The organism is Cyclobacterium roseum (assembly GCF_010119225.1).
Lineage (GTDB): Bacteria > Bacteroidota > Bacteroidia > Cytophagales > Cyclobacteriaceae > Cyclobacterium > Cyclobacterium roseum.
Window position 1 is genome coordinate 115,344 of record NZ_WNKF01000006.1, and the last position, 57,671, is coordinate 173,014.

Annotated in this window: 44 protein-coding genes (2 of these 44 cut by a window edge); 11 read left to right on the top strand and 33 right to left on the bottom strand. The window is 47.0% G+C overall.

The window, feature by feature from the left end:
- On the bottom strand, window positions 1–2,615 hold the 5' portion of the coding sequence (locus tag GJQ68_RS10550) for a SusC/RagA family TonB-linked outer membrane protein (RefSeq protein WP_162417254.1). The gene continues 556 nt to the left of window position 1, outside the view; the window shows 2,615 of its 3,171 coding nt (coding positions 1–2,615); it begins with the start codon at window positions 2,613–2,615; its stop codon lies beyond the left edge, outside the window.
- 621 nt (window positions 2,616–3,236) lie between these two features.
- Window positions 3,237–4,532 carry an amidohydrolase gene (locus tag GJQ68_RS10555; protein WP_162417255.1) on the bottom strand — a complete coding sequence of 432 codons (1,296 nt, stop codon included), beginning with the start codon at window positions 4,530–4,532 and terminating at the stop codon, window positions 3,237–3,239.
- A gap of 170 nt (window positions 4,533–4,702) precedes the next feature.
- Between GJQ68_RS10555 and GJQ68_RS10560 the strand changes: the two genes are divergently transcribed.
- Window positions 4,703–5,128 carry a c-type cytochrome gene (locus GJQ68_RS10560; RefSeq protein ID WP_235941354.1) on the top strand — a complete coding sequence of 142 codons (426 nt, stop codon included), beginning with the start codon at window positions 4,703–4,705 and terminating at the stop codon, window positions 5,126–5,128.
- A gap of 40 nt (window positions 5,129–5,168) precedes the next feature.
- Here GJQ68_RS10560 and GJQ68_RS10565 read toward each other — a convergent pair whose 3' ends face one another.
- The 22 genes from GJQ68_RS10565 to GJQ68_RS10670 form a co-directional block, all read right to left on the bottom strand.
- Window positions 5,169–6,539, bottom strand: coding sequence for a hypothetical protein (locus tag GJQ68_RS10565; protein ID WP_162417256.1), 1,371 nt, complete (start codon window positions 6,537–6,539; stop codon window positions 5,169–5,171).
- Window positions 6,540–6,581: 42 nt separating this feature from the next.
- Window positions 6,582–7,667: a dipeptidase gene (locus GJQ68_RS10570; RefSeq protein ID WP_162417257.1), complete on the bottom strand. Its 1,086-nt coding sequence runs from the start codon at window positions 7,665–7,667 to the stop codon at window positions 6,582–6,584.
- Window positions 7,664–8,053, bottom strand: coding sequence for a RidA family protein (locus GJQ68_RS10575; RefSeq protein ID WP_162417258.1), 390 nt, complete (start codon window positions 8,051–8,053; stop codon window positions 7,664–7,666). Before GJQ68_RS10575 ends, GJQ68_RS10570 begins: the two co-directional genes overlap by 4 nt.
- A gap of 30 nt (window positions 8,054–8,083) precedes the next feature.
- Window positions 8,084–8,863 carry an SDR family oxidoreductase gene (locus tag GJQ68_RS10580; RefSeq protein WP_162417259.1) on the bottom strand — a complete coding sequence of 260 codons (780 nt, stop codon included), beginning with the start codon at window positions 8,861–8,863 and terminating at the stop codon, window positions 8,084–8,086.
- A gap of 20 nt (window positions 8,864–8,883) precedes the next feature.
- A complete protein-coding gene (locus GJQ68_RS10585) occupies window positions 8,884–9,660 on the bottom strand; it encodes an SDR family oxidoreductase (protein ID WP_162417260.1) in 777 nt (258 codons plus the stop codon).
- A gap of 1 nt (window position 9,661) precedes the next feature.
- Window positions 9,662–10,582, bottom strand: a complete 921-nt coding sequence (locus GJQ68_RS10590; RefSeq protein ID WP_162417261.1) for a Gfo/Idh/MocA family oxidoreductase — start codon at window positions 10,580–10,582, stop codon at window positions 9,662–9,664.
- Window positions 10,583–10,589: 7 nt separating this feature from the next.
- Complete coding sequence (locus GJQ68_RS10595; RefSeq protein ID WP_235941367.1) at window positions 10,590–11,546, bottom strand: aldo/keto reductase; 957 nt, start codon at window positions 11,544–11,546, stop codon at window positions 10,590–10,592.
- Complete coding sequence (locus GJQ68_RS10600) at window positions 11,543–12,367, bottom strand: HpcH/HpaI aldolase family protein (protein WP_162417262.1); 825 nt, start codon at window positions 12,365–12,367, stop codon at window positions 11,543–11,545. Before GJQ68_RS10600 ends, GJQ68_RS10595 begins: the two co-directional genes overlap by 4 nt.
- Window positions 12,368–12,540: 173 nt before the next feature.
- Window positions 12,541–13,011, bottom strand: coding sequence for a GyrI-like domain-containing protein (locus GJQ68_RS10605; protein WP_202927914.1), 471 nt, complete (start codon window positions 13,009–13,011; stop codon window positions 12,541–12,543).
- A 62-nt stretch (window positions 13,012–13,073) separates the two neighbouring features.
- Window positions 13,074–14,357 carry a sialidase family protein gene (locus GJQ68_RS10610; protein ID WP_162417263.1) on the bottom strand — a complete coding sequence of 428 codons (1,284 nt, stop codon included), beginning with the start codon at window positions 14,355–14,357 and terminating at the stop codon, window positions 13,074–13,076.
- Between the two features lie 176 nt (window positions 14,358–14,533).
- The gene (locus GJQ68_RS10615; protein ID WP_235941370.1) at window positions 14,534–15,001 is read right to left on the bottom strand and encodes a DUF1569 domain-containing protein; all 468 of its coding nucleotides are present in this window, start codon (window positions 14,999–15,001) and stop codon (window positions 14,534–14,536) included.
- Window positions 14,970–15,164 (bottom strand): hypothetical protein, encoded by a 195-nt coding sequence (locus GJQ68_RS10620; RefSeq protein ID WP_235941379.1) that lies wholly within the window; start codon window positions 15,162–15,164, stop codon window positions 14,970–14,972. The genes GJQ68_RS10615 and GJQ68_RS10620 overlap by 32 nt, the downstream gene beginning before the upstream one ends.
- Window positions 15,165–15,633: 469 nt before the next feature.
- Entirely contained in the window at window positions 15,634–15,984 is a 351-nt protein-coding gene (locus tag GJQ68_RS10625; protein ID WP_202927915.1) for a HepT-like ribonuclease domain-containing protein, read from the bottom strand.
- A complete protein-coding gene (locus GJQ68_RS10630; protein WP_162417264.1) occupies window positions 15,985–16,275 on the bottom strand; it encodes a nucleotidyltransferase family protein in 291 nt (96 codons plus the stop codon).
- Between the two features lie 240 nt (window positions 16,276–16,515).
- A complete protein-coding gene (locus GJQ68_RS10635; protein WP_162417265.1) occupies window positions 16,516–17,196 on the bottom strand; it encodes an SAM-dependent methyltransferase in 681 nt (226 codons plus the stop codon).
- A gap of 276 nt (window positions 17,197–17,472) precedes the next feature.
- Window positions 17,473–19,836, bottom strand: a complete 2,364-nt coding sequence (locus GJQ68_RS10640; protein WP_235941381.1) for an aminotransferase class III-fold pyridoxal phosphate-dependent enzyme — start codon at window positions 19,834–19,836, stop codon at window positions 17,473–17,475.
- The gene (locus GJQ68_RS10645; protein WP_162417266.1) at window positions 19,836–20,957 is read right to left on the bottom strand and encodes a sialidase family protein; all 1,122 of its coding nucleotides are present in this window, start codon (window positions 20,955–20,957) and stop codon (window positions 19,836–19,838) included. Before GJQ68_RS10645 ends, GJQ68_RS10640 begins: the two co-directional genes overlap by 1 nt.
- A gap of 12 nt (window positions 20,958–20,969) precedes the next feature.
- Window positions 20,970–23,474, bottom strand: a complete 2,505-nt coding sequence (locus GJQ68_RS10650) for a sodium:solute symporter (protein WP_162417267.1) — start codon at window positions 23,472–23,474, stop codon at window positions 20,970–20,972.
- Window positions 23,474–24,223 (bottom strand): phytanoyl-CoA dioxygenase family protein, encoded by a 750-nt coding sequence (locus GJQ68_RS10655; RefSeq protein WP_235941389.1) that lies wholly within the window; start codon window positions 24,221–24,223, stop codon window positions 23,474–23,476. The genes GJQ68_RS10650 and GJQ68_RS10655 overlap by 1 nt, the downstream gene beginning before the upstream one ends.
- A gap of 57 nt (window positions 24,224–24,280) precedes the next feature.
- Complete coding sequence (locus GJQ68_RS10660; protein ID WP_162417268.1) at window positions 24,281–25,201, bottom strand: 3-hydroxyacyl-CoA dehydrogenase NAD-binding domain-containing protein; 921 nt, start codon at window positions 25,199–25,201, stop codon at window positions 24,281–24,283.
- The gene (locus tag GJQ68_RS10665) at window positions 25,198–26,508 is read right to left on the bottom strand and encodes an aspartate aminotransferase family protein (RefSeq protein WP_162417269.1); all 1,311 of its coding nucleotides are present in this window, start codon (window positions 26,506–26,508) and stop codon (window positions 25,198–25,200) included. The genes GJQ68_RS10660 and GJQ68_RS10665 overlap by 4 nt, the downstream gene beginning before the upstream one ends.
- Window positions 26,509–26,513: 5 nt before the next feature.
- On the bottom strand, window positions 26,514–27,482 hold the full coding sequence (locus GJQ68_RS10670; protein ID WP_162417270.1) for a 3-hydroxyacyl-CoA dehydrogenase family protein: 969 nt from the start codon (window positions 27,480–27,482) through the stop codon (window positions 26,514–26,516).
- Window positions 27,483–27,916: 434 nt separating this feature from the next.
- Here GJQ68_RS10670 and GJQ68_RS10675 point away from each other — a divergent pair, with 434 nt between their 5' ends.
- A complete protein-coding gene (locus GJQ68_RS10675) occupies window positions 27,917–28,795 on the top strand; it encodes an AraC family transcriptional regulator (protein WP_162417271.1) in 879 nt (292 codons plus the stop codon).
- 374 nt (window positions 28,796–29,169) lie between these two features.
- Here GJQ68_RS10675 and GJQ68_RS10680 read toward each other — a convergent pair whose 3' ends face one another.
- The 7 genes from GJQ68_RS10680 to ffh all read right to left on the bottom strand — a co-directional run bounded on the left by GJQ68_RS10680 (window position 29,170) and on the right by ffh (window position 40,024).
- Window positions 29,170–30,360, bottom strand: coding sequence for a sialidase family protein (locus tag GJQ68_RS10680; RefSeq protein WP_162417272.1), 1,191 nt, complete (start codon window positions 30,358–30,360; stop codon window positions 29,170–29,172).
- Between the two features lie 9 nt (window positions 30,361–30,369).
- Entirely contained in the window at window positions 30,370–31,389 is a 1,020-nt protein-coding gene (locus GJQ68_RS10685) for a hypothetical protein (RefSeq protein WP_162417273.1), read from the bottom strand.
- A gap of 12 nt (window positions 31,390–31,401) precedes the next feature.
- Window positions 31,402–32,331, bottom strand: a complete 930-nt coding sequence (locus GJQ68_RS10690; RefSeq protein ID WP_162417274.1) for a dihydrodipicolinate synthase family protein — start codon at window positions 32,329–32,331, stop codon at window positions 31,402–31,404.
- 9 nt (window positions 32,332–32,340) lie between these two features.
- Window positions 32,341–33,471 (bottom strand): sialidase family protein, encoded by a 1,131-nt coding sequence (locus GJQ68_RS10695; RefSeq protein WP_162417275.1) that lies wholly within the window; start codon window positions 33,469–33,471, stop codon window positions 32,341–32,343.
- Between the two features lie 22 nt (window positions 33,472–33,493).
- Window positions 33,494–34,966, bottom strand: a complete 1,473-nt coding sequence (locus GJQ68_RS10700) for a RagB/SusD family nutrient uptake outer membrane protein (RefSeq protein WP_162417276.1) — start codon at window positions 34,964–34,966, stop codon at window positions 33,494–33,496.
- 17 nt (window positions 34,967–34,983) lie between these two features.
- Entirely contained in the window at window positions 34,984–38,205 is a 3,222-nt protein-coding gene (locus tag GJQ68_RS10705; protein ID WP_162417277.1) for a SusC/RagA family TonB-linked outer membrane protein, read from the bottom strand.
- Window positions 38,206–38,686: 481 nt separating this feature from the next.
- On the bottom strand, window positions 38,687–40,024 hold the full coding sequence (gene ffh, locus GJQ68_RS10710; RefSeq protein ID WP_162343042.1) for a signal recognition particle protein: 1,338 nt from the start codon (window positions 40,022–40,024) through the stop codon (window positions 38,687–38,689).
- Window positions 40,025–40,307: 283 nt separating this feature from the next.
- On the opposite strand from ffh, the gene GJQ68_RS10715 reads away from it, so the two are divergent.
- From GJQ68_RS10715 to GJQ68_RS10745, 7 genes are all read left to right on the top strand, one after another.
- A complete protein-coding gene (locus GJQ68_RS10715; RefSeq protein ID WP_162417278.1) occupies window positions 40,308–40,796 on the top strand; it encodes a DUF6508 domain-containing protein in 489 nt (162 codons plus the stop codon).
- 270 nt (window positions 40,797–41,066) lie between these two features.
- On the top strand, window positions 41,067–45,431 hold the full coding sequence (locus GJQ68_RS10720; protein WP_162417279.1) for a T9SS type B sorting domain-containing protein: 4,365 nt from the start codon (window positions 41,067–41,069) through the stop codon (window positions 45,429–45,431).
- Between the two features lies 1 nt (window position 45,432).
- Window positions 45,433–46,410, top strand: coding sequence for a PorP/SprF family type IX secretion system membrane protein (locus GJQ68_RS10725; RefSeq protein WP_162417280.1), 978 nt, complete (start codon window positions 45,433–45,435; stop codon window positions 46,408–46,410).
- 105 nt (window positions 46,411–46,515) lie between these two features.
- On the top strand, window positions 46,516–48,951 hold the full coding sequence (locus GJQ68_RS10730; protein WP_162417281.1) for a hypothetical protein: 2,436 nt from the start codon (window positions 46,516–46,518) through the stop codon (window positions 48,949–48,951).
- Between the two features lie 4 nt (window positions 48,952–48,955).
- Complete coding sequence (locus GJQ68_RS10735) at window positions 48,956–49,660, top strand: class I SAM-dependent methyltransferase (protein ID WP_162417282.1); 705 nt, start codon at window positions 48,956–48,958, stop codon at window positions 49,658–49,660.
- Window positions 49,661–49,735: 75 nt separating this feature from the next.
- The gene (locus tag GJQ68_RS10740; protein ID WP_235941395.1) at window positions 49,736–50,704 is read left to right on the top strand and encodes a glycosyltransferase family 4 protein; all 969 of its coding nucleotides are present in this window, start codon (window positions 49,736–49,738) and stop codon (window positions 50,702–50,704) included.
- A gap of 144 nt (window positions 50,705–50,848) precedes the next feature.
- Window positions 50,849–52,339: a lipopolysaccharide biosynthesis protein gene (locus GJQ68_RS10745; protein WP_162417284.1), complete on the top strand. Its 1,491-nt coding sequence runs from the start codon at window positions 50,849–50,851 to the stop codon at window positions 52,337–52,339.
- Between the two features lie 4 nt (window positions 52,340–52,343).
- On the opposite strand, the gene GJQ68_RS10750 is transcribed toward GJQ68_RS10745, so the two are convergent.
- Window positions 52,344–53,675: a glycosyltransferase family 4 protein gene (locus GJQ68_RS10750; RefSeq protein WP_235941397.1), complete on the bottom strand. Its 1,332-nt coding sequence runs from the start codon at window positions 53,673–53,675 to the stop codon at window positions 52,344–52,346.
- Between the two features lie 20 nt (window positions 53,676–53,695).
- The gene (locus GJQ68_RS10755; RefSeq protein WP_162417285.1) at window positions 53,696–55,162 is read right to left on the bottom strand and encodes an NADP-dependent isocitrate dehydrogenase; all 1,467 of its coding nucleotides are present in this window, start codon (window positions 55,160–55,162) and stop codon (window positions 53,696–53,698) included.
- Between the two features lie 312 nt (window positions 55,163–55,474).
- Between GJQ68_RS10755 and GJQ68_RS10760 the strand changes: the two genes are divergently transcribed.
- Together GJQ68_RS10760 and GJQ68_RS10765 are read left to right on the top strand one after the other, a co-directional pair.
- A complete protein-coding gene (locus GJQ68_RS10760) occupies window positions 55,475–56,260 on the top strand; it encodes an enoyl-CoA hydratase/isomerase family protein (RefSeq protein ID WP_162417286.1) in 786 nt (261 codons plus the stop codon).
- An 18-nt stretch (window positions 56,261–56,278) separates the two neighbouring features.
- On the top strand, window positions 56,279–57,671 hold the 5' portion of the coding sequence (locus GJQ68_RS10765; RefSeq protein WP_162417287.1) for a lipopolysaccharide biosynthesis protein. It continues 137 nt past the right edge of the window; the window shows 1,393 of its 1,530 coding nt (coding positions 1–1,393); the start codon lies at window positions 56,279–56,281; the stop codon falls past the right edge of the window.

The window sequence follows — 57,671 nt, forward strand, 5'->3', positions numbered from 1 at the left end:
TGCTGGGCTTCTTCTACCTGCCAGGTACCCAAGATATTATAATCCCAAACCACATCGATGGGTTGACCTATAAACCATTCATTTTCGAAATCGGGTATTTCCCCGGTGATGGTTTGCCCCTGTAGCGTATATTCCCCGGTATCCCCAAACAGGGAAATGATTTCATTCCGGTTCATGGAATAATTGATATTGGTCCTCCAGTTAAAGTTGGGCCGGTTGACGGCTACCGCTCCCACTGTGGCTTCAAATCCTCTATTGGCCAACTCGCCGATATTGGTAGTCACGTTTTCAAAACCGGTAACCCGGGGTAGCGAGCGGTCCACCAATAGGTTTACCGTACTCATGTCGTAGTAATCCAACGTCAGATTAATACGGTTCGCCAAGATGCCGATGTCAAAGCCCAAGTTATAGGATTCTGTTTCTTCCCATGAAAGGCCTGGATTAGAGAGTGTGGAGGTGAAAATCCCCATCTGTACCTGAGATCCATTGTAGTATTGATTGCTTCCCATTTGGGCAAATGAAGAATAGGGACCTATATCCCTGTTTCCATTTACTCCCCATGACAACCTCATTTTAAGTTGATCGATCAGACTTGAGTTGTAAAACGTTTCATCTGAAATCTGCCATGCAAACGCCAATGCCGGAAATATGGCGCGGGGATTTTCCCGGCCAAAAGCACTAAAACCATCCCTGCGAATGGAACCTGTAAACAAATATTTTTCCATCAAGGTGTAATTTACTCTTCCCATTAAACCTTCCCCCGTATAGGTAATGTCATCCGTTTCGATCGTCGGATCCCCACCAAACTGCATCCCGTGATAACCCAAAATCGCACTTGGAAGAAAGGTCTGATTGGCCATGCTGGAACTGTATATCCTGTTTTTTTCCAGGTTGTACAAAATAGTGACATCAAAATTGTGGATTCCGAATTCTCTATTCCATTTCAACAGGTTGTCCACCATCCACTCATAGGTATTGGATTCAAACCGGGTTGCCCTGCCCCCGGAATACGTCTGTCCACCGGTAATGGTCTCCGGCGACCAATAATTATAATCCCTAACGCTTTCAATCCTGGGCTGGTAGGAGGATCTGAAGGTAATCCCAAATGGAAGTTTGAACTCGGTAAACAAGGTGTTGAAAAAATTATTGCGTTTGTGAAACCGGTCCTGTCCCAGGTAATTGATCAAGGGGTTTTGCCCTCCGATATATCCATGGGGAAACCATTTTATAGAGCCATCTTCCTCATACATTTGGGCATAAGGGCCGGTTTGGTACATCCCTGTCAGATTGGCCTGTACCACGCTTTCATCCCGGGAAGAAAACTGGGAATTCAATCCCACCTTCATCCAATCGGTTACCTCGAAATCAAAGTTGATTCTGGAACGGATCGTGGAAAATTTATCTCCCACAATAATCCCTTCATTGTCCAGGTATCCCAGCGACCAATAGTACTTGATTTTTTCCGTTCCGCCACCTACGCTTAGGTCATATTCCTGCCGCATGCCGGGCTTCATTACTTTATCTCTCCAGTCGATGGTTTCTCCAGCCAGATAGGCCTCCACTTCATCCGGAAAAAAATTCAACCGGGACAGCCATTCTCGTGTATTATCCGGATTGGGATTGTTATTAGAGGCTCTCCACTGCTCCAGGGTAACTCCCTCGGGCAATTCTTCGGGATTAAACCAATGGTAATCCGGCTGCGCCTGCCCCAGGGTCCGGAAATAATCTCTTCGGAAATCAAGGTAGCCCTGCGGACCGCGCACTGCAAAATCATCATTGGTCGGTCCGGCCACCCCCAACTTGGTGGTGAAATTAATGGTTGGTGCCCCGGTTTTTCCTCTGGTGGTGGTCACCAGGATGACCCCAGAAGCGGCCCTTGCACCAAAAACCGCTGCCGAACTGGCATCTTTAAGGATATCCACCGATTCAATGTCATTTGGATTGATGTCCCGAAGGCTTCCATTGAAAATCACCCCATCCAGGACGACCAGCGGTTCGGTGCCCGCACTGAGCGAAGTGGGCCCCCTTACTTCCAGCGAACTACCACCTGCGGCGGATGTCCCCTGGTTGGCATTAAAACCAGCAACGGTTCCTGCCAGCATGTCCGTAAGCTGAACGTTACTTTGATTTTTAAAGCTCTCAGGATCTACCCGGACCACTGATCCGGTAAGGTCGCTTTTCTTGACCGTTCCATATCCGACGACCACCACTTCCTCCAACTGCGCCTGGTCCGCAACCAGGTCCACATTAATGGTCGTTCGGTTGCCAACCCTTATTTCCTGGGTTAAATATCCCACAAAGGAATAGACCAATTCGACATCTTCGTTTGGAACCCGGATGGAGTAGGAACCATCGATATCGGTGACTGTCCCCGTAGAAGTCCCTTTGATCAAAATGTTGACCCCCGGCAAGCTTTCTTTGGAAGAATTATCAAAAACCTGCCCGGTGATCTGCGTCCCCTGTTGGGCACTGGCAAAATTGCCCGGAAACCAACAAAAAATCGTTGTAATAAGGGAAAACACCAGGATGTTTAGCGGTATGGAGGGCTCCCTCCATTTACAGGAGTCTGGCAACCGTTTCGCCCGATTGCTCAGCAATGCGTAATGTTGTTTCATAATGTAGCGTGTTAAAGGATGAACAAAAAGTTAAATTAGGTTTAAGGCTATTCGTTACGTGTACGTTACCTTAAAAATAAAATTTTATTAAAAAAGATCAAAATGTTTTACATCTATTATTTGGCGAAAAATCGCAATAGTAAGTTTCAAGGAAGGCTTCATGGCAAAATTTTAGCTGCTTAGGGAATAATGGGCTATAATCGGAACCCAAAGGAGACTTAGCCCGGGAAACATCGCAATGAACCGTAAGTAAATAGTAACTACTCTTATCCCTCGCGATCCTTAATCTGCTGACCTATACCTCTATAGAACGTGTAACCCCATCAGGGTAAATGAAGGTCTGTTCGCCCATTGGAAATTTTTTGACACCATCAGGAATTGTTAGGGTGAAAGCCAACCCGCCCTCGTTCGAGGAAAAATGAATATAAATGCCTGCGGAAGACGAAAAAAATACTACCACAGCGGAATTCCCTAGTAAAAAAACATGGTTGGAGGTTCCGTCAGATGCTCCTTTTTTGGGAACCCGAGACTCCTCCATTTCTAATTGGATAAATACAAACCAGGCTGCGGATGGGAATTACTGGCTCGAATAAAACCGCTAGTACCTTTGGAAATTAGAAATTAGTTCATTTCCATGTAATCCACCGCCAATTGGGTTAACACTTTGACTCCCAAGACAAAGCCACTTTCATCCAGGTAAAAATCAGGCGTATGGTGGGAAGGAGCCGTTTCCGGATCTTCCTCTGGGGGCATGCCGCCCAGAAAAATAAACAGCCCAGGCTTTTCCTTCTGGAAAAAACTAAAATCCTCGGCACCCGTGACCGGGTCATGAACCCATACATTTTCACTACCGGCAACCTTTTCCAAGGTAGGTTTCATTTGTTCGGTAAGCCCCGGATCATTGTGTGTCACCGGATACATTTTTTTAATACTGATTTCAGCTTCCGCGCCTGCACTGGCTGCAATATTGGTCCCGATCTCCCGAATCCGTCTATGGATAAGCGTTTGCTGGGGTTCGCTGTAGGTCCGGATCGTCCCAATCATTTCTACTTCCTCCGGAATTATATTATGCCGGACCCCACCGTGAATCGCTCCTATGGTGACGATCGCAGGAATTTCGATGATTTTTACATTTCGGCTTACAATGGTCTGCAATCCCATCACAATTTGGGAAGCCGTGACTATCGGGTCAACAGAGGACCAGGGATAGGCTCCGTGCGCTTGTCTTCCCTTAACCAGAATTTCCAGGTTATCCACAGCAGCCATGGCAGGGCCGGGTTTGTATTTGATGACCCCTGCCGGGGTTTGAGAATTGATATGTAATCCAAAAACGGCATCCACATCTTCCATTACTCCTTCTTCTACCATCTGCTTGGCTCCCCAGCTGTCCACCGATTTGTCTTCCAATCCTTCCTCTGCCGGCTGAAATATAAATTTGATACTTCCCTTCAATTCCTCTTGCATTCCTGCCAACACTTCGGCCACTCCCATAAGTATGGCTACATGGGAATCATGCCCGCAGGCATGCATCACCCCTGTTTCCTGGCCATTGTAAGTGGTCCGCACCATGGATTTAAAGGGAAGGTCGTTTCTTTCCGTCACTGGCAAGGCATCCATATCCGCCCTGATGGCTACCGTAGGGCCAGTCTTTCCACCTTTTAACACCCCAATAACGCCCGTTTCCGCCACTCCTTCGGTAACGTCCATGCCCAAATCACGGAGGTGTGCGGCAACAATACCTGCCGTCCGGGTTTCTTCATTGCCCAACTCCGGGTGCTCATGAAAATCCCGTCTCCATTCTATCACTTGTTGTTCCAGGGCAAGTGCCGCTTGGTTGATCTGATCTTGCATCCTGGATTGCCCCTGGGCAAAGGTGATCATAAAAAGGAGTGAAAGGGTTATTATTGCTTTTTCCATGGGTATTGGTTTTCGGTAGAACCAAATTTAATAAGTTTCACCATTCCATGTTCAATATCTATTGATTTATTCCAGTATTCCAGCCAATACTTTACTAAAAAAAATAACGGTTAGTTCAAATTTTGGGAAATTAAATTAAGACTATTTTATCTTTTTTAATACATTTGTGTATGGTCACCAGAATATGTATAGGTACTTATCAAATCATGTTGTTGGGTTTGGTCCTATTGGCAGGCTGTCAGAAGGATCTTCCTGCCGAAAAAGAAACCGACTCCCCAAAAAAAGACTATATCCGAAAAATTGAAGGAAAAAGTGAACCCATACCGGATGAGCTGGTAGCAAAAGGAGAAGTATTGATCGCTTATTCAGGATGCGCAGACTGCCACCGGATCGATACCAAAGCCAAGGGACCTGCTTTTAAGGATATCGCTCAGAGGTATCCTGTCCAACCTGCCTATGTGGACCTGCTCGCTAGAAAAATCATTTCCGGAGGCTTCGGATCCTGGGGGAATCCGGTTATGAGCCCTCACCCAAAGCTAAAAATGGAAGATGCCCAAACCATGGTCTATTATATCCTGTCTCTGGATCAGCTTTAAACTCATTCCCGACAGGATGCCTTTTTTCCAGGAAGGCTTGCTAGGGGTTACTTAGCTGAGTCAATTCCAGTACTTTTTCGCGCATGACCTTTTCCGCCTGCCCGTCCAGGTTACTGATCCTACACCGCCAGGTCTCATAACCTCCCCTTTCCAGCTCATGCAAAGGAGGCACATACCCCAGGTTTCCATTGGCCAGGCAGACGGTGAAATAGGGTTTTCCCTTCATTTCCGCTTTAATTTTCAGGCCTGTTTCAGCGAATATTTCTCCGGGCAAGGCCCCGATACTGCCCGCTCCGATATGAAAAACCTGTACCGGACATTGGGCGATAGCTGGAAATTCGGCCAATAATACCTGTTCCCGGGCATAAAGGTACGCCCAACCCTCCTGATTGGGCTGCAAATTTTCATAATCTCCCCTACCTACCTTTTCTTTGGCTTCGGCCAGTTCTTTTTCATTGGGAAGCCTACGCTTTACCTCCACTACTTCATAGCGAAATGCTAATTTTGGCTGGGTTTTCCACTTCAGCTCAGTGATTTGCTCAATTAATTTTGCCGCAAGGTCCTCCCCGATAAGCTGACTTTTAGCAAAATGGGCTTCCGGATAATTTTTCTCCTTCAGAAAATCCCAGATATTGATATCTCCACTGGTACCGTTGCAAAGGATCCCTATAAAATCCTCCTTTGCCCCCAGTTGTTGTTTCAGGGCCTTACTGAAAGTACCAAAATAATCGGCCGTGATGGTACCATTTACCCAATCGCCCACATAGTGCATGGAATAATTGGCAAGGATACTGATCCACTCTCCCTTTAAGTCCTGAACGGCCAGAAAACTCAATTCCGGATCCGGACTGGATACAGGGCTGATGATCTGCTTCTCCACCCCAAACGGGTTGGTTTTAATGGCATCCTGCTTTCCACTCACCGGATTGACGGGGGTATAGTCTTCCCGCATCCAAAACCTCCTGCAAACGGCATGTTCTGGAGCCTGGGCGGAACCAAAAGCCAGCCGGGCCGGCCTTTTTCTTTCTCTGGCCAGGGACACCGCCCGGGCGATCCGTTCTGGTAGGCGCTTCCGGTAGGCAAGGTCTGCCGGCACCAAATGTACTTCTTCCACAGCTCCTGCAGCATGGGTGTGCGTGCTGCTGACCAGGATGCAGCCAGGCTCCAGGCCCTGCTGCTCACGGATCAGCGTTTTGGCTTCATCAATCAGTTCCAGGCCCATGACGCAGATATCTACCACTACAAAAACCAAGGTCCCACTCCCATTCTCCAACCATAGCGCTTTGGCAAATAGGGGGTCATGAATGGTTTGGGCATAATGGGTGACAAAATCTCCATTGATGATGGTGCCCAGAGGGGGCGTGGTATCCACCTTTGCTGCTCCGGCCATCAGTGTTAAGTCTGCTTTCATAATTTACCAGTTGTTTGTTCTAAAATTTGTCTGGTTTAGAATTCATACGGGCAAGGCATTGCGCAAAAACCGCAGCCAGTTGCCATGAAATATATTGTCAATATCCTGACTGGTATAGCCCCTCCTATCCAGAATTTCCTCGTATTTCTGAAGGTCTGCTATGGAGTTCATGTCCCAGGGAGACTGTTCGGTACCAAATATTCCGTCCAAATCACTGCCTATGGCTACATGCCGGCAATCCCCTGCCAGTTGGCATATATGATCCCAATGGTCGACCAGCTGTTCCAGCCGGATGTCGAGTTGCCAGGGATCGGAAATGGTATCAATAAAGCGGATGTCCATGGCCCAGCAATCCAGCATGCCTCCGATGACGGCCCCCCTTTCCACCAAGCGCTTAATCTGGTCATCGGTCAGTTGCCGTTGATTGGGGACAATTTTCCGCACATTATGGTGACTTGCCCAAACCGGACCACCATAGCTTTCCAGGGCTTGCTCAAACCCCTGGTCGGTCAGGTGGGTCAGGTCGAGAATCATTTGGTATTGTTCCATGACCTTCAGTAGGTCCATTCCCAAGGGGCTGATGGGGCCTTCGGTTTTGGTTCCGGGAGCATACCTGCCAGGCCCGAAATGAGAAAGGCCCAGGGCCCTCAGGCCATAGGCATGCGCTTTTTCCAGGTAAGAAACATCCACTAAAGAATCTGCTCCTTCGAGATTTAGCAGGTAACCAATAGGTTTGCCGGCATCTGGTTGGGTATCGTCATTCCACAGGTCCACCATTTGGTCGAGTTCTGTCCGGTTGGTGATTTGTTTCATTTCTCCAAGGGCTTCCATTTCCCGGTACCAGGCCAATTGTGCCTGCGTCATGGCCCAGGCCTGCTGTGGTGAATTCCACCCTGCCAGGGCTGAATCGGGCGGTGAATAACGGGCCAGTTGGGTGGCTACTACAATGCCAATTTTACCTTTCCTCAATTCTGGCAGGCAAACCGTCCCCTTGCCCCGGTCCGGTTTGTCGGGCATGTGCATTTCCGATTTCCGGATTTCAGCCAGTGGAAGGCGCAGGTCCCGATTCCATTCGATGGCATTCATGGCCAGGTCCAGGTGGGCATCAATGATCAGTCTATTTTTCATCTGTCTTCAGGGATCCTGGCAATACAATCAATTTCTACCTTAAGCCCCTCTGCCAATACTGATTGAACCGTAATTCTGGCTGGTTTGGTTTCTTGAAAATAAGCTGCATACACCTTGTTGTACCGGTCAAATTCACTGATATCGGCCAGGTGTACGGTACACTTGACGATGTCTTCCATGCTGCCTCCGGCAGCTTCTACAATGGCCTTAATGTTATTCAACGTCTGGCTGGTTTCCTCCTCAATGGTACCTAACTTGAATTGAGAGGTTTCAAAATCCACCGATGCCTGGCCACTGACAAACAGGAATCCATCTACCAGGATGGCATCAGAATAAGCTCCGGTATCAAACCCCTGAGCGCGTTTGGGATGTGCAATTTTTTTCATGGTCATTTGATTTTTTGTTAAACTAAAATTTTACCAACCCGTCCAGCCTCCATCCACCACCAGGTTATGTCCGGTAATGTATGTAGAAGCATCGGATAGCAGAAAAGCCACAGGGCTGGCTATTTCATCGGCATGGCCTGTTCTTTGTAAAAAGGTTTTCTTTTCAAGCTTTGCCGTGAATTCCGGATTTTTCTTCTCTACCTCCAAATTGGGGAAAGGCCCCGGGGAAATACAGTTGAAGCGCACCTTTTGAGGTCCAAAGTGCATGGCCAGGTACCTGGTCATCTGTATGATGCCTGCCTTGCCCACTCCATATTCTATGGGGTTGGGATTCATGGGTGGTTCATACATCCCGGGATCAGGCACCACCATGCCATACATACTGGCAAAAAACACCAGGCTTCCTCCTTCATGGGCGGCCATCGCCTTGCCCACTGCTCTTCCCAAAATGAAATTGGCCGTAAGCCCTGTATGGTTTACGGTGTCAAATTCTTCTCCGGATATGTCCTCCAACTTCTTGGTGGTAGCCGCATACGACAGGTTTACCAGCCCATCCGGAGGGCCGTATTTTTCCCTATTTCTGGTAATAAACTCCATCAGGACTTTTTCATTGTCTATATCCAGGGTTGCGGGAACCATTTGACCTGCAAAATCATGTGCTTCGGCCAGCTCGAAAGCCTTATTATCCAGGTCAGCGCAAATCACCTTTGCACCCAATTCGGTCAGGCGTTTCGTTACGGCAGCTCCCAGGTAACCGGCTCCACCAATCAGCCAAATCCATTTGTCCTTTAATCCGAATTGATCTTTCATTGCAACTGTCGAAATATTGTCTAAGCATTGAGGCCCCCATCCATCAGGATGTTTTCTCCATTGATGTAGGCCCCGGCCTCGGAGGCCAATAAAACCGCCAGCCCTTTGATGTCATCTTTATTGGCCATCCTTCCCAGGGGTACTTTTTTGCAGTAATTGTCCAGGAAAGGCCTGGGCTGGTGGTTAAACAGGCCTCCGGGGGAAATACAGTTAAAGCGAATGTTTTTACCGGCATGCATTTTGGCCAGGTAACGGCTGAGATTGATCAGTCCGGCATTGTGGAAGAAATAATCCGGTGGCAAATCGCCCATGTCCGTGCCTTCGTAATTGGAAAGATCGGGTCCCTTCATGCCCATCATGGAACTGATGCTGATGACAGATCCACCGCCGCTGCGGATGATCAAATCGCTCATTTCCCGCACCAGGTCCATCATGCCCGTGGCATTGATGTGCATGGACGCAGCAAATTGGGAAATGGGTGCACCGTATCCTTTCATGGGCCGGGAAACCGCATTGTTTACCAGGACATGTAACCCACCAAATTCCTTTGAAAGGGCTTCTTTTAACCCCTGTACGGAAGCAGTATCTCCCTGGTCCAGTTCCATGGGATGTACTTCCAGCCCCCGTTGCCGAAAAATACCGGCTGTTTTCTCGGCCGATTCCAGGTTCCTCGATGTGGTAATGACCGTACCTCCGGCCTCTGCCAGCCCTTCTACCAGGCATTGGCCATATTGACCTGATCCCCCGGTCACCACAATGACCTTTCCTTCTAAACTAAACAAATCCTTTATATGCATATCATTTCAGTGAAATTACCCTTCCGTCATTTTCATAACTTTCCCAAGCCCCTATTACTGTCCGGATGATCGCCTCGGTCTTTTCAAATTCCAATCGGGAAGCCCCCTCCTCCACCGACCGGATAAATTCGATTAGGTTGTCCCGGAACATGGCGTAGGAGTTTTTTATTTCTGCTATCCGCCATCCTTCAGATCCAAAAAAGGAAAGCTGAAAAGTGCCACTGATGTCCCGGAACGAGTGAACCGTGGCCTTGAGGCCCTGCTCAAAACCAATCACCACAATATCCATATCCTTTTCACCCACATGTTGTACCCATAATGGCGTGGGGTCATCCAGGGTGGCGAACAGGGCTTCCAGCAGGTGCACCCCATATTTTTTCCAATCCTTTTTACCTACAGCTGTGACCAGGTGCAGTAGGCCCAGGGATTTGATTTCTGTCTTGACGATCCGGCATTCGTGGGCATACCGCATCGAAGAACAGGACATCAGGAATTTCCCCGAGCGGTACTGATTGCTGAAATACTGTAAGTCAGCCTTACTGAAGGCCAGGGGCTTGTCTATGAATATCGGGATGCCGGCCTCCAAAAAGGCTTTGGCCATGGCCACATGGTTTTCCGGATCATCTCTAGCCAAAATCACGGCATCCACTTGCCCGATCATGTCTTCCAGCCGCTCTACTACATGGTGTATTTGGGAAGATTTGGCGATGCTGTCGCTGATTGCTTTTTCCTGGCACCACACATGGGTTACCCTCGCATTTGGCAAGCCCAAGGTATCCCGGTTGGCCGTCAGGTAATCGCTCACTGCAGGATAACCCAGCGACGAAATCTCCTCTCCATCAAAGGTCCCATTGATAATGGCAGACCAGGAATAGGGATGGGCATTGCCCGGACTCATACCGATTATTCCGATTTTGATCATTTCTATATCAGGTTAACCAGCCCATTTTATCCCAATGGGGCAGGTTGATGAATTCAGGTTGAGGATAGGCCAGTCTGCGGGCCAACTGGCGTTCGTCCTTGTTCAAATAGTGACCATTTGCTGCCTTTACAGCATGATCCAGGTAAGCCCCCTTATCTATGCCCACCAAAACAGCCGAAACTTCCGGAAATGACAAAGCGAATTTGATGGCCAGGGCAGGCAGGTCAAATTCACCGGCATTTGTCAACAAGCCGTATTTTTTGATGTGTGCCTCCACTGCAGCAAGTGGTGCAGGCAGGTCCCTTCCCCTGTCGCTCAACAAGCCCTTAAGCAATACCGATCTGATGATGATGCCCACCCCATTTTCTTTGGCTTGCACAAACAAATCAGCCTGGCGTTGGTCCATCAGGTTAAAGGGCAATTGGATAAGGTCCCAAACCCCGCTGTCAATAGCAGTGGCCGTTTCTTCTACGGAATAGGTAGAGACACCTATGGCCTTTACCATACCCTTTGCTTTAAGCTCTAGAAAGGTTTGGCCGATTTCTTCATGTCTCAGGATCTCTATATCTGCCTGGTGAAGCATATAAATATCCAGGTAATCGGTACGCAGACAGGCCAGGCTTTCTTCCAATGAAGCCAGTATTTTGTCTTTAATTTGCTTTGGTTCCGGTAGATTGCCTTGTTCATCCCTGAGGTGCCTGCATTTGGAAGCAAGTACTACCTGGTCTCTTTTGGATACAAAGGCTTTTCCGATGAGGGTTTCACTATTGCCGTACATACGGGCAGTGTCAAAAAAATTTATCCCCCGGTCCAAGGCATCATTTAACAATTTGATGGCCTCCCGCTCATTCAGCATGTCTTTGGCAGAATTAACCCCCAAGCCATAAGGCATCCCGATTTCCACCGCCCCAAATGCAATTTCGGATACTTCTATGCCGGTATTTCCCAAAGGCCTTTTGTTCATTGTTTTTGGGAGGGGTTATAATAATCAGGCCTGTTTTGAGCTTCCTTTGCATCCTTCACCTCGGCCAACAACTGTTTACAATATTGGGTAAGCCCTATTACATCCGCTCCCACACTTACAAATTGGTAGCCCATCTCATGTAACATGCCTAGCTGCTTCGTCCCTCCGGTGGTTCCTGCAAATTTCCCGTGTTTGGCGGCTGCGGCGGCCACCCTTTTCCTGGCCTCCTGAATTTTTGGGTGGTCCATGTCACCGGGTGCTCCTATGGCCTGACTGAAATCGCCAGGTCCGAAAAAAAGCATGTCGAAGCCACCCACCTGGGCGATGCCTTCCACTTCTTCCAACGCTTCAGGGTCTTCGATTTGAAGGATAATGAAGCGTTGCCGATTGGCATCTTTGAGGTATTGCTTGAAATCTGCTGCCGTGTAGGCCCCGTCGGCATTGCCTCCATCAATGGCCCGCATCCCCTGTGGATGGAACCGGGTCATCGCCACTACCTTTTCGGCATCTGCTACATTCATCACATGGGGCACCATGATCCCGCTGGCATCCAACTCCAGTGGTTTGACATAATCACTGTAACTGCCCCTGGGCACCCTTACCAGGGTGTCTTTGTTCTGGGATTTGGCTGCCCAAACCTGTGCCGTAAGGATGGACCAGTCATGGCCGATGTGCTCCTGGTCCAGCCAAATGCAATCGAATCCGGCAAGGGCGGCCATTTCCACCACCCGGGCATCTGCCAGGTTTACTTTAAAACAGGACACATTTTCGCCGGAGCGTAATTTTTGCAGCACCAGGCTGGATTTCATGGGAACAGTCATATCGGTTTTTACTTGATCAAATGTAAGGTAGTAGCCAGGCAGTAACTATTACTTTTATTTGGAAAGATGGTACTATTTTTCATGGTCTGTACGGACAAGTGAACCGCCTGAACACCAAATTAAATATAAAAAGAATGAGGGTGGGTGAGCAGCCTTCCAACGTGTCTTTCCGATTATCCGGTAGATACAAATATATCCACCTCAGCATCATTCCAGTTCTTGCTTCTTTCGTCATACACTTCAAAGTCAAAACCATAAGCTCTCTTGATTTCAGAACGCCAGATGTGCTCCCATGAACCGACCATACAATCGGGCATTTTCCCTTTGGCAACTATTTTAAGGTAATGCTGTTCTGGTACTTCAAGACTTTGTAGCTCCTGCGGCGTAACTGTTTGCGAAAGAACTTTACAGCCTATAAAGTAAGAAAAAGGTTGGGAATGATCCCCTTCATAATCAAAATAAACGGCATAGATTTTATCCTCCATTTTGTTAGGAATTTGACGAACATATTGGCCTTCTTCGAACTTCTGCCACAAATTGCCGCCATCCACCATTGACTTTCCATTTTTGTTGGTCGTCTTTTCAGGAAGTTGGAGGCCAAGAAGCTTAAATCCGGGAATTTTCATTTTTTCTCCTAATTTCATTGTGGTTTGTTAAATGAATTTTGCCAAAAATAAATAGCAATAGTACTTGCCACATAAAGAGTTTAATTACCAAATAAAGCATTGGGCTGGTTCCAGCGGATTTTCGCCACATAGACACTGCCATCGCTGCCGTGTTTTTCTACGCCCTCAGGCTGCATCCATTCAGACACGGTCACCCAGGTTTCATCCGGACTGACCGCTGTAACGCCGAAATTGCCCAGGCGGGCTCCTCTTTCCGGAACCAGTATCCGTTCGGTATTGCGGATCACCACCAGCTTTTCGGGATCCACCCTAGCCATAAAAAGCGGTGCCCTGTGCCGGAACACATGGTCATTCCCTGCTCCCCGCCGGGTATAAACAAGGTAAATGCCTTCGCTATGCGTCACCCAATGCTGCTGGGTATTGTAATTCCCCAGATCTGTTCCGTCATCAAACTTCCAGGACTTTATGGGCGCATAATGCAGGCCGTCATCACTTTGAGTGACAAATCCCTGTTTGTCATTCCGAATGGTGAGATAGTATTTGCCCTGAAAACGGGTCAGTGAGGGTTCATGTAGTCCCCTGCTATCATCGGCGATGGACAAATCATTGCCCTGCTCCAGAAAGCGAAGCTTTTTCCCATCAAAAGCACAGCGCGTTACCGTAACCTGGGAATTGCTTCCCGGAGGCATAAAATAAACGGGCAAAAGAATATTTCCATCCACTTCGTCCCAGCGCTGCACACAGCCGGCCCCTGCATTTTGAAATTTTTCATCGTCTCCCATATCCAATTTTTCCCAGTCGGACCATTGGTTTCCCTGGGGATCATAGGTAGAAAATGCGGTATGCCGGGGTCTTGGGTGGGCCACTTTCCAGTCCCTGGTATAGACAATGGTATGCCCGGTGCCCAATAAAGTGTTGCTTTTTTTATGCCAGGAGGGCCAGAAATCACTGGCCGCTACGGGGCGCTCCTCCCCTTCCAGCTGCTCGGTCCGTGGGGCCAACGGAGGAAGGGCTTGTGGATCGGTCCAACTTGCACCCCCATCCTCCGAATGCATGCCGAACATCCCCTTAAACACATCGCTTCCCGATAATTCCAGCGTATTGAGGGTCATCACGATTCTGGGCATCCCTGCTTTTCCAGCTCCGGGGACAATTCCCGCTCTTGGATGCACCCAGCACTTTTCCCCATCAAACAAGCGGGTAGGCGCCTTCAGGTCAAGCCGGTATTTCAAGGTGTCCTGGCCCGGAGATGACTTGCCTGGACCTCCAAAAAGGGCAAGGGGAGCGAAGCCTGAGAGGGTTACTCCTGCGATCAGGCCATCCTTTAGAAAGGCCCGTCTGCTATCGGATTCATTGGGATCCATAAGCTCAGTTATTTTGGTGAAAACGTTAAAATACATTATTTATCCGTTACCTGAAAGCCTGTTTTTGTAAGGGGCTATTTGGTAGCCTTTAAAGTAGTCCCCAGCTTTAGGTCAGCAGTTTGGACAAGATACCTTCAAATTTGATATTGCTCATATTGTGGATTTTTCAACGGTGGCTAAACACCAAATTGCCTCAAATGGTGGTCGGTATGTTTGTAGGCCAGAATACCAATTTGTTCTCTGGTCATTTTACCAAAAAAATCGTGGATAAAGGCTGGATTGTGAAATTGATCATAAGCCCGGATTAAGGCTATCCATTTTGTTTTTTCTGCTTCCAGATCCCCGGTCCCTTCATTTACCTTGAATTGAGAGGAGGTAGGGATATTTTTATCCAAGGGCTTTTCATCCTTTATCATGCTCCGCAAAGCCATTTTACCAAACAGTCTGCCCATCCATGCCTGCTTATAGACATGTTTGTCTTCGCCCAAAATCCAACCGTTCCAATAGGTATTGTGTTTCACCATCTGAAAAACATTCATTTTGCCCCATTGGGCTTTATGGCCTTTGCTTAAGGCCCTGATTCTTAACACCAGACCTTCCCGTACCTTATCATCAAAAATTGTGGTCAAATTTAAATCTTCCATACACCAGTACTTTATTTTTCTCAATTTGTTGCTGTAAAAAGGAGCTATTTATGGCCTTTTGTTTCAGTAGATCAACTTCTCTTTGTATCAGTTGCTCCCGTTGAAATTTTAGATTGAAATAGTTGTCGGGATAGGATAAAGGGGCATTGTCCTCAATATCCACCTTCAGATCAACATCACTTTCAGGTTTGAATGGATTGGTACAAAACTATGCCTGGGGATGGGTTTGCGTGTATATGTCCGCATCCCTCCCCCTGTTTTTATTGGTCAAATTAAGTGTTTCGGACAAAGAATCAAGCCCGAACGATTACTTTTTTATCCTTATCCACCTTTATTGCAATTTGGTAACGACACCGATTAGCAACCCTGGTAGTGAAAGTCGATTCCCGACCTCTGGTTTTTTAAGGAAAAGTGTTGTCGGAAGGGGTTTCACGCCGAGACCGCAACGAAGGCGCGGCGAACGCAGAAGAATGCAATGCCCGAATATATGTCCTCTAGCGGTTCAGTATATGCAAAGTACGCAGGTTGGAGAGATTCTCGTTCGGCTTTCGATGAAACTTATACGGGCAGAAACCTTTGATTTTGCTGATTTCTAGCCTATTTTCTATCTAATTTTGTTGTGCCTTCGTGCTTTATTTTCCCCTTTGTATTATTCTTTCAATTTGAGATTTATTTTCAGGTAGGTAATTTGTGGCTACATCCCATATTATCTCATAATCAATCCCAAAATATTCATGTGATACTTTATTCCTGAGCAAGTACATTTCGTCCCAGGGAACATCTTCGTATTTGGACCTGATCTCTATGGGTAAATTTTTCGCAGCTTCTCCCATAACTTCGAAAGTTCGGATTACCGCATCTACCGTTTTATAGTCTTTTTTGAATTCATTGAAGGAAAGTCCATCTATATATTCAGCAATACGATCCATCGAGGTAATTATATCCTCAAGATACATTTGGTAATTGCGATTCCTTTTTTTCATTTAGACATAGTTAATCTTTTTATAGATGCTATCTCTAATTTGATCTTTAATCGCATTCTTTGTAACCAAATCTATTTTCCGTTTAAAAATTTTCTCCAGGTATATTTCCAATGTGAAAAATTTCCATCCAATTGGCCTCTCCAATTCTACAATTAAGTCAATATCACTATCTTCATCAAAGGAATCATCCGCAAATGATCCAAAAAGACCTATCTCTTTCACGGCAAAATCTCTTTGAAGGGTAGGCTTAAGATCCCGTAACTTTAATAATATTTCACCTTTTGACATCATAAATCAAAGATAATAAATTGTATCAAGTTTAGCGATTTGATTTTTTCAGCATGCGGCACAACATCTGTAGGAAGCTATATCTTGAATGGGGACTTGCGTGTATAGGTACTAGGTCCACCATCCCCCCTATTATCATTGGTCAAATTAAGGATTTCGTATAAAAAATCAAGAGCGACCGGGTATTTTTTTGATACCGGGTCTGCACCTATGGCTATTTGGTAAGTAAACCTACTGGCTATCCTATTTACTTTGTATTCTTAACATCTTATTTCCTCCTTTTTGAAATTCATAGCTAACAGATTCAATGCTGCAGCTATAGCCAGTTCCAAATTCCTCCAGGATGCCATCTAAAACTTCGGATTTTTTTGCATTCAGATTTAACAAGGGAAAAACCCTTATTTCTTTACAGATTCTCAACATTTCTGCCATAGATTTTATATGAAATTCAATCCCAAGTTTTGAGTACAGGATTAAAAAATGAGAACTCAACCCCAGGTCAAAGGTATGCGCTTTAAAACCTGTCGTTTCAGGCAGCTCATGAGGTACATACCGATGTTGATTTTTTCCCAATTCAAAATCAGCAATAAAATCTGACATGGCACGCATCCTAATGTATTCCAGTTCCTCCAAATCTTTTATCGAAGTCCAAACAAAATTATTTTGATTTTCTCTCATTTGCTTCATGACGTTATCCTTTGCTAATACAATCTGCCTATTCAATTCATCTTTCGAGAATTGATAAATTGGGTCAAGCGAAGTAACCGTCTTGTTTTGTTGTGTCATTTCGTAATTAAAACTCGCTGGACCGTCCCCAAAACTTATTATCTTTTTATCAAGGTCAGGGCCTGTTAAGTTAAACATGCTTTTATACTCCGCTAATGATCGCCCCCAGGGAACTGTATTTTTTAATTCAAATGCCATTGTTTTTACTTTATACCTTCGTAAACACTGAAATTGAATTATTTCTAATTCATGCGGATGCAGTTAAACCCTATTTCCCAGAGCCACCTAAGCTAATCAAATTAATCCATAGGCTAGACTCCTGATTCCTGATTTCGAATCCAATGATTTTCTATTTTCTGTTCTGAAACAATTCTCGCAAGAGTCCCGGTTCCGCAGCCCAAAGCTAAAACATTAATGTTTTTTTGATTGGCTATCAAAAGGATAGCGTCAAATAAACCGTTAATCCTATTGGTCTTAAACCAACCTGGAAAAGCCGCTTTTCGCTACCTCCTCGTCCCGTAAATTGCGGTAACTGCCTGTGGACAGGCTTTCTGAAAGTGCAGAAAACACCTTGTCCAAAGCGAGCCCATATTTTTCTACCTCCACTTCCCCATGGGCAAGGCTGGGGTAAAAGGCCGTGCCCGCCAAAAAGCCCTGGGCCAACATCATTCGGGTAAACAAGGTACGCAGGCGCTCTCCATCCGGATGAACAAATCGAAAGCCAGCCAGGCAAGGAAAGCCGGTGACTTCGATGGGCAATCCCCATTTTTGGCCCAGCTCCCTCCACAGCTGCTGAACCTTGCCACCTGTTTCGGCCAGGCGGCCGGGAAGATCGTGTTTTTTCATTTCTCCCAGCGTGGCCACAGCCGCCACGGGACCAATGCTTTCACTCCAGTAGGTACTGCTGATAAAGGATCGATGTGCGCCCTCCATGGCCCATTTCCCTCCGATCACGGCTCCAATGGGAAAGCCATTGCCCAGAGCTTTGGCAAAAATCGCCATGTCGGGATCCACCCTGTACCGCAGGTGAAGTCCGCCCAGGTGCATCCTCCATCCGGCGGTGATTTCATCAAAGATCAAGACAATCCCCAACCGCTGCGTCTCCTCCCGGATCAGCTCCAAAAATCCGGGAAGGGGATCCTGATTCCTTGCCGGCTCCATCACCACTGCCGCCAGTTGCTGCCCATGGGTTTTGATCAATTGCCTAAACCCATCCACATCATTGTAGCGAAATGTGAAGGCGGTGCCTCGTAATTCTTCCGGTACACCAGCCGGTTCCAGGCCCGGTAGTAAGTGGCCTTTCAAGGCATCTGAGGTCCCCAGGTTGGCCGCCAGGTACCAATCCTGCCAGCCATGGTAGCCACAAATCCCCACAATAGACCTGCCCGTAGTCGCCCGGGCAATGCGTACCGCCACAGCACAGGCTTCCCCTCCGCCACGGGCCATCCTGACCTGATCGGCCCAGGGATGTAGCACACAAAGTTCATCCGCCAATGCCAGCTCCTCGGGTGGATTCAGGGAACTCATATTGCCCATCCTGATGCACCGCATGACCGCCTCATTCACCGCCGGATGGGCATAGCCCAGCAGGCAGGAACCCACCGCATGGGTGGAAAAGTCATAATAATGGTTGCCGTCCAGGTCCCAGACCTCACAACCCCGGGCTTCACGGAAATAAGGGGGCCAATGCCCGGGCGCCAGGTTTTCCGGCCGCTTGCTGAGCAGGTGAACCCCTCCGGGAATCCGGCTTTTGGCCCGACGGTAAAGTTCCTGGTTCTCCGCCTGCTTTTCTTCTGCGCATCCGAGCAGGCGCATGCCATTATTACAGAAAATTTGTTCCCGGTCGTTTTTGTTCAGCCCCATCCATTCACAGGCCTGTTTCAATGCCCTGAGGGATTCGATACCTACCAGGCTGGGCTCCGCCCATGCCTGCTTCCAGTCACAGGACTGCTGGTCCAGCCAGATAAACCCATCACCCACCGTTACGGCTTTTCCCCGAAGGGAGGAAACCGGAAAATCACTTCCCCACAACAACCGGCCTGGGCCAAAATGGTGCAAAATCGACATCATGGCCTGGGGTTCACAGATTCCTGACATGTCAAACCAAACATTGGGCAGGTCCTTTAATGCCGAGATCCCGGCAGCATGGGGTCCATGGAAAGAACGGGCCACATGGGCAAGGACCAGTCGGATACCGGGATATTGCAAGCACATGCGGCGGATGGTTTCCCGATTGGAAGGATCCGTAATGGCCCGGTCTTTCATGATGTGCAACATGACCACCGCCTTCCGCTCATGCGCCCATTGCCACCAGTATTCCGGAAAAAATCCACTGATGGAGCTTTGGGGAGTAGGCTTTTCTCTGCTGTACACATGGTAAGGTTTTAGCCCTACCACCTGTGGATGCGCCAGGGTCTCTGCCAGGTCTTCCACCCGCATTTCGGGCCGCACCAATGCCAGCCCCCTGCTCCGGGGATCCTGGTCCAACTGCTCCCGGAGAAAAGCGTTCGATGCGTATATATCTGCCAAAGGAAGCGGTGCCGGGAAAAACAAGCCCCCCAGCAGCCTGGCTCCGGGAAAAAAGGGTTTCACCCCTGATGCCCATTCCGGAATGCCTACCGAGGCCGGACCACCCGTCCACAGGCCTGGTTCCTTCAGGTTCAGGTCTCCGGTCTGGTAAATATGGGCATGACTGTCCCATACCCTGTCCGGTAGAAAATCCGCAAGGTTTTCCACCATTTCCCTGTCCTTGGTGGAAAAGCTCCAGGAGTACCCCCCCTGATTCCTGTATTTGTCATCGCTCATTTGCCCATCGTTTCGCAGTTTAAAATCATCCATTATTTACCTAATTCCACCCTAATGAACCGGATACTTGTTTTATCCGGATGGGTGCCCTGGTAATAATAGGCCAGCAGTTGCCCGTTTCCCAAATCCATCAGTTGGGGATGTCCCATGGAAAAGCGGGACATTTCTGCCCAGGCTTCCTGCATTTTCATGTACCTGCTGTCCTGCATTTCCGAGAGCAATGTTTCCAGCCGCATGGCCTCATCAAAGGTCTTCCCTTCATCCCGGCTGATGTAGGCGTGAATTACCGGCATTTCCCTTCGGTCGATGGCCACCAGGGCCAACCGGCCTTCCTTTAAGGCCACCGGCCTCCCTGGCTGTCCGTAGATGCCGGTATCTTTGGGTTGGCTCCAACTTTTGCCTCCATCCCTGCTTTCCGCCCGGTGAATATTTTGGTATTGATTCTGCCTCCCATCAAAGGTCCAAAAGAAGTTGACCAGTGACTGCCCATCCGGAAGTACTGCCGGCCGCTGGTCCCAATAATACATGCCTGGTTCGCTTGTAACCAGACTCAGGCCGCCCCAGGAATTTCCGTTGTCCCTGGAAAACAGGCAAGCCGATCGGTGCAGCCAGGGTTTGGGATCATGGCGGAATTTATTGATTTCAAACTGGCAAATCAAGGTCCCATCGACCAGGGACATTGGGGGACCGGTCAAGGGCACCGGGCCTCCGGCACTTTCGGTATCCATCAGGCGGGGAGCGGACCAGTCCCTGCCCTCATTCTCACTGAAACTGTAAAAAATCCGCGTATCTTTCAGGCTTTCATTTTGGGGATCAAAAAAGGGTGCATCGGGCTCGGAAGCATCGACCCAATTAACGACCATCAACACCCGGCTACCACCCAGTGCGAGGAAATACAGGCTATGGGAATTGCCAGGGTGTCCTCCGATGGGCGGTAATGCCACCGGTTCAAATGGCGGCACCCAGGACCTGCCCCCATCATCTGACCAGGTCATCATGGCCTGCATCTGCTTACCATCTTTTTTCCTATCGGCTGCCCTGAATCCTGCCAGCCAGCGGCTGGAGGACAACACTTCCATGGCGGGAAAGGTAAGGCTTTTGAGGCCTGAGGCTTCCGGCAATCCACGCACATGTCCTTTTTCCAGAATTCGCATAGTGAAGGTCTATTATTTCTTTTCTGAAGAAGCCTTGAATATCGCTGCTTCCCGGCTGCGCTTGGCCATGGTCTCCGGGTTTCCCAGCACTTTTACATCCAGAAAACTAAAAAAGCTTCCCAAAACCATTCCCACCAAAAGGGATACCGGCATGATGAACAGCACTTCAATCCCCATAAACTTAAAGAAGGCAATGGCTACGGCCATGCCCACACTTCCTACTCCACCCCAAAAGGTACCCCGTGCGGTGGCAAAAGGAACAAAAAGGGCCATAAAAAACAGCACAAACAGGGGCGAAACAAATAAATTCACCACCTTGACAATCACATCGTACAAATTGCCCTCCACCCTGCTGATCAGAACGCTAAGCACCAGGGCAAAGACCCCGACAAAGAAGGAAAGATTGCGCACGCTGGACATTTGGTTTTTTGGGGCTTTGTAATTCTTGGTAAACCTTTTGATCAGGTCCTCTGAGATCACGGAAGAGGTACTGTTAAGGCCGGAGGAAAGACTGGACATGGCCGCTGCCAGAATACCGGCCGCCACCAATCCGGAAATGCCCACCGGCAAACCCACCAGGATAAATTTGGGAAACAGCTGGTCTGCATGGGTAGCCACCGATTCCCCCGGTCCCATATATTGGGGAAAGGCAATAAAATAGGCCAGTACCGCCAGACCCACCAGGCCCAGCAGGGTTTGCACTACAAAGGTGGTGATCAGGGAAACTCCAAATGTTTTTCTGGCCGTCTTTACATTTTCCGTCGCCAGAAAGCGCTGAATGGACATCTGGTCCGATCCGGAAGAGGCCACGTACCAGACAAAGGTAGTCAACAGGGCATTGCCAATGGTGAGGCGCTCCATGGCGTCCAGCCCAAATTTCAACTCCCCCCAATGTCCCAGCCACTCATCCGGAATCCAGGAGGTAAAGGAACCAAAGGTATAACTCACCACCAGAAGGGTAAGGATGGCTCCCCCCATCAACACCCCGGATTGGATCAGATCGGTAAAAACCACCGCTTTTAATCCTCCCAGGGTGGTATAAAATATGGTAATCCCCATCAGCAAGACACTGATAATCAGTGTATATTTGGGGTCAAAACCAAATATGGCTAGGATAGCGGTATGTACGGTGATAAAAATAATGGTACCCATCCAGAGGAACCTCAGGGACAGGAAAAAGAAAGTGGCCAGCAGCCGGATGCTAACCCCTAAATTGATTTCCAGTATTTCATAGGCACTGGTCACCCTCAGCTTCATAAATTTGGGAATCAAAAACCATCCCACCACATAATAGATCAATGGAAAGACCAGAATCCCAGAAAAGATTACCGGGCCATATTTCACCATTTCTCCGGGATAGGAAAGGTAACTCAAGGAACTTAACAGCGTCGCAAACAGCGACAGCCCGACGGCTATGGGGTTCATTTTGCCCCCACCCAAATAGTAGTCCTTTTCATTTTTGTTCTTTTTGGAAAAATAATAGCCAATGCCTACCATTCCTGCCAGGTAAAAAATCACCATCAGCCAGTCGGCCAAAGCCAGGGTATGCTCCTGCCGCCTGTCCAGGGTCAATATACTGTATGCCGCTGTAGCTCTGATGTCGGCATTCGCTTGACCTAAAGGGCCTGCATTTTCAGGTGCTACAGGCTCTTCCAGGGGATTTTTGTTTTCCAACAGGTCCTTAAGTACAGGTAAATCCCCTGCTTGTCCGGCCTTTCCCAAGGCGATGGCCATCTCCATGCGCTCCCCTTTATTCGGAGCGGTTTTGTAAGCCAGCAATTCCTCCCTGATGGAATGGAAGGTACTGGAATTTCTTTCATTTTCAAGGGCGTGGACAAAGGCTGCAGTCAACAGGTACACCCTTGCCATGGAATTATCGGACACTGCCAATGCTTCCCGGGCCAGTTCGTTCCAGGGTATCACCTTTTCTTCATTTCTGATGGAATAGGCCGCCTGCATGCGGAGCAGGTCATCCAGTTGCCTGTCCAATGCCAGGTCCATTAGTGCCGAAATATCATCTTCTCCCTGAAGGGTGCTCCATAGGGTGTACACATAAAGCGAATTGACGGGACCTTCCAAAACCTCTTTGGTTGCCCCGGGTGCCCATTCGTTCAGGTTATGGCCCAGTTTGGCCATGGTTTCGGCAGCATGAATCCGGTCCGCTCCCTGTCTGTCCTGAAAAGCCTTTACAATTTTATCAATATACTCCTTTTCTGAAGCCGGATCGGATTGGGCCAAAACCCGCCAAATACCTATCCGGTAAGGGGACTGGGATTCCCATTTGCTTTTTTCTTCCAGAAAAGTCTCCCGGACAGATTCCCGGTACCCGGACCAAATTTTATATTCCGCTGCATGTACCTTCACCCAAGATTCCTGGCTTTGCATCACCTGGTCCAATTCCTTCACCGCTTTTTCCCTCAACTCATCACTGACGGTGTTGTCTTTTTTGTCACAGCCAAAAAACAATAAAGTAAATAAGCAAAGCAGGCAGGAAAGGAATGGTTTTTTGTATTTCATCAGGTGCTTTGGTTCAATGATTTAACATAGGCTGCTTTGGCGACCACATCTTCTTTGGCCGATGTGCCGAAATAAATCAATCCCATGGCTTTTCGGCTTCTTTGGCTGCTGGTGTTTGGGCTGGCCCGGTGGATGGTCAACGCATGGTGTACCAGCAAATCCCCGGGCCTGGCGGGAAAAAACACCTCGTTTTCCAGGTCATCCGGAGTGCCAAAATCTGCAATCCCCTGTGAAAACCCCAGTGTTTGGGTGGGCGAATGGTCCCTCATTCCCTTTTTATGGGAGCCCCGGACATAACTTACCCAGCCGTTTTCCTGGTCCACTTCCTCCAGTGCCAGCCACATGGTAACCGCACTCATGGGCTCCAGCATAAAATAAAACCCGTCCTGATGGGGAGGAGTGGCTTTGCCTATTTTGGGAGGTTTGTTAAAGTACTCCAGGGTTTTACCAATGACTTTTTCTTCCAGTAAATGTTCAGCCAGCTTTGTAAAGGTGCTGTCAAAGAGGACCTCTGCAAAGAAGGGATCGTATAGCTGAAGGTCCTGCAGCATCTTCAGGGTAGTGGTATCTCCCTTCACCTCATATTTGACATGCTCGGAGGGCATTTTGGCAACTTTGGTATTCACCAGGTCCTTTAGCCTGGCGTTGATCTCCGCCACCTGGTCCTGCTTTAGAAACCCGGGTAAATGAACATACCCGTTTTCAACAAATGATTTTTTAACTTTCGAAGCATCCATTTTTACGGTCATTGTTTGTTGCTTTTATTATCACTACCGACATATTTTTTCCCCGGAGGCCATTTATCCCTATTCTTCATCCCCTTCCTTTGGAAAAGGGTACCTTTCCATCAGGGCTCTCATTTCCTTGCTGAATTCCAAAAAAGAATGTTCCAGTTTCTCCTTCCCGGAGGGAGAATGGGAATGGTATCCCTTGTCAGGTCCCCTTTCTCCCTTGATCATTTTATCAAAAAAACCGGGCACTTCCCTGGCATTGGACAGTTCGGGATTGAGGTCTTTCATGACGACCCCATATATGAACGTACCCATTAGATCCATGTACCGGCAATTTCCGGCAAAAGGAAGGTAATAACCCGGATCATTTCTGCAGGCCCGATCAATGTCTGTCACTTCCACGTACCCATTTTCTACCAGGTAAAAGGCTTCCCTGGCCATGGCAGCGATCAACCGGCTCCGGATTCCCTTACCCCCCATCAACAAGTAGGGATCTTTGCCCCATTTTTTACGGGCAAGGGTCATCAAAGCGGCTAGCATCTCACTATCCGTTTGCTGATTAGCGATTACTTCCAAAAATAAGGTTTCGTGTGCCGGATAGGTCCAGTTTACGCCCAGCAGCCTGGAGGGTGCCCGTACCTGGTTTTGCAGGTGCTCCAAAGGGATGCTTTCTGAATTAATGGCGATCAGGGCATCCTGGTCCGCCGCATGATCAATTTTCTTCAGGTAATTTTCTTTTTCTCCTGCCTTTTCGGATGTACCGGCCACCACGATCTGAAATCCCTTCAGGCTGGTAGGTTTGGCAAAATTTTCTTCCCAATCAAAGGTCCCCGATAGAGAAAGGCCGGAAATCTCCGACAGCCTATTTACCTCTTCGGTAGGATTCCTGGGAGAAAAGCATTTGACCTGATGCCCTGCCTGGAGGAGACAGCAAACCACGGAAGGTAACATTTTACCCTCACCCACCACTGCTACCTTACAATTGAGGTATTTCATTTTTCCTGACGGGTTAATACTTCTTTGGCCAGCCCGAGAGCCTGGTCTATTTCCGCTTCCGTATGTACTGCGCTGATGTACCAAAGCCCTCTTCCTATCACCCTTAAGCCCTTGTCATGCAAGGCAGCAATAAAGGATTTCAATTTCCCTTTATCAAAGCGGACCACATCCCGGAAATCTACCGCCCTTTCCATATCTGTAAATCCGGTATGCACCACCGGACCAATGCCCGATACCAACATTTGATGTCCGGTAGTTTTGGAAATCTCCCGGAGGCCCTGCCTCAGCCTCTCTCCCAGGGCAAACATCCTGGGATAAGGATCCTCCCTTTCCAGGATGCTAACCGTGGCCAGAGCCGCTGCCACGGTAGGGTTTCCGGTATTCATGGTACCTGCATGGATCACCCTGGCGGTGGCGATTTCTTCCATCCATTCCTTTTTGCCCACGATGGCGCTAATGGGGTAACCGCTTGCGATGGCTTTGGCAAAGACAGCCATATCCGGGGTAACTCCATAAAATGACTGTGCCCCACCCAGTCCCAACCTGAACCCGGTAATCACTTCATCAAAAATAAGGGCTATGCCATATCGGGTACACAGGTCTCTCAGTCCTTGAAGAAACCCTTCTTCAGGGGTAATACAGCCATTATTACACATCACAGGTTCCGTAATGATAGCAGCCAACTCCTGGTGGTGCTTAGCCACGTGTCGCTCAACCAAATCTAAATCGTTCCAGGGCAGGAGGAAACTTTCCTCTTTTGATCCCGGGGGTAAGCCCTGACTCCAGGGGTGCATTACAGGGCTTTCCCTGGAACCCATGGCCTCCGGTGATGGGGTAGAGATCCCGAAGCAAACGTTGTCCAACCAACCATGGTAATGGCCTTCAAACCTCAGGAACTTACTTTTTCCTGTCTTGGACCTGGCCACCCGCAGTGCAGTCTGTACTGCTTCCGACCCATCCAGGCAAAAACGCATCATTTCGGCAGCGGGAATGACTTTCTGCAGCTTTTCTGCCAATTCAATTTCCCTGGCATGCTGCCCGGCAAAAAGTTGACCCTGAAGGGATTCCTGATGGACTGCATCCAAAACTTCCGGATGGGAGTGCCCCAAAATCAATGGCCCCTGGCTCAGGGTAAAGTCCAGGTATTCATTGCCGTCCACGTCATAAACCTTACTACCCTTGCCATGGGTATAAAAAAGGGCATGAGGATGGTTGTACTTTCTGAATTCAGAAGATACTCCCGAAGCCAATACTTTTTTTGCCCTTTCCAGCCATGCTGCAGATTGTTGATAGTTGTATTCTTCCATAGGTCCTATGATTCTTTTTGTTTTTGACAGGCTGCGGCCATCCGGAATATTTCCCGGTTGAATGCTGCAAAGGATTTCTCCCAAGCCTTCCCCTCACCTTGTTTATATTGGTATAGCCCTTTACCATTATGTACTCCCCTGGCTTGTATTCTTACCATCTCCTGCATGCGTTCAGGCACCTCAGGTGAGTTTCCAAGCTGGGGAAAAATTCTTTTAAATGTTTCTCTGTAGTCAGCCAGGCCAAGTTGTTCCATCCGTTCAAATATACCCATAAAAGTCATCCAGGAACCTGCATCATAGCGGAATGCCTTATCGGCATCCTCAATGCTGGCCTCTCCCGATGACAGGAGGTGAAAAATTTCCCGGTACACGGCATACATCAAGCGGTTGGTTACAAATCCCCTGATGTCCTTTTGAAGAAATGTGGGCTCCTTGCCCCATAAATGAGCCAGCTCATACACCCAGTTTGCCAGGCCGTCATCCGTTTTCACCCCTTTGGTGATTTCCATAAAACGGGTAAGGTAGGCGGGTTCAGCCCAATGAATCCCCAGAAAACGTCTGGGATTAGGGACCAATTCCTGAAGAAGGCTCACAGGAATGGCCGATGTATTGCTCGATATCACCGTGTTTTCACTGGTATGTTCAATGATTTTCCGGTATATTTTTGCTTTGATAGTTTGATTTTCTACCACACATTCCTGTACCAATTGGCAATTTTCGAGAATGCTATAATCTTCAGAAAAATGAATGTGCCGATAATATTCCGAAATAGGGGTATTCAGTAAACCGCTTTCTTCTGCATGCTTCAAAAGATGAAAGGTGGTTCTCTTTGCTCCTTCCAGTTCGTCTTTTATGGGTGCCACTGCCTTTACAGGATGGCCGGCAATACATAAGGCGACGGCTATACTGCTTCCCATCAATCCCAACCCTACTACGCCAGTATCAATTTCGGGCAAATCTATTGCATTTATCATCAATTACAGTTCATTGATTTAAAAATATTTATTCCATTAAAATAAAACATAAGTGCGCTTCCCTCACAATCAAAATTATCAGGATCAGGTAAAAATTACTATTCATATTATGTAGAATTATGGTACTATTTTTCAACGCCCTGCCGGGTTTCCAACACTCATTTTGGAAATCAGTGCCGATTGCTCCTTTGGCATAGCCGATCCTGCTTGCACCTGATTTATAATGTAATCAACTCATAATCAATCCAAAATAGGACTTAACGCCTTAAATTATCAAGCTAGATTAATCTTATGCTTGTAAAAGAAAGTAGGGTAAAAATCTCAGGACAACTGTTACTATTATTTATATTTATGATACTATTTTTCATTTGACCTGCCAATCACTTTTATGTTTTCGTACTTTAAATTATATTAATAGGAAAAAGGAGGACCCTATGAAATCGATAGAAGTAAGGCTACCACAGGATTTTGATAAATCCTTCATCGTATTTAAAGAAAAAGGCCAGTATTTTCCTTGCCCCTGGCATTATCATCCCGAATATGAGTTGGTTTTGGTACTCAAGAGCCGGGGAAGAAGGATGGTAGGGGATCATATTGGTTATTTCCAGGAAGGAGACCTGGTTTGCATGGGCCCCTATCTCCCCCATGTTTGGGTAAATGAATCCGAGTTTGTAAAAGGAAAATCCGACTATGATGCCGAAGCCATTGTGATCCATTTCCAGGAGGATTTCCTTGGAGAAGATTTTCTGAAAATACCGGAAATGGAAACCCTCAAAAATTTCCTTAAACTGTCCAAAAGGGGCATGGCCCTTAAAGGAAAAACAAGGGAACAAATCAATGCACTGATGGAAGGCATGATACACATGAATGGCATTCAGCGACTTTCGAGTCTGTTTTCCATCTTTGATATCCTCTCGCAAACCAAAGAATATGAGCTACTGGCCAGTCCCGGCTTCCTGGATCAGGTAGAGATACAAGGCTCCGACCGCCTGGACAAGATAAAAGCGTATATACACAAAAATTTCGATAGGGACATTTCCTTACCAGAAGTGGCTTCCATGGCCAATATGGCGGTAACCACCTTTTGCAATTTTTTCAAGGAGCAATACCGGATTACTTTTGTGGAATACCTGCATACGGTGAGGCTTGGCCATGCCTGCAAGATGCTTTCCGAAACCGACATGAATATCGTAGAAGTAGCCTTCGAGTGTGGTTTTAACAACCTGGCCAATTTCAACCGGCAATTCAAAAAATACAAGAAAATGACCCCCACGCATTTCAGAAAGATGGTGAATATTCAAGAGGTGGCGTGATGGTTTTGACTGGGGATTGGGGGAAGAGATTAAGGGGGAAAAGATTGAAAGAGATTGAAGGAGATTGAAGGGTGACGGTACTGAGGGAACGAGATTGGTACTGGAAAGGGTAAGATATTTAAAAGACTTAAAATAAAAACCTGCTGTCCTCCGAGAACAAAAACCGATTAAACAATTCAATAAGATAGGACAAAAAAAGGTGAGAAGCTTATTGGAGCTGTCCCACCTTTTTTGTTATTGTTTCGACTAATGAATTAAAAATTAAGCAAGTCAAGAGTATTTTTTTTCAGGCAATCTACGATAGACCCACTTTTATCTCTGGCCCAAATACCCTCGTACCTATTGGCATAATCGTTTTAAACTAATAAATACACCTAAAATTCTATGACGGTACCAGCAATATGCCGGGTGCCGTTGTCAATATTAAAATAATAGGTTATCAAGGCATGGTGATCGTCCAACACCACTGCCCAGGGATAACCGATGTCCCCGTTGCCACCATCTTCTCTCAGGACAATTTCCTCGGCAGTGGCGAAATCCGTACATTCTGCATTTAAAATTCTGGCCCTGATCCCATAAGGTTGGTGGCGGTATCCATAGACCAGAAGCACCCGGTCATCCGGCAACCTGGTTGCCTGGAGGGGATGGCCCTGAAATCCCATAGACTGCCATTGTCCAAAGCTTTTCCCACCGTCGGTAGACCTTGCGATAACGGCCTGGTCTTCGTAGTTGGCGGTACGGATAAAGGCCACCAAATCCCCTTTGGGGGTTTCATAGATGGAAGTTTCATTGAAAATCACTTCTTCGTCTTTGGCAACAGTGGACAAATGTTCCCAGTTTTTTCCCTTATCATCAGAAACCAGCAGGTAATTGGATGTTCGCCGGGGACTTAACCGGTCATTGGCGGCAACCACCCAATAGATTCGTCCATTTTTCCCTTCGTACATGGCTCCCCTGTTGTAAGCGGGAATGGGATTTCCCATGGGATTAACATGGACTTCCGGCTCGATGTGTGGTGGATAAATGGGTCCGGCCCATTTGTTTCCGCCATCTATGGAACGTAGCAGGTAACCGCCCAAAAACACAGACCCGTTGCGATTTTGAAAGTGGGGTTCGGGAATGTTCTCCAGGCCATCCTCATTCAAAAATGCCCACCCATAACTGGCGCAAAGTAGCGTCCCATCACGAAGCTGAAGCAAGCAGGGGTCCTGTGAGCCTCCAAAATCATGGGCATAAAGCAGATCCGGCTCCCCTTCCCAGGTAATACCGTCTTTGGAAGTCATGCTTACCAAATAACTGTTGGGATCCACATGGCTGTTGCCCTTTTCTCCGAAGACGACTCGCCTATCCGGTGCCCGGCGAAAGGAAAGGAGAAATTCTCCGTCTGGTTTTTTTACAATGGATGGAAATGAAGAATAATAGTTAACATCTTTATAAAAGATGATGTCCTTAACTTTTGCGAATGTGTGCTTACTACTGTCTGGAGGAAATGTCAGGGTGCGAGCAGAAGCAGAAACGGTTAATATAAAGACGATTAAGCAAATCAATGTTGGAATTCGGTTCATTTGGAAAGTTTATTTAAGGTGATTGACAGGAATTTTTGCCAAATAAATATTTGTTTTTTCTTCATGTGATGAATAGTACAATACCCAAAGCTCATTTTTATGAAATACCATTCCTGGGTAACTGGTATCGCCTCCGCTAGGGAGATAAATAGACCGTTTTACTGCTCCTTTGGTGTTGGCAAGAAACAATCCGGTTTTCCTGGCGGAATTATCCCGGTAATCCCGCGAGCCAATGACGATGTTTTCATCGTCCAGAAACAAAAAATTGGGTCCGCCCAATCTGATGGGTAATTTGTGGTATTCCCACTCTTTATATGGAAATTTGCTGCTAGCCAACATCCCCATGGTATCCCCAGCCTCTCTTCTTACCAAAACATGCATTTTTCCATCCTTATCAAACCGTGTGGTGGCTTCATTCGGCCGGTCTGTTATTTCAAGGGGAGCAACCAGGGAATAGTGTTTACCATCCTGAGTTTTTAACAAATGGGTTTCCCATTCTTCTCCTTTAATCTGATAAATGACACCGTATCCAGTACCTTCATGCCAGGTCAGGCTCCATATCCAGTCCAGAGTGGGGGTGATATCCATGGTGGTTTTTTCCAAAGAAGAGAAATTTATTCCTTTTTTATCAGAAAATGAGACCATCGGATAAAGCTCCTGGTATCCATTTTCATAAATCCCCACTGCGGTCAAAACCATGATTTTACCTTCCGGAGTTACAGATAACCTGGCTTCTCTCACGTCCATATCATCCCTTTCAAGCAACCCGACAGGCTCCCATGTCTCACCGTCTTTTGAACGTATGATCCTCACCTGCCCACTATTATCCGGCATATGGTTGTTTCCTTCTCTGACTGATGCATAAAAATAATTTTTAAAGCGAATTAGGTCTGGAAAAGCATTGTGAGGTGCCTTGTCCCAAACTCTTTCTGCTTTTACAGGTTCGGTTATTTGTTGTCCTTTTACTAAAACCGGGCAAAAGGTAAAAATGCATAGGAGCAGAAGACATAATTGAATTACGTTTTTCATTGATTATTATTTTTATAGGATAAATTCGGGAAGGTCTCTTTTTCCTCGTTCCCTTACTTTCTTTACTTCTGAAAAGGGAATTCCTAAATAAGGCCACTTAAGCGCTGTACCTATATCCAGCCATCCCCCAATGGCCGCTAGAAATTTGTCCAATGCAGCACTGGAATACCCTTTTTCGGTGGAATAGGGAAGTATATATTTTCCCAAAAATTCATTGATCCTAATTTCAAGGTCCAAAGCCTTTTCCATATCGTTCACCATCATATGATACCACTTCTGGGCCATATCTGGATTCAAACAAGCCATATTGGAATAAGAACCATGCGCTCCCATGGACAGTCCAGAGGCCAGCCTATGGCCCGGTACGAATATGGAAATCTTTAACATTAAATCAGCCATCTCAGTATACCATTCCTCCTCCCCTCCCAAGACCTTACAACCCACCACAGGCAAACCTTCTGATAAAAGAACCCTATAATCCTCGGGAACCAATTGTTTTTTAGCATGTGGCGGATTATACAACACAAGGCCAATGGGGGAAGCTGCCAGAGCCATCCTTTCCAAAAACAGCAAGAGTTCCTTTTGGGAGGGTGGAAACCAGTCTGGAAGAATGATCTGAATAGCAGAAGGATCATGACCTTTTGCCATCCTAATCCGATCAAGGCAAATCAAAGCGTCCATATGGCTGCAGCCAATCTGAAATGGAAGCTTTGCCTGTTCACATTTCTCCGCCAATAACGTACTGATCGCGTTAAACTCTGTTGCTGTCTGGCTATAAAATTCCCCTGCTGTGCCATTGGTATAAATACCATTTACTCCTGATTGTATCAAATGGTCTATTTCTTCCTCCAACAGGTTATAATCAATGCTTTGATCAGGTAAAATAGGCAACAATAAAGTGGCCCATGTCCCGAATATTTCATTTGACTTCAGTGGATCCATATTTTTGAGTTAAGGCCTTTTCCAAATAACAGTCCCCATGTGGTAACGGTCATGCACGGCATTCCCATTGGAGTAATAAGCCGTCATGATGCTACCATCCGGAAGTTGAACACTGGACGGATACCCACAATCGCTGCTTTTCAGGTCGTCCACTACCAGGAACTCTTCTGACCAGGTTCTACCCTGATCCGAGCTGAATTTAACCGCTACTCCAAACTCTCCCGGGATTCTGTTTCCGTAAGTCAAAAGCAGGTCTCCATTGTCCATGGTAGTGATATGCCCCGGGTGCTGCCTTTCCTCTGTCAATTGTTGAAGATATTTCCAACTCTCCCCATCATCGTCACTGATAAATAAATCCATGGCTGCTCCTGCCTTCCACCTTCTGGCAGCGGCTATCCAGGTTTTAGGGCCTGTTTGGTAAAATGCCGTTTCATTATGCCCGCCTGCAAAGGCTGTGGGACCGCTGGCATCGCTAAGATGGGATATCCAGTTCCAGGATTTACCCTGGTCATCACTTCTAAATAGGGATACCTTATTGATTTCCTTATCCAGGGATTGGGCGTAGGCCAGCACCCTGAGGCTGCCATCCTGCGCAGGTAATATATCCCCAAAGGGAATGAATTCCGTCATGCCAGCCTCTGCTTCAGGAAAGCCACTTTTATAGGTTTTCCATTTCTTTCCCCCATCTCCCGAGATGGATACCCAGGCCCTCAGCACCCCTACTAAATCCATGGGGGCATCAAGGGTTTCTCCGGGTTTCAATTCCCAGCCTGAGGCCACTACCACCAATTCATCATTCTGATTGGAACCAGCCGCTACATTCATTCGGTTGGTACCTTTGTCGTGAGCCGCAGGAACCCCTGTTTTTTCCCAAAACAATCCACCATCTTTGGTAGACCAAACTTCTACACTTCCCTCCCTCCGGGCATGGCTGGGCTGGTTGAATATACTGGCATGGATGCTACCATCATCCAGTTTTGTCAAATTGGGCCAGGCGCAAACGTTGTCAATGGACACCAATCGTTGAAGAACTTCCACGGTTTTCTTATCTTTTGGCAGGGTCGCCTTCTTTTTTTCTACGGTCGGCTGCATCAGCAGGTAACCGATGGCCATAGAGGCAGTAATTAACCAACTATACATCTTCTGTTATTTATTTTTATTTTTAAAAACCAGGGTTTTGCTCCACCAGCGGTTCCTGACTCAACACGGTATTGGAAATGGGAAATAGCAATAAATGGTCTTCGCCTTCCCTATCCTGAAGGGCGGGTACCAATTCGAATGCTTTCCCGAACCGAACCAGATCCCACCATCTTTTACCTTCATGCAACAATTCCAGCAGGCGTTCTTTAAGAATGGCCTCATCGTTGGCCTCATTCCCCTGATCCACAAATTCCCTACCTGGGAACTGATCCCCATAAGCCCTTTGCCTGATTTGGTTGATCTCTGCAGCAGGATCCATCCCCAACGCATTCTTGGCTTCAGCTTTCATCAACAGAACGTCGGCATAACGGTACAAAATCGGATCGCTCAGGAATACCCGATTCCCACCAATGATGGTTCCCTGGAATTTCTGCTGTATATTGGTCAGGTATTCCCTGCCCCCGTTTTCGTTGATGGTGTAAATTTCAAAAAAGGAGGCATCTCTTCGGGCATCCTCTGCTTCAAATTGATTTCGTACCAGGTCGGAAGTAACCATCAGTCCCTGCCCTCCCCCTATAGGGAAAATTTTGTCCCGGGTTTCCTGATCTATATTGCTGGGTGCGGCTGCTCCAATGATCCACATGAACCACAAATAATTTCCCGGTTCCAAATCCTGGTGTCGGATGCTTAGGAGAATTTCCCTGTTTCCTTTGTTTTCGAAGTCAAAAACATCCTGAAAATCATCCAATAGTCCCACATCTGCCTGATCTACTTCCTCCAAAGCAGCTAATGCAGTCTGGAAGTCCTCCGTTCCTCCCTCCAATTGCCTGGCGGTCCAAAGGTAAACTTCTCCTTTCAATGCATTTGTTGCCGGCCTGGACCATACAGACCTTCCAATGGTAAATCCATTGTCAGGGAATAATTGAAGGGCCTCTTCTATATCCTGTTTGATCAATTGAAACACCTGTGACTGTGGAGATCTTTCCCTTTGGGTAACATCCGCTCCAAATCCCTCGGTAGGTTCTTCTCTGATAATCAGGTCTCCCCAGGTACGGGTCATTACAAAATAGACATAGGCCCGCATGGCATGCGCCTGGGCAAGCATCAGGTTTTTTCTGGATTCGTTGGAAAAAGTAATATCAGGAACGTATTTCAAGATAAGATTTGCCGTATTGATGACGCGGTAAAACCCGCTCCAGTCAGGATGACCAGGAGTATCCGCATTCATTTGATTTCGGTGCAGGATAAAGACCCCTTCTCCGAAAAGTCCCGGAGACAATACCTCACTGCGGTGTTCTCCCAATTGGTGCAGGCCCTGAGCAAGGCTTCTTAATTCCACATACATGCCCATCAATGCTCCTTCCGCGTCATTTTCACTCTGCCAGAATGAATTGGTGGTAATGACACTGGTAGGATTTACTTCAAGTGTTTCTGTACATGCCCACCCCATCATCAGGGAAAGGGTAATGGCAAAGTATTTTTTTATTCCTTTCATGGCTCTCAATGATTTGATTAAAACGTAATATTGGCTCCGAAAATAAAGTTTTTAGGTATGGCATAGCGACCATCATCCCTACCACCTTCTTCCGGGTTCAGACCCTTGTAGCGAGTGAAGTAATGCAAATTATTGCCGGTGACATTAAATCTAAGACCATTGATTTTTATCCGGTCAAGCAAGGCACGAGGGACGGTATAACTAATCGTTAATTCTCTGACAGCCAGAAAGTCCCCAGACTCAAAAAATACTGAGTTGCCAGAGGTCGCCGTTCCATTAAAGTTGTTTCGCTGTATCCGTTCACCTCCCCAGTAAAACCGGGAATATTCGGCAATGTCTCCCTGTTCTTTCCAGGAATTATCCACCTTGTCCTGGGTCATATTGTTGTCAGCAAATAAATTGGTGTCAATAAACATTTTGGCCCAATTGAAAATGGTATGCCCGGTGGTATAATCCAACCGGAGATAAAGGTTCAGGTTGCCATAGCTGATGGAATTGGTAATTCCTCCTGTCCAGACCGGAAACTCCTGCCCCATGTAAACCTGGTCCCGGCTATCAATGATTCCATTGCCATCCAGGTCCTGCCAGTTGGAATCCCCTCCGTATTTGGTTTTATCAGCGGATACGATGTAATTATCTGTTGGCGCATTACTTGCTTCCTCGTCGGTGGCGTAGATGCTCAACTGGTTTCTACTATACATTTCTCCAAGCCTTCCGCCTTCCTGAAGCCCTCCTTTCCATACATAATCTTCCTGAGAGGGATCCCATACCAAAACCCCTCCAACCCGGTTATTCTCCACCCCATTGGGCGGAAGCCTGAGGATCTTGTTTCTTACTTTGGATGCATTTAGCGATAAATCCCAGGTAACCGGACTGCCCTCCGGCAAGAGACTGGCTCCCATTTCCAGCTCAAACCCCCTGTTTTCCAGGCTGCCTAAATTGGTCAATACACTGGAAAACCCTGTGGATTGAGGGAGGGGCAGACTGGTGATCAAATTGTCTGTCACCCTTTTGTACACATCGACGATAAAGTTCAACCTTTGATTAAACAAACTGAAATCCGCACCAATATCTATCGTTCGTGATTGTTCCCACTGCAGGTTGGGATTGGGTATAACTGTGTTTTGAATAGCAGAGATCCCTGCATATCTGGTTCCAACACCATAAGCTCCCTGAGCGGAGAAATCACCCAATCCACCGATATTACCATTTTCACCATAACTTGCCCTTAGCTTCATCCTTAAAAGATTTTCAGGTAAGGCATTTTGCCAGAAGTCCTCCCGATGAAGGTTCCAACCCGCAGAAATACCAGGGAAAAAACCCCATTTGTTATCTGCTCCCAGGTTGGAAGCACCGTCGTACCGCATATTAAGAGACAGTAAGTATTTCTGGCCCAGGTCATAATTTACCCGTGCAAAATACCCTAGGATCACCTGATCCGTAATGCTGCTGTTTACTCCTGTGGGTTCGGTGGCCGCATTGAGGGTGGGGATCAAATCCGTAGAAGCCCCTCTTCCGGAAGCACTTAAGGTGGCTATATTACGGTCATAATAGGCAAAGCCCAGTTTAGCATCCAGGTTATGATTTTCACCAAAAGTCTTCCCGTAGGAAAACACGAAGTCGGCCTGGTTTTGCCTCCATTGATAATTGGAGGCACTGGCATTTCGGGTGTCCACAAAGTTCAAAGGCCCGTTTAAAAATCCTGGCTGAAAATTGTAGCTGTCATTGTTGACATTGTACATGAACAATTGCGGGTCGAAAGACAGGCCTGGCAAGATGTCCCAATGCGCTCCAACCGTAAAAGTTGATTTTTCCGCCGTACTCTCAGCTACGCGGTTGTTGAGAAAATACAGGGGATTTCCAATATTGGCTGCTGTACCCGGTGCCAGGGTGCCGTCCTCAAAGTAAATCTTGGCTGTAGGAGCCAGACCCGCTGAGCGGTAGAAAGTAACAGCTGTGGATTGACCGGTGGTATTGGTAGTATTATAGGTATAGAGGACCCTGCCAAATACACTTAAATTATCCTTTACTTTTAATTCCCCATTTAAATTGAAAGTCAGCCGGTCGTAAGCGGTAGTGACTACTGTTCCCTCATTGGACAGGTAACCCAGACCAGCATTAAAAGTAGCTTTTTCGGTACCTCCCTGAATCCCCACATGGTGGTTATGGGAAACACCCGTTTGGTAGATCAGGGATTGAATGTCATTGTCCTGAAATAGGAGGGTTCTGGATGGGTCTACCGGGTCCGGCATGCTTTCCCATCCCTCGTTTAGCTTGTACTCATTTTGCGGTGTAAGGTATTGGGTAGTAAATGCAGTGTTATTACTCAAGTCATTCCCTGTTCCAAATCCATTTGGCAGGCCTAACCTAACGGTTTCATCCGGAAATTTATCAGGTCTGATATGGCCCAACCTGAACATGGTAAGGTAATCTCTGGCATTGGCCATTTCGTAAAGTTTACCAGGTTCTGATAAGGTGAGGTCATATCGGTAGGTGATCTTAGATTCGCCTGATCTCCCGGTTTTTGTGGTGATGATTACAACCCCATTGGATCCCCGGGCCCCATAAATGGAAGTGGCTGCGGCATCTTTTAATACCTGCATCGAAGCAATATCATCTGCTGAAATGTCATTCATGTCAGGTCTGATTACGCCGTCAACAATAAACAATGGAGCAGCTCCATTGGGATTATTGATGGATGTGCCTCCTCTGACTATGATTCTGGGCGCAGCTCCGGGTTGTCCAGAAGTACTTTGTACCCTCACTCCGGAAACTGATCCTTGAAGGGCCGATGCGGCATTGGGAAAAGGAACACTTTCCAGAACCTTTTCGTCTACCTTAGTGATGGAGGTGGTGAGGGTTTCCCTGGATTGTTCCCCATACCCTATCACCACCACTTCCTCCATATCGGCCAGGGAAGGAAATAAAACCAGGTCAAGGGTATTGCTATTTCCTACTTCTACTTCCTTGGTCGCGTAACCAATAAAGGAAAACACAAGTGTATTACTTCCTTCGGGAATATTGATGGCATAACTTCCGTCGATATCAGTGATGGTACCAACGGATGTACCTTTAACCAAAACATTTACTCCAGGGATGGTTTCTCCGGAATCATCGGAAACGTTTCCCCTCACTTGTCTGCTGGTTTGGGAAAAAACCTGCGGAGCAGTGGTCAGCATTACGGCCAAAATGGTGACCAAACAGCCAAATTGCCGCAGTAGTAGTATGAATATCTTCATGGGATAATAATTAAAATGACACATTAACATTTACCTACCAAAGATATTATCAGATACATTTCTACTCTTCTACTTTTTTTTTGAATAGCGATACGATATTACCGTAACATTTTGTCCGGAAAGCATGAGGGAAAATTAATTGGTGTATGGTAATTCCCGGCCATACTTTTAGAATGCCCTTATGACCAGGCCATGGCAAATTTGGCCAATAAGCCATGCACGACTACTGAGAGCATGTTTACCCTAACCACCAATGCCAGTAAACGCCCAGCTTCCGGAAAGTCCTTCTTATCTAAAGTGAAAAACCAATAAAAAAGCGAGCCGATGCCTCGGGTTATTTCTAATATCGGTCGAAATGCGTTTGTATCCCTTCCGGTTACGGACAAAATGATCGTGGAAACGTGAATGCCAACCGTTTGCCAAAAAAAATACCGGCAAGAAAACCCTGCCGGTAGATACTATTTTTCGGAATTCGGGCACCTTAACGCCGCTTCATATTTCCGCTCATGGCGCCCAAGGCTTTTTGGGCACCGCCCATTTTGTTCATCTGTTTCATCATTTTTCGCATGTCGGCAAATTGCTTCATCAGGTTATTGACCTCCTGAATGCTGCGTCCACTGCCCTGCGCAAGGCGTTTTCTACGGCTGCCGTCGATCAGGGCGGGATTGCCGCGTTCCTGCGGGGTCATGCTTCGGATGATCGCTTCAATGGGGATAAAGGATTCGTCGTCTATATCCAGTCCCTTAATGGCTTTCCCCATGCCCGGGATCATTCCCAGCAGGTCCTTGATGTTGCCCATCTTTTTGATCTGCTCCAGTTGGGAAAGAAAATCGTCAAAGTCAAACTGGTTTTTCCGAATTTTGGCATTCAGCCGCTTAGCTTCGTCTTCATCGAAGGATTGTTGTGCTTTTTCTACCAAGGAAACGACATCTCCCATGCCCAGAATCCGCTGGGCCATCCGGTCGGGATAAAAGAGGTCCAGGTTTTCCATTTTCTCCCCCGTGGAAATAAACTTGATGGGCTTATTCACTACGTGCCGAATGGAAATGGCCGCACCACCCCGGCTGTCGCCATCCAGTTTGGTAAGCACCACTCCGTCAAAATTCAGGCGCTCGTCAAAGGTCCTGGCCGTATTGACCGCATCCTGGCCCGTCATGGAGTCGACGACAAATAGGGTTTCCGAAGGCTTGAGGTTTTCCTTTAGGGAAGAAATCTCGTCCATCATGGCTTCATCCACCGCCAGGCGACCGGCGGTATCGATGATCACCGTTTTTTTGCCGGATTTTTTGGCGTATTCAATGCCATTCTCGGCAATTTGTAGCGCGTTTTGATTGCCGGGTTCGGCATAGACTTCGATACCTATCTGCGTTCCCAGGGTCTTTAGCTGCTCCACCGCTGCGGGACGGTATACGTCACAGGCGACCAAGAGTACCTGCCGCCCTTGTTTTTTCAGATAGGTGCCCAGTTTACCGGAAAAAGTGGTTTTACCCGAACCTTGAAGACCCGATATCAGAATGACGGCCGGATCTCCTTTAATATTGATCTCCTCCTTGCTGCCCCCCATCAGCTGGGTGAGTTCTTCTTGGGTGATTTTAACGAGTAGCTGCCCCGGAGACACCGATATCAGCACGTCCCTGCCCAGGGCTTCTTCCTTGATTTTATCGGTTACCTCTTTGGCTACTTTGTAATTAACGTCGGCATCGATCAGGGCTCTTCGGATTTCCTTGACGGTGGTGGCAACATTAATTTCGGTAATCTTACCCGTACCCTTTAAGGTCTTAAAGGCCCTGTCTAATTTATAACTCAGATTATCAAACATGTCTTTATTCTTTTGAAGCAACAAAAATAGCGTTTTTTTTTAAGCTTGTCAGGGAAGATGGGAAAGTATTCGTTGAAAGATAAAAGGCCTTTTTCTTGTATTTGAGTTAATTTCTATTAATTTTTGTTATAAAAAAAGGCAAAAAGGTGTATTTAATATACAAAAATACCCCGATCGGGGTATTTTTTTGATGAAAAAAAAGTCGTTACTTACACTTCGAATTACACCGCTACCAATTAATTATCAATGAGTTATTATTTAGTTAACCAAAAACCAAGCAATAATGATCAAAGACCAAATCCCGCTGTTTATTCCCCTGGGGAATTTTTCGGACCATTGTAACAGCATTGACCGGAAAAAACTGATTCCGCTTATTGATTTAGTTCATGAAATGGAACTAAAATTTTATAAGACGGAAAAAATTCTGGGCATTCAGGATTTCAGTAACGTTTCGTTGAATACCCTGGCACTGACCGGTATCCACGTCAGGCTGCTGGATGCTGTTTTAAAACTTCGGCTGGTTCCCCTTTTCGATTGGATGTCCTGGAAAAGCGAAGCAGAACGGTATTATCAGGATCAAGCCCAGTTGTATAGCCTGGACGCAGTCACCCTAGGCAAAATCATGACCGTACTGCTACGGTCACAAACCATCTACGGTCCGACCTTCCTGGAATCGAAAATCAAGGATAGGTTTGTTTTGAACCTTCTTAAAGCCATTATCCATTCGCTGGATGGTAATTCTTTGGTGAATTTGTCCGGAAACCTGGATTAATATTCGCAACGCTATCCCTACAAACAAGTACTCCCCTAACCGCTTTTTAAGCTTAATCACCCATTTTACTTTTTTTAATACAAAAACCGGATTTCTGGCTTATTTATTGTCAGCAAAAATAAAACGCTAGCCGAAAACCTGAAAAATTAACATCATTCGGGAAAAATAACGGAACACCTACAACCGATTCCATTATTTTGTACGTTATTTCACAATAAGGAATTCGTATAATCAGGATACTTTTCCAGCGATGTAGTAAATAAAGTTTTAATGAGGGTAGAATTGAAAGGAAATTACTTTATACATTTTTTCGGAATGCTTTTATTAATGGTTTCCGTTATCCTGGCACCACTGAAACTATTGGCCCAGGACCAACCAAGCCTGGTATTGGAAACCAACTCGGTCACCTGTAGCGGAAATGGTACGATTACGGCGAACTTAAATGCGGATGGCAATCCCACAGACCTGGTTTTCCGGCTCTTCCGATCGGGAGAGGTCAGCCCCCTGTCTGAAAATGAATCGGGTATCTTTTCTGATTTACCGGTAGGCACCTATCAAGTCACCGCCGCTTTTAACCTGGGCGAAAGTCCACTGGAAATTTCGGCTGAAGCAGAACTCGTTTCCCTTTTTGAACCATTGTCGTATACGGTAAGCTCCCAAAATCTCTGTGAAAATGACCTTGGCACCATTGAGGTAATCGTCAATCAGGGCAGTCCGGAAACCTTTGAGTTACGGGGAGATGCCGAGCGCCCCCCACAGGCAAGCCCCATTTTTGAGGCCATTCCTGCAGGCAAGTATACGGTCATTGTCACGGACGAATGCGGGGACCGGCTTTCCCAGTCGTTTGAAGTACAAAAAGCCGAATTCATTCTGGAGGAGGATTTTCAGGAATTTCAGGCAGCATTAAGCAGTTGCGGAGAAATAACCGTGGGGCACCTGGTGCGTGCCGTGGGAGCTGAAATCGCCTACCCCTTGCAAGCCCGCTTTATTGTCTCCGCCCCGGATGGATCCAGCCAGGAAATTACTACGGAACTAAGCGAGGGCGGGACTACGGAAAGCGTTATCTTTGGAAACCTTCCCTTTTACACGGGAGAGGCTTATTCATACGACCTGGAGGTAACAGATAATTGCGGACAGACAGCGGTACTGGAAAACAACCTGATCGACCGTAAACTCTCCATTTCCGGAGATCTTTTCTGGGGTGCCGGCCTCTGCGGCAAACGACGGCTATCCATCAAACCAACCAATTTTGTTCCTCCTTACACCGTCAGTTTTACCGAATATCCCGGAGATTTTGACCCTGAACTGTTCAACGAGGGATACCCCGGGCCATTTACGGAAGAAAACCTCTTTTTTGGCTCTGAGGAAATGCCCATCCCTTTTGGAACCTATTCGTTGAGCATCACGGATGCCTGTGGCAGCACCGCCAGTCTTACCAGGGAATTCAGGGACCTGCTCAGCGGGCCGGTCGCTACCGTTTACAAGGGCTGTGGCCCCTCCACCGGCTCCCTGCAATTAAACAGCTTTGATTACGAGTTTACACGCATTGAAATGACCGCAGGTCCGGCTAGTTACGACGGACAGTTCCCGCTGGACCTTTCGGAAAACATTAGTCAAAGCGATCCCAGAAGATTTTTTATGAGTAACCTCCCGGCGGGTGATTACGAATTTACTTCCTACACCACCTGCGATACCGAGCATGTGACCGAGGTTACCATAGAAGGTGCCGAAATTCTGACAAATGATTTGAACATTGAAGAAAACTGCGGTTCGTTCAATCTATCGCTAAATCATCAGGACAATCTGGACGAAAACCAAACCACTCGTTTTGGCATCCAAAAACGAAATGAAGATACCGGGGAATGGGGACATCCGGAAACCGGACTCGTCTATGAAGAAGGTGAGGAACTGAATGACGAAAATTCCATTCTTATTGTGAACGGTGCCACGACAATCAATCTGAGTTATTATGGCAACCTGCGACTGGTGAAATCCATCCGGGTCTGGAAAAACGGGCAGGACATTGTCCCCAACGAACCCTCCTACAACTTCTGTCTGGAGACCCTGGAAACGTTTGAAGTCAGCGAACGGAGCAGCTTCACGAGTGTCAATACCTTCCAATGTGTGGAAGGCAATTATGAATTATCCGTGGATGCGAGCGGATACCCGCCTATCACTTACAAAATAGTGGAGAAGGATGGATTGCCTTTTGAGATTGACAATGGATCAGACCCGCTTTTTCAAAACCTGGAAGCAGGAAGGTACCGGGTACAATTGGAAGATGACTGCGGCAATCTGACCAACACTACGGTTCAGATCAGCGGAGAAAACCTTCCCAGAATTATCCCCGAAAACCTTTGTGAAGGGGATAACGGATCGTTGTCCATAAAAAACCTAGATTTTCTATCCTTCGAATGGTTCAATAAAGCCAATCCCGATGAGGTCCTCAGCACCAGTTCCAGTCTGGAGTTTACACCGTTTAACCTGGCCACCCACGAGGGCGTGTACGGGGTGCGGCTGAGTAATGACACGCCCGGATCCTGCCTGAACGAGACGCTGGAATTTACCATTGATGAAGCCAGTCTCAACCCAGAATCAGGAACAGGACAGGAAGTAATTGTCTGCAAAGGGGAAATCGTGGATTTGTTTGATTTCCTGGAAGGCCCTTATAATGACTACGGTACCTGGGAAGAGCTAAGTAATAGCGGTGCCCTGGTGGGAAATGTCTGGTCATCCGCCAACCTGAATACAGGTACCTATACTTTTGAATACACCATCACGGGGATTTGTTCAGGCGAAAAATCCACACAAGTCAGCATTGATTTGAGTGAGGTACCACCGGCCCCTCAGGGAGAAAGCTTGCAGGAATTCTGCGCTCCAGGAGACTATACCGTAGCGGATTTAATTGCTATAGGAGAAAACATTCAATGGTACCTCAGTCCAGAGGGCAGCGATCGGATTTCCAATGAAACCAGTCTGGTATCGGGCAGGACGTACTATGCAGAGCAGCAAGCAGATGGTTGCCCATCTGATCAGCGATTTCCTGTAGAAGTGGTCCTTTACCCGGAAGTAACCGGACATGAAATACAAGAGAGCCAAACGTTATACCAAATGGAAGTCGCTGAAATGCTGATCGGGGAAACAGCCGCCGGAGGGTCAGGGAATTTCAGTTACCAGTGGGAAATACTGTCCGGAGACGCTGAATGGGTACCCATCACAGGGGCTGCAAATAAAAATTTTTCTGCCCCCCCTCTCATGGAAACGACCCGATTTCGAAGGATTACGGAGGATCCGGTATGCGGCAGTTTTACGAGTAATGAAGTGATCATTACCGTGGAAGTGGCTCCCATAGTGGCCAACGGCGATCAATTTGGTCCGTTCAGGAATTTCGAAGAACATCGGCTCCCCTCCATTTATGCCAATGACAGCCTGAAATTGGAGCCGGTAAGCGGGGAAGATGTTTCCCTATCTATCCTATCCATCACCGATGAAGCCGGAGAGGAACAAAATCTGGTCTACTCCCTGGATGAAAACGGTTCGTTTTTTCTACCGGAAGACACCCCTCCCAATACGTATTTGTTGCAATACCGCATTTGCCAGTCCGATGTGCCGACCAATTGTTCCGAAGCGCAGATCCGCATGACGGTGATTGGAATCAGCATGGACCTGGAGAAATCCATTGACCGAAACCAGGCCGTCAGGGGTGAAATGGTCGACTTTACGCTGTCCCTGACCAATACCAGTAGTTTCCCCCTGGAAGAAGTCCAGGTAACGGAATTGTTACCCGAAGGGCTTATCCTAGTTTCGACCAGTCCCCAGGCTTCGGAGGAGGGGATATGGTTCGTTCCGGAAATCCAGCCCGATGAAACGGTGTTGCTGGAATTAACCGTTCTGGCTGCCTCGGAAGGGAGCTTTATCAATGAGGCGCGGGTAGAAGTGGAAAATTTTAACGAAACCGTTGCCAGTGAAGAACTGCAGGTGCGCCCGGTAATGGTGGATCTTTCCATCCAAAAAGCTTCCGGTACCGAGCCGGTTCGTGACGGGGATGATTTCGAGTACCTGCTTACCATTACCAATGATGGAATGGATGAAGCGGCAAATGTGCGTATAGTCGATTTTCTACCTCCCAACCTCCAATATGTGGAAGCCAGCGTTCAAAACTCCGGATTGCCGGCACCACCCTCCTTCCGGCAGGAGGGGATACAATTGATCTGGGAACTGGAGCGATTTCCGGTGGGTGCGGAATTGGAGATTCGACTGACTGTCTCGGCCATGGAAGATGGGAGAATAAGCAACCGGGCAGAAGTGAGTAGTGAAGGGGTAGATACCGCACCGGAAAACAATACGGCTCTGGAGCAAAAAAACATCCTTCCCTTGTTCATTCCAAACGTAATCAAACCAGATTTTGACGGGAAGAATGATACCTTTGTCATCCGGGCAGGTCACAAGTTTGACCGGGTAGAAGTATTGATTTTTAATCGCTGGGGAGACCTGGTCTTTGGTGCAGAGAACTATCAAAATGACTGGGCGGCGGAAGGGCTTCTTTCGGGCACCTACTATTATCAGGTGAGAGGAGTGGATACCCGGGGCAATGAAAAGGAATACCGGGGCTGGATACAGGTAATCAAAGATTGACATGAAGGGAAGCGCTTATATATATTTGATCTGGCTCCTACTGGGGGCGATTCTTTTCCCGAGCAGTGGAAACGGGCAACAGATGCCGCAATACAGCCAATATGTCTTTAATGCCTTGCATATCAATCCGGCCTATGCCGGCTACAAGGTAGACCCCTTCGTTCAAGCCAGCTACCGGTCACAGTTTATAAATTTCCCAGGCGCTCCCCAAACCTTTTCCATCTCAGCAGATATGGGGAATCTGGAGGAAACCATGGGCTATGGCCTGTCCCTCATTTCGGATCAATTGGGTCCCAATAAGATCCAATCTTTTCTTTTGACCTACACCTACAAGGTGCAATTAACCCAGGAACGTTTTCTGGGATTGGGTGTGAGTTCCGGTATATCCGAACACCTGCTGGATGCCGGAAAGCTGCTTCCCGACGACCCCTCCGACCCTGGAATCCCCCAAGGCCGGATCAACGCCTTCACCCCAAACCTGAATGCCGGGCTACTGTATCATTCTCCCCGGTTTTTTTCCGGAATCAGTGCCTTTAACCTGATCGGTCAGAAAATATTGCAAAACAAAGACCTGGCACTGGCTACCCACAATTACCATTTTTATTTTCAGGCGGGGGGCTTGCTTCCCCTTTCGAGCGAGGTCACGTTTAAACCCTCGCTGCTAGTCCGGGAGGACTTGAATGGCCCCGGAAGCTATGATCTCAACGCCATGTTTTTATTTAACGAACAGTTTTGGCTGGGCACTTCCTTTCGATCCGGATTTGGAAAAGCCGAGGTCCCGGAGGCTTCTCCTTTTTCTACCCGAACTGCCCTCGCGCTGCTAATGGATATCTTTATTACCGAAGACATCCGGTTTGGTTATGCCTATGATTTTAATTTAAATAGTAAAAATAACTACCGAAATAACAGTCATGAATTTTCCATTGGGTATTATATCCAAAACAAATGGCTGAAAGCACCCCAGCAACGGTATTTTTAACCAGTGGTGAAGGGGTCCAATCCCAATTCCTGTACCAATATTCCGGTGAAATTTACTAATTTGCAGGGCATTCCTATCGAAAAACGTAGACCAACCTTTTGGATCATGGATTTTAAATTTAAAGAAGTCATTCTACCACATTTTTTGGCCGTCCTTTCCTTTTACCTGATCGTCGTCATTTACTTTTCTCCCATTGTGTTTGAAGGGAAAATGATGTTTCAAACCGATATTCTGCAATGGGAGGGCTCGGCAAAAGAGCTTCTGGACCACCGCGAAAATACCGGAGAGGAAGCCCTATGGACCAACCGCATGTTTGGAGGCATGCCGGCTTACCTCATCCACCTGGACCCAAAAGGGGACATCACCAATACCCTCATTAAAGTCCTAACCCTGGGGCTACCCCATCCTATCAGCGCATTATTCTTTGGAATGACGGCCATGTACCTGCTTTTGCTGGGGTTTCGGGTCCGGCCCATCGTCGCTGTCCTGGGTGCTTGGGCTTTTGCGTTTAATACCTTCAACTTTCTAAGTCTGGAAGCCGGGCACAATGCCAAAATATGGTCGGTGTGCCTTATTCCCCTTATCTTCACCGGCGTTCATTTGGCTTTTAACAATAAAAAGCTCCTGGGTGTCGCGGTCACCGCCCTGGCCGTATTACTGCAGCTAAAGTTTAACCACCTGCAAATCACCTATTACACGCTGATCATGGTAGTTGGCTATGGTATTGGGCAACTGATCGTTTATTATAAAGAAAACCGCCTCCTGAATTTTTTCAAAATCACAGCCTTCCTACTGGCAGGAGCCCTGCTCGGAGGGCTGGGCAATCTGGCGAGACTTACTTCGGTATTGGAATACAGCCCTTATTCCATCCGGGGAGAAAGCAACTTACCCAAAACCGGAGAGAACGATACCGGCCTGGACAAGGACTATGCGTTCAGCTGGTCCAATGGAATCGTGGAGACCTTTACCCTGATCATCCCGAATTATTATGGGGGTGCCAGTCAGCAGGCATTGCCCGAAGATTCCGCCTCAGAGCAAGCCCTGCGATCCCAGGGAGCGGATCCTGCCCAAACCAACCAGTTTATTCGAAATGCCCCCACGTATTGGGGCAACCAGCCTTTTACCGGCGGCCCCATCTATGGCGGGGTCATTATGGTATTTTTGTTTGTCCTTGGAATCTTATTTGCCCCTCCCCTCTATCGAAATGTCTTTTTGGCCCTTACCCTGCTGAGCCTGATGCTCTCCTGGGGTAAAAACCTGGCCTGGTTTAATTTTACGCTGTTTGATTACCTGCCAGGATACAATAAGTTCAGGGCCGTATCCATGGCCCTGGGAATTACCTTATTTCTTATTCCGGTGTTGGGTACACTGGGGTTGGAAAACATGCTCCGAAATAGCCAGGCAGCAACCACCAAAAAAACCTTCTTTAAGGGGATTGCCATCACCCTCGGTTTGATTGTCCTGGCGGTATTGGTGGCTTTTGGCTTGAATTTCCAGGGAAATGCGACCGGTTATCCTGAATGGCTGCTTTCGGCACTAAAGGAGGATCGTCGAAGCATATTGCTCTCCGACACCTTTCGCTCGCTGTTTTTTATTGGTGCTACGGGGCTGCTGATTGGCCTGGTGCTGTACAAAAAATTAAAAACCGAATGGGCCATACTGGCAATAGGCCTGTTGCTGCTGGTGGATCTTTACGGGGTAAACAGAAGGTATTTGGATCAGGAAAGCTTCACCCAAAACCCCAGCGAGCAGCATTTTGCAGCTACTCCGGCAGACCAGAAAATCATGCGGGACGAGGGGTATTTCCGGGTATTAAACATCCAGAACCCATTTAACGAGGCCCGAACCAGCTACTATTTTAATAGCATTGGCGGCTACCATGGGGCGAAGATGAGTCGTTATCAGGACCTTATTGAGCGGGTATTGACCCCGGAAATGAACAATTTTATTCAAAAAGCCCAGGAAGGAAATTTTGACTATGGTTCCATACAGGTGTTGAACATGCTCAATACCAAATACATTTTGGCAGGAAAGTCCGAAAATGCGGTATTCGCCAATCCGGAGGCCAACGGAGCCGCCTGGTTTCCGGAAAAAATCATTACGGTGGAAAGTAACGAGGAAGAGATCAAAACCCTGGCAGGGCTGCAAACGAAAACAGAAGCCACGTATCATTCCAGTCAGAAAGCTGGCGGCCAATCGTTACCGGCAGGAAGCGGCAGCATCTCCCTGGAAAGCAGGGCAGCAGATCAGTTGGTCTATTCCGCCCGTGTATCGAAAGAGGGCTTGGCCGTATTTTCGGAAATCTACTATCCTGAGGGCTGGAAAGCCCTTGTGAATGGCGAAGAAGCCGAAATCCACCGGGTAAATTATTTACTACGTGGGCTGGTCCTTCCGGCGGGGGAGGTTAAGGTGGAGATGCAATTTAAGCCTGATCATTACCAGTCAAAGGTGTGGATTACGAACATTACCCAGTACGCCATCCTATTATTTTTAATCATTGGGTTGGTAATTAACTCGAAAAAAGCAGCGCAAAAAGGATAAATTAATGAAAGAACAAGTAGCTCAATTCTACGATGAATTTGCTAATAATCAAATGAGAATTGGTGTCAATTCACGCCACCTAAGCATCATTGATAAGCTTATCCAAGCGGGATTAAAACCCGAGCATCAGGTGTTAGAAATTGGTTGTGGTATTGGCACGGTCAGCCATCTTATTGCGAAAAAAACACCAAAGGGAAGTGTATTAGGGGTAGATATTAGTCCAAAAAGCATCGCTCAAGCGCAAAAAGCCTGGTCAAATCTCACCAACCTTACTTTTGAGGTATCCGATATGAAAGGATTTAGCAAAGAAGGAAAAGTCTTTGATTTTGTTGTTCTTCCGGATGTTTTGGAACACATTCCGGTATCAGATCATTTTTCGCTTTTTGAAACCATAAGCCGCCACGCCCATCAAAACACCGTTATTTTTATCCATATCCCAGCACCCCGATTCCTTGAGTGGATGATCGAACATGAACCCAAAAAACTTCAGGTGATCGACCAACCGTTAGACACAAGTAATCTGGTTAAGGATGTTACCACTAATGGCTTCTATCTTGAAAAAATGGAAACCTACAGCGTTTACTACAAAGAAAAGGACTACCAATACTTCATTTTCCGAAAATCCAGACCCATCTCCAACATCTCCCATCTAACTAAATGGAGCATTTTGATGTCAAGAATATGGATCCGTATTAAACTAATGCTTTAAATTGGTTTAAGAATTCATCGAATGATCGTCTATATTTCTCCAATAAACACCGCATTTATTCAAAGGGATTTGAAGATGCTAAGGTCAAATTTTCAAGTCAAACACCTGACCTTGACTGACAACCCCTATTTTTTACCCCTGGCCTTAATTATACAAACCATTCAGCTATTATTTTGGCTACCTGCGACGAAAAAATACCTTTGTTTCTTCTCTGGTTATCATACGGTTCTACCCGTGGTGTTTGGCAAACTATTCGGTAAGGAAGTGATCATTCAATGTGGTGGTACAGATGCCGTAAATTTACCCGAAATAAATTACGGAAACTACCGCAAAAAATGGCTGAAAATGGCTACCATATTCAGTTTCAAACATTGCTCACTGATTGTACCCGTCGCCAAATCGTTAGTCAAATCCAATTACACCTATGACCAATCACTAACGAGCAGGCAAGGCCTTTTAAATTTGGTGCCGGGCCTTAAGACCCCAATCATCGTTATTCACAATGGTTTTGATCCCACCTTTTGGTTTGATAAGGGAAACGAAAAACGGCCCTTTTCCTTTATAACGGTGGCCACGGGCATTTCCAAACAAAACAGAGCATTGGTAAAAGGGATAGATTTATTATTGAAGCTGGCAAAATCGTTTCCGAAATACACGTTTACGATTGTTGGAGACGAGAAATTCCAATCCGAGCTACCAAATATTACTACCATCGGATCTCTACCTCAGGAAAAGATTAGGTCGCTATTTCAGGAAAGCCAATTCTATTTGCAGCTTTCTTCTTCTGAGGGCTTTCCAAATGCATTGGCGGAGGGGATGTTGTGTGGGTGCATACCCATTGGGTCAGCTGTGGGAGAAATACCGGAAATAATCGGGGATTCCGGTTTTGTTTTAGCAAAAAAAGAGATAACCGAGCTACAAGAGATATTCCATAGGCTTCCCACGACCGATTTGACGAAACTCCGATCAGCGGCATCCAATCGAATTAGAAGTAGATTCAGCTATCAAAAAAGGAAAAAAAAGCTTTTGAAGTTACTTCGGTAAAACTATCTATTTCGGTGCCAATACAGATTTATTCGAATGCTAGGCTTCTCCCTGGTTTTAATGATTTCGAAAATGAACCATAATTTTGAACCAAATTTACCAGATACAGGTACCTTTGCCTGACCATCAATCTTCAGCACTTCTTTGAGTAAGTTAGCCAAACAAAGCATCCTCACCACCCTTTCGGCCTATATGGGCGTGGTGATTGGGTATTTTAACCTACTCTGGCTACTGCCCTATGTCTTGGAACCGGAACAAATCGGCTTGTTTAAAACCATACAGGACATGGCCTTGCTGATGACTCCCTTTGCCCAAATGGGCATCGGTAACGGGATTACCCGATTTTTCCCACAGGTAAAAGCAGAAAAGTTTTCCTTTTTTACCTTTAGCTTGTTTTTGGGATTTATTGGCTATACCGGTCTATTGCTGATCTTCTTGCTGTTCCAAGCTCCGATCAGTGCGGCATTTGTTGAAAAATCTCCGGAAGTAAACGAATACATTCAGGTAGCACTGCTCATCACTTTCCTATCCGTGCTCAACACCCTATTGGAAGCTTTTAGCCGTTCCTTTTTAAAAATCGCCATCCCTTCCCTGATCCGGGATGTGTTGCTGCGTTTGCTAATGGGCTTGCTGGTCATCGGGTACTTTTTAGATGGCTATTCCTTTTCCCTCATGATATGGGGAATGGTACTGGTCTACCTGCTTACCCTGATGAGCATGGCCTTTTACATGCGGAAAATAGGCATTTTTCAGCTTCGGTTCAATTGGAGCGGAATTCCGGGCACTTTGAAGAAGGCTTTTTTTCAATACAATATAATTACCATGCTGGGTACGGCCGGCGCATTGCTGATCATGAAGATTGACAGCCTGATGGTGAGTTCCATGATCGGGCTGGATGCCAATGCCGTCTACACCATTGGATTTTCCATAGCCGTGGTCATCGAAATGCCCCGAAGAGCGATCTCACAGGTGGCCATGCCCATCATTTCGGAGAAATTCGCTGCCAACCAATTACCCGAAATAGATACCCTTTACAAAAAAATAGCCATCCATCAATTGCTGGTCTGTGGCCTGGTGTTTTTGCTGATCTGGGTGAATATCGACACGCTTTACCATTTCGTACCTAACCGGGACGTATACGAAGCCGGAAAATGGGTGGTGTTGCTTATTGGGTTGGGTAAACTCAGCGACGTATTGTTTTCAGTCAATGGGGAAATTATCGTTTTCTCACGATTCTATGTATTTAACATTACGGCTACCCTGCTCATGGCTTTTGCGGTCATTTTGCTTAACCTGCTTTTTATACCCCTTTACGGAATCGAAGGGGCCGCGCTTGCCTCCCTGCTTGCCATGTTCTTCTACAACTTTATTAAATTTGTCTATATAAAAGTCAAGCTAGGCTTTAACCCTTTCACCTTGGGCGTGTTCAAAATAGCATTTGCCGGAGGGGCCAGTTGGGCGGCTTCCTACTTCCTACTGCCCAGCCTGGACTCGGTGCTTGTTGATTTAGTACTACGATCCGGGCTCGTCCTTTTGGTATACTTGCCATTGGTTTATTACCTGAAAGCCGCTCCGGAAGCGGAAGACTGGCTTCGATTAACCATCAAAAAATGGGTCGATCGACCCGCCCAATAACCTGTCAGGAATGCTCCCCCATCTCCTGAAGCAACCTTGCCAACTGCCCGGTCAAATGTCTCCGGTGAAATGACTGTAGTTGCTGCCCGGGTTTATTTGAATTCGAAGCGGTGCTCAATTCCGATAGCTGTTGAGATAGGCCGTTAATATCCTTATGGGCAAAAACCCTGCCTGCACCTGCCTTCTGAATGATTTGAGCAGCGTCTCCGTCCGGGTCACCCAGACCAATTATTTGCCTGCCGGTGGCCATGTACTCAAAAAGTTTACCCGGTATATTTCCCCGGGCGTTCTTTGTATTGGTGAGGATAAGCAATAAAGCCTGCGCTTTCTCATAATAGGTAAATACCTCCGAATGGCTCAGGTAACCGGTCAACTCCACATGCTTATCCAGCCAATCGTCACCTTGGATCAACGCTTCTACTTGTTGGCTTACCCTTCCGACAAAAAAAAGCCTTACCTTACCCTGCTCATTACCGAATACTTTTTTAAGGGCTTGTAAAAAAGGAGCCGGATTTCGGATACCATCAATTACCCCCGAATAGACAATTTGAATCGGACCGCTACCTGACTGACTCTTGCTAAAATGGGGCGGCATGTCATCCGAATCAAACCCATTGGTAATTACGTGAATTTTCCGGTTGGCCAGTTCTTTCATTTCGGATGCAAAAGTCGGGGAAATGGTCATCACCGCATCTGCCTCCCTGAAAACAGAAGCTTCCAGTTTTCGGTGCTTGTTTCTGGCCAGAGCAGTAAGCTTCAAGGTGTCCAAAAACTCCCAGGCCGACCAGGGATCTCGAAAATCTGCCAACCAGGGGGTACCGGTTTTCCGCTTTAGATTCCTTCCGATCAGGTGCATGCTGTGCGGGGGACCGGTGGTGATAATGGCTTCAAAATGATTTTGTTGCCAAATACTTTCCAGAAATGAAACCGAGGGTTTTACCCAGAATATCCTGGGGTCCGGTATCAGGGCGTTTCCCCTGATCCACACCGCCAACCGATCCAGAAGGGAAGGTTCCTTTTGCTCCAGGATCCGCGCAGGGTCGGCCAACCTGTCCCGTTTTATACTCCTTAGAAGTTGATAGGGCTCCCAAATCGGGAATTTCAACACCTCGGTTGCCGTGGTTACTTCCTTCGACAGCGAAGGATCTGTCAGTGCAAAATCCGGGTTTTCCGGTGTAAAAATTACCGGCTGCCAACCGAATTCGGGCAAGAATTTGGAAAACTTAAGCCAACGTTGCACTCCTGATCCGGCACTTGGCGGCCAGTAATAAGTGATGATCAAAACCCGTTTCATACTGCTAAAAATCAACGCATACCTGCCAAAAATGGCCAGCATGCGTAAATGATTGGAAAGAATTACTCGCCCTGTGCCAGCGAAAACCCCCTGGCCCCGTCAAATGTGTAAAGGTTTTCCGTTTTGATAAAGTCAAAACCAAGCGCTTTTACCTGCTGCAGCACGTCAATAAGCTGCTCGTGCGTAATGATACTTTCGTCGGCATTAAAGAACCGCACCCGCCAATGATCGGAACAAAACGTCTCTTTCATGCCTCCAGGGTATACCCGTACCCCTCTGTTGGTTATCAATTGCATCTTCAATCCGGAGGAATCGACTTGACGTAAGGCATCCCCGATGACATTGGGATCACGAGTACCTTCCTTCCAGTCAATAAAGACATCCAAACCGATCAATACCTTTTCTGCCGCTTTTCTTGGTCGGATGGCCAGTGCCTCTTTGATGTCTTTCTCACTTCGCTCTGACTTGGCAAAAGAAGCCTTTTTCATTTTCTCCGGGCTTTTTCCCAACCTCTCGATAACGGCTTCGGCAAATTCCTGGGTACCTACCTTCCTTTTACTAATTCCTTCCTGAAAGATATCCCCGGTGTGGATTCCCTCTTCCAGAGTTCGCATCCAGGCATTGCTGATTTTCTCGGCTACTTCCGGCTGTCCGATATGAACCAACATCATGATGGCTCCATTTAAGAGGCCGGATGGATTTGCGATGCCCATGCCCGTGATATCGGGGGCAGAACCGTGAATGGCTTCAAACATGGCTACCTCCTCCCCTATGTTGGCAGATCCGCCCAGTCCTACCGAACCGGTAATTTGAGCCGCCACATCTGAAATAATATCTCCATAGAGGTTTAATGTCACGATCACATCGAACATTTCGGGGCGGTCGGCAATTAGGGCGGTGCCAATATCAATAATCTTGTGATCCGTTTCTATTTCGGGGTATTCTTTTGCCACTTCATTGAACACCTGATGAAAAACACCGTCGGCCATTTTCATGATATTGTCCTTGGTCATGCAAGTGACTTTTTTCCGATTGTTCATTCGGGCATATTCGAAGGCATAGCGGACAATTTTCTCACTACCGGGCCTGGATATCAATTTGAGGCACTGAAATACCTCGTCCGTTTGGCGATGCTCAATACCTGCATACAAATCCTCTTCATTTTCCCGGATGATGACCATATCCGTCTCCGGAAAATGGGTCCGGATGTAGGGTGAATAAGCCTTACAAGGCCTTACGTTGGCATACAATCCCAGGGTTTTTCGGGTGGTCACGTTCAGGCTTTTAAAACCTCCGCCCTGGGGAGTGGTAATGGGGGATTTTAAAAACACCTTCGTTTCCCGAAGCGAATCCCATGCATTGGGTTCAATCCCGGAACTAATTCCTTTTAAGTATACCTGTTCTCCGATTTCGATGACTTCAGTTTCGATGGCAGCACCGGCTGCTTCCAAAATGGACAGGGTGGCCTTCATTATTTCCGGACCGATACCATCTCCATAGGCAACTGTAATTTTTCTTTTTTCGGACATGTAGTTTGCGTTTATTTTTCGAAAGATGGTACAAAAATAGGAAAAATTGGTACAGTACCCTTTCTACGGGCTAAATATTAAAATGGAAACCCAAAATTATCAGGCTCAGAGATTTGGTGCCTCGCTTATCCGAAGTATTCAAAAGTGAAACCAATCCACTCCTGATTATAAAGCTCTCTTTAATGGATTCAAAATACATTTTATTGGCTATTTTATTTATTTCCTATTTTTTATCATGGATGATTTTTATCTGAATCTTTTGTGATTGATTACGCTCCTCGTATATTTGAAGCTTACCATTGAATAATTGGAATGGCAGAACAAAAAATTATTCTTTCCGAAACTAAAGACGGAATACTTTACCTGACCATCAGCAGAGAGGCTAAGCTCAACGCCCTAAACTTCAACACCTTGGAGGAGTTGAAAAATATTTTCAACGAGGTGAATGATAATAAATCCATTCGTGGGGTCATTATCACCGGCGCGGGAGAAAAGGCCTTTGTGGCAGGTGCCGATATTACTGAAATTGCCGAGCTAAACGAACTCAATGCCAGGAAATTCGCAGAGTTTGGCCAGGAGGTATTTGAAATCATAGAATCCTGCCATAAACCGGTCATTGCAGTAGTCAATGGCTACGCTCTGGGGGGTGGTTGTGAATTGGCGATAGCCTGCCACATGCGGATTGCTACCACCAACGCCAAATTCGGTCAGCCGGAAGTTAATTTGGGGATCATTCCAGGGTATGGTGGCACGCAGCGACTTACCCATCTGATAGGGAGGACCAAAGCGACCGAAATCCTGATGACCGGAGACATGTTGGACGTGAATGAAGCCAAATCGCTGGGTCTTCTGAATCACGTAGAGGCTACCAAGGAGGAAGCAATCGCCAAAGCAGAGGAAATACTTAAGAAAATCATGAGTAAAGCTCCTCTATCTATCGGAATGATAGTGGATTGTGTGAATGCCGTATACGCCAGTGACGAAAATGGCTATCAGATTGAGGCAAACAGTTTTGCGCGCTGTGTCAAATCAGAAGACTACCGGGAAGGCACCAATGCGTTTCTGGAAAAGAGAAAACCTAACTTCAAAGGGGAATAATCCCCTTTTTTATTTTTTATGGGCCTGTTAAAAAAATTAGCCGGGCAATCCGCCATTTACGGTGTCAGCAGTATCCTCGGAAAATCCATTAATTTTTTATTGGTTCCGCTTTATACAGGATACCTTCCAAAAGAAGATCTGGGTTCTTTTACCATCCTTTATGCCCTGATCGCTTTCCTGAACGTGGTGTTTACCTTTGGTATGGAGACCACGTTTTTTCGATTCGCCACGGGAAAAGGCCTGTCTCCGGAAAAAGTGTATCAGAATACCCAGTCCTTGGTAACCCTGGTGGCGATCCTGTTGGGAGCCACCCTGTATATCTCGGCTGAGCCTCTTTCGCTTTTATTTGACTTTCCGGGAAAAGCGCATTTGTTTCAATGGGCAGCCATGATCCTCACCATTGATGCATTGATGGCCATCCCTTTCGCTAAATTACGATTGGAAGGCCGATCAGTAACCTTTGCCTCGGTCAAATTAGTCAATATTTTCCTGAACGTAGGGTTCAATGTTCTCTTTATCGTGGTGGCCTTTCATATCGTAAGCGGTGATATACTTCCGTCTTTACAACCCTGGGTATCCCAGTGGTACCAGCCAAATTGGGGGGTGGATTATATCTTGCTTTCCAACGTGCTGGCCAATTTCCTGATTTTACCCCTGGTCTGGAAATTGGTGGGTAAATGGAAATTTGAGCTGAAGGCTTCGCTCCTAAAACCCATGTGGCACTATGCTCTCCCCTTGCTTTTTATGGGGCTTGCGGGCGTGACCAATGAGGTTTTTTCACGAGGGCTTTTTGAATACGCCCTGCCGGAAAATTTTTACCCGGAGTTGACTTCCCGGGAAGCTGGAGGAGTATTCGGAGCTAATTTTAAACTGGCCATCATCATGAGCCTCATCATTCAGGCATTCAAGTATGCTGGAGAACCCTTTTTCTTTCAACAAGCCGAAAATAAAAACAACCCGCAGCTATTTGCCCGGGTGATGCATTGGTTCATTATTTTCTGTACCGTGCTCATGGTCGGAGTTGCGGTAAACCTGGATATCATCGGATCGCTGTTTTTTCAAGCACCGGGATACGCCATTGCACTTCCCATGGTCCCGATTCTATTGATGGGCTACCTGCTCCTGGGAGTGTATTACAACCTCAGCATTTGGTTTAAAATAACCGATCAGACGCAATACAGCTTTTACATTACCTTTACCGGAGCAGTGGTCACGGTGCTGGTCATTCTTACGCTGGTACCTGTTTTAGGGTTTATTGGGGGTGCCCTGAGCACCCTTGGCTGCTATCTGACCATGGTCGTATTCTGTTACGTTACCGGCCAAAAGCACTACCCCATCCCCTACCAAACCAAAAAAGATGTGACTTATCTTTGCCTGGCTTTCTTGTTCAGCTATGGTGGTTTTTGGCTGG

What these genes read in the sequence shown, in the direction of transcription:
- GJQ68_RS10555 (WP_162417255.1), bottom strand. Translation starts at nt 4,532, where the DNA reads ATGGAAAAAGCAATAATAACCCTTTCACTCCTTTTTATGATCACCTTT.
- GJQ68_RS10560 (WP_235941354.1), top strand. Translation starts at nt 4,703, where the DNA reads ATGGTCACCAGAATATGTATAGGTACTTATCAAATCATGTTGTTGGGT.
- GJQ68_RS10565 (WP_162417256.1), bottom strand. Translation starts at nt 6,539, where the DNA reads ATGAAAGCAGACTTAACACTGATGGCCGGAGCAGCAAAGGTGGATACC.
- GJQ68_RS10570 (WP_162417257.1), bottom strand. Translation starts at nt 7,667, where the DNA reads ATGAAAAATAGACTGATCATTGATGCCCACCTGGACCTGGCCATGAAT.
- GJQ68_RS10575 (WP_162417258.1), bottom strand. Translation starts at nt 8,053, where the DNA reads ATGAAAAAAATTGCACATCCCAAACGCGCTCAGGGGTTTGATACCGGA.
- GJQ68_RS10580 (WP_162417259.1), bottom strand. Translation starts at nt 8,863, where the DNA reads ATGAAAGATCAATTCGGATTAAAGGACAAATGGATTTGGCTGATTGGT.
- GJQ68_RS10585 (WP_162417260.1), bottom strand. Translation starts at nt 9,660, where the DNA reads ATGCATATAAAGGATTTGTTTAGTTTAGAAGGAAAGGTCATTGTGGTG.
- GJQ68_RS10590 (WP_162417261.1), bottom strand. Translation starts at nt 10,582, where the DNA reads ATGATCAAAATCGGAATAATCGGTATGAGTCCGGGCAATGCCCATCCC.
- GJQ68_RS10595 (WP_235941367.1), bottom strand. Translation starts at nt 11,546, where the DNA reads ATGAACAAAAGGCCTTTGGGAAATACCGGCATAGAAGTATCCGAAATT.
- GJQ68_RS10600 (WP_162417262.1), bottom strand. Translation starts at nt 12,367, where the DNA reads ATGACTGTTCCCATGAAATCCAGCCTGGTGCTGCAAAAATTACGCTCC.
- GJQ68_RS10605 (WP_202927914.1), bottom strand. Translation starts at nt 13,011, where the DNA reads ATGAAATTAGGAGAAAAAATGAAAATTCCCGGATTTAAGCTTCTTGGC.
- GJQ68_RS10610 (WP_162417263.1), bottom strand. Translation starts at nt 14,357, where the DNA reads ATGGATCCCAATGAATCCGATAGCAGACGGGCCTTTCTAAAGGATGGC.
- GJQ68_RS10615 (WP_235941370.1), bottom strand. Translation starts at nt 15,001, where the DNA reads ATGGAAGATTTAAATTTGACCACAATTTTTGATGATAAGGTACGGGAA.
- GJQ68_RS10625 (WP_202927915.1), bottom strand. Translation starts at nt 15,984, where the DNA reads ATGAAAAAAAGGAATCGCAATTACCAAATGTATCTTGAGGATATAATT.
- GJQ68_RS10630 (WP_162417264.1), bottom strand. Translation starts at nt 16,275, where the DNA reads ATGATGTCAAAAGGTGAAATATTATTAAAGTTACGGGATCTTAAGCCT.
- GJQ68_RS10635 (WP_162417265.1), bottom strand. Translation starts at nt 17,196, where the DNA reads ATGGCATTTGAATTAAAAAATACAGTTCCCTGGGGGCGATCATTAGCG.
- GJQ68_RS10640 (WP_235941381.1), bottom strand. Translation starts at nt 19,836, where the DNA reads ATGGATGATTTTAAACTGCGAAACGATGGGCAAATGAGCGATGACAAA.
- GJQ68_RS10645 (WP_162417266.1), bottom strand. Translation starts at nt 20,957, where the DNA reads ATGCGAATTCTGGAAAAAGGACATGTGCGTGGATTGCCGGAAGCCTCA.
- GJQ68_RS10650 (WP_162417267.1), bottom strand. Translation starts at nt 23,474, where the DNA reads ATGAAATACAAAAAACCATTCCTTTCCTGCCTGCTTTGCTTATTTACT.
- GJQ68_RS10655 (WP_235941389.1), bottom strand. Translation starts at nt 24,223, where the DNA reads ATGACCGTAAAAATGGATGCTTCGAAAGTTAAAAAATCATTTGTTGAA.
- GJQ68_RS10660 (WP_162417268.1), bottom strand. Translation starts at nt 25,201, where the DNA reads ATGAAATACCTCAATTGTAAGGTAGCAGTGGTGGGTGAGGGTAAAATG.
- GJQ68_RS10665 (WP_162417269.1), bottom strand. Translation starts at nt 26,508, where the DNA reads ATGGAAGAATACAACTATCAACAATCTGCAGCATGGCTGGAAAGGGCA.
- GJQ68_RS10670 (WP_162417270.1), bottom strand. Translation starts at nt 27,482, where the DNA reads ATGATAAATGCAATAGATTTGCCCGAAATTGATACTGGCGTAGTAGGG.
- GJQ68_RS10675 (WP_162417271.1), top strand. Translation starts at nt 27,917, where the DNA reads ATGAAATCGATAGAAGTAAGGCTACCACAGGATTTTGATAAATCCTTC.
- GJQ68_RS10680 (WP_162417272.1), bottom strand. Translation starts at nt 30,360, where the DNA reads ATGAACCGAATTCCAACATTGATTTGCTTAATCGTCTTTATATTAACC.
- GJQ68_RS10685 (WP_162417273.1), bottom strand. Translation starts at nt 31,389, where the DNA reads ATGAAAAACGTAATTCAATTATGTCTTCTGCTCCTATGCATTTTTACC.
- GJQ68_RS10690 (WP_162417274.1), bottom strand. Translation starts at nt 32,331, where the DNA reads ATGGATCCACTGAAGTCAAATGAAATATTCGGGACATGGGCCACTTTA.
- GJQ68_RS10695 (WP_162417275.1), bottom strand. Translation starts at nt 33,471, where the DNA reads ATGTATAGTTGGTTAATTACTGCCTCTATGGCCATCGGTTACCTGCTG.
- GJQ68_RS10700 (WP_162417276.1), bottom strand. Translation starts at nt 34,966, where the DNA reads ATGAAAGGAATAAAAAAATACTTTGCCATTACCCTTTCCCTGATGATG.
- GJQ68_RS10705 (WP_162417277.1), bottom strand. Translation starts at nt 38,205, where the DNA reads ATGAAGATATTCATACTACTACTGCGGCAATTTGGCTGTTTGGTCACC.
- ffh (WP_162343042.1), bottom strand. Translation starts at nt 40,024, where the DNA reads ATGTTTGATAATCTGAGTTATAAATTAGACAGGGCCTTTAAGACCTTA.
- GJQ68_RS10715 (WP_162417278.1), top strand. Translation starts at nt 40,308, where the DNA reads ATGATCAAAGACCAAATCCCGCTGTTTATTCCCCTGGGGAATTTTTCG.
- GJQ68_RS10720 (WP_162417279.1), top strand. Translation starts at nt 41,067, where the DNA reads ATGAGGGTAGAATTGAAAGGAAATTACTTTATACATTTTTTCGGAATG.
- GJQ68_RS10725 (WP_162417280.1), top strand. Translation starts at nt 45,433, where the DNA reads ATGAAGGGAAGCGCTTATATATATTTGATCTGGCTCCTACTGGGGGCG.
- GJQ68_RS10730 (WP_162417281.1), top strand. Translation starts at nt 46,516, where the DNA reads ATGGATTTTAAATTTAAAGAAGTCATTCTACCACATTTTTTGGCCGTC.
- GJQ68_RS10735 (WP_162417282.1), top strand. Translation starts at nt 48,956, where the DNA reads ATGAAAGAACAAGTAGCTCAATTCTACGATGAATTTGCTAATAATCAA.
- GJQ68_RS10740 (WP_235941395.1), top strand. Translation starts at nt 49,736, where the DNA reads ATGCTAAGGTCAAATTTTCAAGTCAAACACCTGACCTTGACTGACAAC.
- GJQ68_RS10750 (WP_235941397.1), bottom strand. Translation starts at nt 53,675, where the DNA reads ATGCTGGCCATTTTTGGCAGGTATGCGTTGATTTTTAGCAGTATGAAA.
- GJQ68_RS10755 (WP_162417285.1), bottom strand. Translation starts at nt 55,162, where the DNA reads ATGTCCGAAAAAAGAAAAATTACAGTTGCCTATGGAGATGGTATCGGT.
- GJQ68_RS10760 (WP_162417286.1), top strand. Translation starts at nt 55,475, where the DNA reads ATGGCAGAACAAAAAATTATTCTTTCCGAAACTAAAGACGGAATACTT.